This window comes from Enterococcus diestrammenae, from assembly GCF_049384045.1.
Taxonomy (GTDB): domain Bacteria; phylum Bacillota; class Bacilli; order Lactobacillales; family Enterococcaceae; genus Enterococcus_C; species Enterococcus_C diestrammenae.
On the sequence record NZ_JBMRGR010000009.1, the window covers coordinates 1 to 57,671 of the forward strand.

Annotated in this window: 46 protein-coding genes (1 of these 46 running past the window's edge); 33 read left to right on the top strand and 13 right to left on the bottom strand. The window is 42.8% G+C overall.

Going from position 1 to position 57,671, the window contains the following annotated elements; translation table 11 throughout:
• Positions 1–122: 122 nt before the first annotated feature.
• Both ACO03U_RS07575 and ACO03U_RS07580 read right to left on the bottom strand, forming a co-directional pair.
• Positions 123–755 (bottom strand): response regulator transcription factor, encoded by a 633-nt coding sequence (locus tag ACO03U_RS07575; protein WP_204686505.1) that lies wholly within the window; start codon positions 753–755, stop codon positions 123–125.
• Positions 756–776: 21 nt separating this feature from the next.
• Positions 777–1,862: a sensor histidine kinase gene (locus ACO03U_RS07580; protein ID WP_204686503.1), complete on the bottom strand. Its 1,086-nt coding sequence runs from the start codon at positions 1,860–1,862 to the stop codon at positions 777–779.
• Between the two features lie 241 nt (positions 1,863–2,103).
• Between ACO03U_RS07580 and ACO03U_RS07585 the strand changes: the two genes are divergently transcribed.
• Genes ACO03U_RS07585 through ACO03U_RS07595 form a run of 3 tightly spaced genes read left to right on the top strand, consistent with a single transcriptional unit; the run spans position 2,104 to position 5,348 of the window.
• Entirely contained in the window at positions 2,104–3,036 is a 933-nt protein-coding gene (locus ACO03U_RS07585) for an ABC transporter ATP-binding protein (RefSeq protein WP_204686501.1), read from the top strand.
• Positions 3,037–3,058: 22 nt separating this feature from the next.
• Positions 3,059–4,198 (top strand): ABC transporter permease, encoded by a 1,140-nt coding sequence (locus tag ACO03U_RS07590; protein ID WP_204686499.1) that lies wholly within the window; start codon positions 3,059–3,061, stop codon positions 4,196–4,198.
• Entirely contained in the window at positions 4,185–5,348 is a 1,164-nt protein-coding gene (locus ACO03U_RS07595; protein WP_204686497.1) for an ABC transporter permease, read from the top strand. The genes ACO03U_RS07590 and ACO03U_RS07595 overlap by 14 nt, the downstream gene beginning before the upstream one ends.
• Before the next feature lie 137 nt (positions 5,349–5,485).
• Here the strand turns inward: ACO03U_RS07595 and ACO03U_RS07600 are convergent, their stop codons facing one another.
• Positions 5,486–6,376: an ArsR/SmtB family transcription factor gene (locus tag ACO03U_RS07600; RefSeq protein WP_204686495.1), complete on the bottom strand. Its 891-nt coding sequence runs from the start codon at positions 6,374–6,376 to the stop codon at positions 5,486–5,488.
• Positions 6,377–6,757: 381 nt separating this feature from the next.
• Here ACO03U_RS07600 and ACO03U_RS07605 point away from each other — a divergent pair, with 381 nt between their 5' ends.
• From ACO03U_RS07605 to ACO03U_RS07630, 6 genes are all read left to right on the top strand, one after another.
• Complete coding sequence (locus tag ACO03U_RS07605) at positions 6,758–8,044, top strand: ABC transporter substrate-binding protein (protein ID WP_204686493.1); 1,287 nt, start codon at positions 6,758–6,760, stop codon at positions 8,042–8,044.
• Positions 8,045–8,213: 169 nt separating this feature from the next.
• On the top strand, positions 8,214–9,131 hold the full coding sequence (locus ACO03U_RS07610) for a carbohydrate ABC transporter permease (RefSeq protein ID WP_204686491.1): 918 nt from the start codon (positions 8,214–8,216) through the stop codon (positions 9,129–9,131).
• Positions 9,132–9,199: 68 nt separating this feature from the next.
• Positions 9,200–10,003: a carbohydrate ABC transporter permease gene (locus ACO03U_RS07615; RefSeq protein WP_423104569.1), complete on the top strand. Its 804-nt coding sequence runs from the start codon at positions 9,200–9,202 to the stop codon at positions 10,001–10,003.
• Between the two features lie 6 nt (positions 10,004–10,009).
• Entirely contained in the window at positions 10,010–10,585 is a 576-nt protein-coding gene (locus ACO03U_RS07620) for a DUF624 domain-containing protein (RefSeq protein ID WP_204686487.1), read from the top strand.
• Between the two features lie 9 nt (positions 10,586–10,594).
• Positions 10,595–12,139 (top strand): alpha-N-arabinofuranosidase, encoded by a 1,545-nt coding sequence (locus tag ACO03U_RS07625; RefSeq protein ID WP_423104531.1) that lies wholly within the window; start codon positions 10,595–10,597, stop codon positions 12,137–12,139.
• Positions 12,129–13,079, top strand: a complete 951-nt coding sequence (locus tag ACO03U_RS07630) for a glycoside hydrolase family 43 protein (protein WP_204686485.1) — start codon at positions 12,129–12,131, stop codon at positions 13,077–13,079. The genes ACO03U_RS07625 and ACO03U_RS07630 overlap by 11 nt, the downstream gene beginning before the upstream one ends.
• A gap of 63 nt (positions 13,080–13,142) precedes the next feature.
• On the opposite strand, the gene ACO03U_RS07635 is transcribed toward ACO03U_RS07630, so the two are convergent.
• Complete coding sequence (locus tag ACO03U_RS07635) at positions 13,143–14,033, bottom strand: ArsR/SmtB family transcription factor (protein WP_204686483.1); 891 nt, start codon at positions 14,031–14,033, stop codon at positions 13,143–13,145.
• Positions 14,034–14,354: 321 nt separating this feature from the next.
• Between ACO03U_RS07635 and ACO03U_RS07640 the strand changes: the two genes are divergently transcribed.
• From ACO03U_RS07640 to ACO03U_RS07685, 10 genes are all read left to right on the top strand, one after another.
• Positions 14,355–15,608 carry an extracellular solute-binding protein gene (locus tag ACO03U_RS07640; RefSeq protein WP_204686481.1) on the top strand — a complete coding sequence of 418 codons (1,254 nt, stop codon included), beginning with the start codon at positions 14,355–14,357 and terminating at the stop codon, positions 15,606–15,608.
• Between the two features lie 111 nt (positions 15,609–15,719).
• Positions 15,720–16,598 carry a carbohydrate ABC transporter permease gene (locus ACO03U_RS07645; protein WP_161870526.1) on the top strand — a complete coding sequence of 293 codons (879 nt, stop codon included), beginning with the start codon at positions 15,720–15,722 and terminating at the stop codon, positions 16,596–16,598.
• Positions 16,599–16,610: 12 nt separating this feature from the next.
• Positions 16,611–17,456, top strand: coding sequence for a carbohydrate ABC transporter permease (locus ACO03U_RS07650; RefSeq protein WP_161870527.1), 846 nt, complete (start codon positions 16,611–16,613; stop codon positions 17,454–17,456).
• A 7-nt stretch (positions 17,457–17,463) separates the two neighbouring features.
• The gene (locus ACO03U_RS07655) at positions 17,464–17,859 is read left to right on the top strand and encodes a DUF4064 domain-containing protein (protein ID WP_161870528.1); all 396 of its coding nucleotides are present in this window, start codon (positions 17,464–17,466) and stop codon (positions 17,857–17,859) included.
• Between the two features lie 24 nt (positions 17,860–17,883).
• Positions 17,884–18,843 (top strand): glycoside hydrolase family 43 protein, encoded by a 960-nt coding sequence (locus tag ACO03U_RS07660; protein ID WP_204686479.1) that lies wholly within the window; start codon positions 17,884–17,886, stop codon positions 18,841–18,843.
• A 78-nt stretch (positions 18,844–18,921) separates the two neighbouring features.
• The gene (locus ACO03U_RS07665) at positions 18,922–20,538 is read left to right on the top strand and encodes a glycoside hydrolase family 43 protein (RefSeq protein WP_204686477.1); all 1,617 of its coding nucleotides are present in this window, start codon (positions 18,922–18,924) and stop codon (positions 20,536–20,538) included.
• Positions 20,535–21,974, top strand: coding sequence for an alpha-N-arabinofuranosidase (locus ACO03U_RS07670; RefSeq protein ID WP_204686475.1), 1,440 nt, complete (start codon positions 20,535–20,537; stop codon positions 21,972–21,974). The genes ACO03U_RS07665 and ACO03U_RS07670 overlap by 4 nt, the downstream gene beginning before the upstream one ends.
• Positions 21,975–22,094: 120 nt before the next feature.
• Complete coding sequence (locus ACO03U_RS07675; RefSeq protein ID WP_204686473.1) at positions 22,095–23,516, top strand: glycoside hydrolase family 43 protein; 1,422 nt, start codon at positions 22,095–22,097, stop codon at positions 23,514–23,516.
• Between the two features lie 127 nt (positions 23,517–23,643).
• Positions 23,644–24,852 carry an arabinan endo-1,5-alpha-L-arabinosidase gene (locus ACO03U_RS07680; protein ID WP_204686471.1) on the top strand — a complete coding sequence of 403 codons (1,209 nt, stop codon included), beginning with the start codon at positions 23,644–23,646 and terminating at the stop codon, positions 24,850–24,852.
• 262 nt (positions 24,853–25,114) lie between these two features.
• The gene (locus ACO03U_RS07685) at positions 25,115–25,636 is read left to right on the top strand and encodes a GNAT family N-acetyltransferase (RefSeq protein WP_161870534.1); all 522 of its coding nucleotides are present in this window, start codon (positions 25,115–25,117) and stop codon (positions 25,634–25,636) included.
• A gap of 206 nt (positions 25,637–25,842) precedes the next feature.
• On the opposite strand, the gene ACO03U_RS07690 is transcribed toward ACO03U_RS07685, so the two are convergent.
• From ACO03U_RS07690 to ACO03U_RS07700, 3 genes are all read right to left on the bottom strand, one after another.
• Positions 25,843–26,427, bottom strand: a complete 585-nt coding sequence (locus ACO03U_RS07690; RefSeq protein ID WP_204686469.1) for a helix-turn-helix domain-containing protein — start codon at positions 26,425–26,427, stop codon at positions 25,843–25,845.
• Between the two features lie 663 nt (positions 26,428–27,090).
• Positions 27,091–28,605, bottom strand: coding sequence for a UDP-N-acetylmuramoyl-L-alanyl-D-glutamate--L-lysine ligase (locus ACO03U_RS07695; protein WP_204686467.1), 1,515 nt, complete (start codon positions 28,603–28,605; stop codon positions 27,091–27,093).
• A 158-nt stretch (positions 28,606–28,763) separates the two neighbouring features.
• Entirely contained in the window at positions 28,764–29,198 is a 435-nt protein-coding gene (locus ACO03U_RS07700; RefSeq protein ID WP_161870537.1) for a MerR family transcriptional regulator, read from the bottom strand.
• 172 nt (positions 29,199–29,370) lie between these two features.
• Between ACO03U_RS07700 and ACO03U_RS07705 the strand changes: the two genes are divergently transcribed.
• The gene (locus ACO03U_RS07705) at positions 29,371–31,134 is read left to right on the top strand and encodes a 1-deoxy-D-xylulose-5-phosphate synthase (protein WP_423104538.1); all 1,764 of its coding nucleotides are present in this window, start codon (positions 29,371–29,373) and stop codon (positions 31,132–31,134) included.
• A gap of 287 nt (positions 31,135–31,421) precedes the next feature.
• Entirely contained in the window at positions 31,422–33,065 is a 1,644-nt protein-coding gene (locus ACO03U_RS07710; RefSeq protein ID WP_204686465.1) for a putative polysaccharide biosynthesis protein, read from the top strand.
• A 721-nt stretch (positions 33,066–33,786) separates the two neighbouring features.
• Here the strand turns inward: ACO03U_RS07710 and ACO03U_RS07715 are convergent.
• Positions 33,787–34,125, bottom strand: coding sequence for an iron chaperone (locus tag ACO03U_RS07715; RefSeq protein WP_204686463.1), 339 nt, complete (start codon positions 34,123–34,125; stop codon positions 33,787–33,789).
• A gap of 208 nt (positions 34,126–34,333) precedes the next feature.
• On the opposite strand from ACO03U_RS07715, the gene ACO03U_RS07720 reads away from it, so the two are divergent.
• Positions 34,334–34,531, top strand: a complete 198-nt coding sequence (locus ACO03U_RS07720; RefSeq protein ID WP_161870540.1) for a helix-turn-helix transcriptional regulator — start codon at positions 34,334–34,336, stop codon at positions 34,529–34,531.
• Between the two features lie 2 nt (positions 34,532–34,533).
• A complete protein-coding gene (locus ACO03U_RS07725) occupies positions 34,534–35,232 on the top strand; it encodes a hypothetical protein (protein ID WP_204686461.1) in 699 nt (232 codons plus the stop codon).
• Positions 35,233–35,322: 90 nt separating this feature from the next.
• Here the strand turns inward: ACO03U_RS07725 and ACO03U_RS07730 are convergent, their stop codons facing one another.
• Positions 35,323–35,754: an 8-oxo-dGTP diphosphatase gene (locus tag ACO03U_RS07730; RefSeq protein WP_204686459.1), complete on the bottom strand. Its 432-nt coding sequence runs from the start codon at positions 35,752–35,754 to the stop codon at positions 35,323–35,325.
• 190 nt (positions 35,755–35,944) lie between these two features.
• Here ACO03U_RS07730 and mafR point away from each other — a divergent pair, with 190 nt between their 5' ends.
• The gene (gene mafR / locus ACO03U_RS07735; RefSeq protein WP_204686457.1) at positions 35,945–37,384 is read left to right on the top strand and encodes a global transcriptional activator MafR; all 1,440 of its coding nucleotides are present in this window, start codon (positions 35,945–35,947) and stop codon (positions 37,382–37,384) included.
• An 88-nt stretch (positions 37,385–37,472) separates the two neighbouring features.
• On the opposite strand, the gene ACO03U_RS07740 is transcribed toward mafR, so the two are convergent.
• The gene (locus ACO03U_RS07740) at positions 37,473–40,037 is read right to left on the bottom strand and encodes an HAD-IC family P-type ATPase (RefSeq protein WP_204686455.1); all 2,565 of its coding nucleotides are present in this window, start codon (positions 40,035–40,037) and stop codon (positions 37,473–37,475) included.
• Between the two features lie 220 nt (positions 40,038–40,257).
• Between ACO03U_RS07740 and ACO03U_RS07745 the strand changes: the two genes are divergently transcribed.
• Both ACO03U_RS07745 and ACO03U_RS07750 read left to right on the top strand, forming a co-directional pair.
• On the top strand, positions 40,258–40,995 hold the full coding sequence (locus ACO03U_RS07745; protein WP_161870545.1) for a pseudouridine synthase: 738 nt from the start codon (positions 40,258–40,260) through the stop codon (positions 40,993–40,995).
• Positions 40,996–41,252: 257 nt separating this feature from the next.
• The gene (locus tag ACO03U_RS07750; protein ID WP_423104542.1) at positions 41,253–42,284 is read left to right on the top strand and encodes a CHAP domain-containing protein; all 1,032 of its coding nucleotides are present in this window, start codon (positions 41,253–41,255) and stop codon (positions 42,282–42,284) included.
• 68 nt (positions 42,285–42,352) lie between these two features.
• On the opposite strand, the gene ACO03U_RS07755 is transcribed toward ACO03U_RS07750, so the two are convergent.
• Positions 42,353–44,497, bottom strand: a complete 2,145-nt coding sequence (locus tag ACO03U_RS07755) for a GH92 family glycosyl hydrolase (RefSeq protein WP_204686453.1) — start codon at positions 44,495–44,497, stop codon at positions 42,353–42,355.
• A 73-nt stretch (positions 44,498–44,570) separates the two neighbouring features.
• The gene (locus ACO03U_RS07760; protein ID WP_161870547.1) at positions 44,571–45,629 is read right to left on the bottom strand and encodes a GntR family transcriptional regulator; all 1,059 of its coding nucleotides are present in this window, start codon (positions 45,627–45,629) and stop codon (positions 44,571–44,573) included.
• A gap of 158 nt (positions 45,630–45,787) precedes the next feature.
• On the opposite strand from ACO03U_RS07760, the gene ACO03U_RS07765 reads away from it, so the two are divergent.
• From ACO03U_RS07765 to ACO03U_RS07775, 3 genes are all read left to right on the top strand, one after another.
• Entirely contained in the window at positions 45,788–47,077 is a 1,290-nt protein-coding gene (locus ACO03U_RS07765; protein WP_204686451.1) for a glycoside hydrolase family 125 protein, read from the top strand.
• A 77-nt stretch (positions 47,078–47,154) separates the two neighbouring features.
• Positions 47,155–49,836, top strand: coding sequence for an alpha-mannosidase (locus ACO03U_RS07770; protein WP_204686449.1), 2,682 nt, complete (start codon positions 47,155–47,157; stop codon positions 49,834–49,836).
• A gap of 115 nt (positions 49,837–49,951) precedes the next feature.
• Positions 49,952–50,824 carry an ROK family protein gene (locus tag ACO03U_RS07775; protein WP_161870550.1) on the top strand — a complete coding sequence of 291 codons (873 nt, stop codon included), beginning with the start codon at positions 49,952–49,954 and terminating at the stop codon, positions 50,822–50,824.
• 226 nt (positions 50,825–51,050) lie between these two features.
• Here the strand turns inward: ACO03U_RS07775 and ACO03U_RS07780 are convergent, their stop codons facing one another.
• Positions 51,051–51,905 (bottom strand): RluA family pseudouridine synthase, encoded by an 855-nt coding sequence (locus ACO03U_RS07780; RefSeq protein ID WP_204686447.1) that lies wholly within the window; start codon positions 51,903–51,905, stop codon positions 51,051–51,053.
• Between the two features lie 284 nt (positions 51,906–52,189).
• Here ACO03U_RS07780 and ACO03U_RS07785 point away from each other — a divergent pair, with 284 nt between their 5' ends.
• The 4 genes from ACO03U_RS07785 to ACO03U_RS07800 form a co-directional block, all read left to right on the top strand.
• On the top strand, positions 52,190–54,355 hold the full coding sequence (locus tag ACO03U_RS07785) for a PBP1A family penicillin-binding protein (RefSeq protein WP_204686445.1): 2,166 nt from the start codon (positions 52,190–52,192) through the stop codon (positions 54,353–54,355).
• 166 nt (positions 54,356–54,521) lie between these two features.
• Positions 54,522–54,869 (top strand): YlbF/YmcA family competence regulator, encoded by a 348-nt coding sequence (locus ACO03U_RS07790; RefSeq protein ID WP_161870553.1) that lies wholly within the window; start codon positions 54,522–54,524, stop codon positions 54,867–54,869.
• 372 nt (positions 54,870–55,241) lie between these two features.
• The gene (locus tag ACO03U_RS07795; RefSeq protein WP_204686443.1) at positions 55,242–56,447 is read left to right on the top strand and encodes a metallophosphoesterase family protein; all 1,206 of its coding nucleotides are present in this window, start codon (positions 55,242–55,244) and stop codon (positions 56,445–56,447) included.
• On the top strand, positions 56,444–57,671 hold the 5' end (the start) of the coding sequence (locus tag ACO03U_RS07800) for an ATP-binding protein (RefSeq protein ID WP_204686441.1). The gene runs 1,529 nt beyond the window's last position; only the first 1,228 of its 2,757 coding nucleotides appear in the window; it begins with the start codon at positions 56,444–56,446; its stop codon lies off the right edge, out of view. The genes ACO03U_RS07795 and ACO03U_RS07800 overlap by 4 nt, the downstream gene beginning before the upstream one ends.

Here is a 57,671-nt window from a genome sequence, read left to right on the forward strand (position 1 = left end):
GATATCGTCGCTTTGTTTGAAGCAGCCTATGAAGGGTAAGCTTTAAAAAAATAGAGTCTAAGCAAGTTTCTATCCGCTTGCTTAGGCTCTATTTTTTTGGGAGTGTAATCATTCAGAGCAAGTCATCCTTGTTGTTGATAATAAAAAATCGCCAGTTGTGTCCGATCGCGTAATTCTAGTTTTTCCAACAATTGACTGATGTAATTGCGGACGGTACCTTCGCTTAAAAAGAGGGCCTCGGCAATTTCTCGGTTGTTTTTTCCATTGGCAATTTGCACTAAAACTTCTTGTTCACGGGGTGTCAGGCCTTCATACACCGCTTGTTCAGCCCGTGTGTCTGATGGTTGCAATAAATCCGTCAAGCGTTCCACGATTTCAGTGCCGAAGACAGATTGACCATTAGTAACGGCTTTGATGGCGGGGACGATGGTTTCCAGTTTTTGTTTGATGAGATAGCCTTTGACTCCGAGACGCAGGGCTTCTTGGATATATTCATCATCGGAAAAGGTAGTCAAAAGGAGGATTTTCGCAGCCGGATATTTGGCTAAAATTTCAGCAGCGGCCACCAAACCAGTACTTGCTCCCATTCGAATATCCATCAATAAGACGTCTGGTTGGTTTGCTTGATAGGCCACCACAGCTTCTTCGGCGGAACTTCCTGTCGTGATGACTTGGATTTCGCCAGTAATTTCCAGAATCGTTTTTAAGGATTGAGTGACTAGGGGATCATCATCGACAACAATGACACGAATCATGAATTAACCTCATTTCTAAAATTAGCTAGTAGCGACTTTGGGTAAAGTGACAGTGATTTGGAAACCAGCTTCAGTGGCTCCAGAATGAAATTGACCACCGATGGCTTCTACTCGTTGGCGCATACTGATCAATCCTAGTCCGTTCTCATGCGATTCACCAGCAACGGCAGTGCCATCGTCTTTGATTTGGTAGCGATAAAAAGCTGGTAACTCGGTAAATTCGAGCGTGACTGTTTGGGCATTGCTATGTTTGACCACATTGACTAGCGCTTCTTTGGTCACTAGCAGTAAAACTTGATTGCTTTTTTTTGACAGTTGATGAAAGGGAACTCCTGTGATAGTTACGGCCTGATAGGGAAAATCGGTGAGTAGAAGTTGCAGCGCTTCGGATAAACTCAGAGAATCTTGATGGAGATCATGTACACTTTGGCGAATATTATCCATGCCTTGATGAATGGTTGTTTCTAATTGCTGGAGGGGCTGTGTTAAGTGGGTTTGTTGGTTGATGGCTCGAATAGCGGCTAATTGTAAAATGCTACTGGATAGTAAATGCCCGACATTGTCATGGATATCCCGCGCGATGCGATTACGTTCCTGAGAAATCTCTAGTTCCAATAGGGCGGCCCGTTGTTCTAGTAGTTGTTGATTTTGGTTTTGCATGTGCTGATGGCGATCATAGCTGTCATCTTTTAATTGTAAAAAAGCACTTTCTAATTGCTGGAGCTGATTGGTTTGTCGAGCGAAAAACCAGAGTAAACCGCTCCATAAAACTAGTAAAGGACTAAAGAAATGAAGCTGTGGCCAGCTAAGTAAGGGGAATAATACCGTTACTCCCCATAAATTAGGCAATGAGTGTTCTTGATAGAATAGCCAAAATAAAGCTGGCAAGAAAAACCAAAGAGGCCACCAAAAAAGTGCAATCAATCCAAAAAGACAAATAGTCAAAAGGCTACTGCTTTTTTTCGACAGATAAATCGGGCCCAAAGCCAATAAACTAAGCAAAAAAGGCAAGGCGATTAGTGGTTCTGGGTAAAGGGTCATTAATAAGAGCACACCACAAAGTTGTAGCAGAATATAGATTAAAAAGAGGGTCTGTGCATTTTTCATGAAAGGCCTCATCAGGAATAGTTTACAACAGTGATGGACTTTGCAAGAATTTATGCGCCAAACCTGTTAAAAAATGACATTTGTCACGGGGACTTTGGCGATAAGTCACTGTTGTGCTCCTACTCTTTTTATTATAGTAGAGTCAAGCAGAAAAGAAAAATTCAAAATAAGCGTCCTACGTTACAACTAATCGGATTTTTTGATGAGGATTGCTAGAACCAATCTTGGAGGAGGAAGACCTGTGATGATTGAAATCAATAATTTAGTTAAACGCTATGGGGATTTAACTGCTTTAAACCACTTGCAACTTTCCGTTAAAAAAGGCGATGTTCTTGGACTTTTAGGACCAAATGGTTGTGGTAAAACTACCGCCATTAACTGCATGTTATCTCTATTGCGTTTCGACCGTGGTGAAATCAAGCTTTTTGGTGAAAGGATGGCACCAGATCGCTATGATCTAAAACGACGTATCGGTGTAGTAACCCAAGAAATTGCGGTTTTTGAAGAGTTAACCGTTTTGGACAACATTGATTACTATTGTGGCCTGTATATTGATGATAAAAATCAACGTCAAATATGTGTTGCTGATGTTATCAAACTGGTAGGATTAGAAGATTTCCGCAAATTTCGACCTAGGCAACTTTCTGGTGGCTTGAAACGCCGCCTAAATATCGCTTGTGGTATTGCCCATAAACCGGAGCTGATATTTTTGGATGAACCTACTGTGGCAGTAGATCCTCAGAGTCGCAGCCGAATTTTGGAAAGTATTAAAGAGTTAAATCGTCAAGGAGCCACTATCGTTTATACCACTCATTATATGGAAGAAGTCGAACTCTTATGCAATCAAATCGTCATTATGGATCAGGGAAAAGTCATCGCAGAAGGGACTAAAGAAGAACTGAAGTCAATGGTCCGGGATGAGGATAAATTGGTAGTCGCTGCTAGTGGCTTGACCCCACAGCAACAGCAAGTCATTCAGCAACTTCCCGGTGTGGTGAAAATCGATTATCATGCTGGACAACTGACACTCCATTCTAGCAGTCTAGAGTTAAGTTTGTTACCTCTATTGGAATATTTCAAAGAGCAAGCCATTGCCTATGCCCATTTACACACCGAAGAAGCGACTTTAAACGATGTTTTCTTGGCAATTACTGGCAAAGGACTCCGGGATTAAGCGATAGAAAGGATGAAAAAGAATGGTTTTGCACATGTATCGTTATCGTTTAAAAGTGTTGCTGAGAGACCGCGGCTTCCTGTTTTGGACGTTTATTTTTCCGATTTTATTGGGCCTTTTATTTAAGATGGCTTTTGGCAATCTAGACACCTTAGACCAAATGGAAGTCCAGGAAGTCGGAATCGTGGCAGTGGATAAAGAGCGGGCTAACAATTTTCAGAAAGTTTTAGCAGAAGTCAAAACAGGAGACAACCCGCTCTTTTCAGCAACGGAACTTACCGAAAAAGCAGCCAGTGAACAACTTGGGCAAGGGCAAATAATAGGTATTTATCAGGTGACTGGGGCGGAAATTAGTCTAACAATCGCTCAACAAGGAATTCCTCAAACAATTTTAAAAAGTATTCAGGATCAATACTTGCAGACAGAAAGCCTCATCCAAACTTTAGTGAAAAATGGCCAGCTATCACCGGATAAGATTGCTGACTTAGAACTATCTGGTGAAAACTTTGTTAGGATTAAAAATCCGGATGCCAAAATTTCCCAGATGAGTTTTTATTTCTTTACATTGGTGGGAATGAGTATTATGTACGGTTTTATGTGGGGGATGCGAAACGCCAATGATCAGCAAGCCAATCAATCCCCCAATGGTATTCGGCTAGACATGATCCCCCATAGCAAGGTGCTGATTGCCAGCGTCAATCTGTTGGCGGCCTTCACAGTATTTTATAGTTGTATTTTACTGATACTGGGAATCTTTCACTTTGTCTATGGTATCGGGTTTGGCTCGCATTGGTTGCAGATTTTATTGGTCTGCGCTATTGGAAGTCTGACTACCATTATGTTGGGCACCCTGTTAGGTACATTGTTGAAGAATTTGAGTTGGAACCAAAAAATCGGTATAGGTATTAGTGTCTCTATGTTGATGAGTTTTTTGGCGGGGATGATGGGCTCACAATTTATCAAATATTGGATTGATCAATATTTTCCTTTTGCCGGTCGTTTGAACATCGTCAATTTGATATCTGAAAGTTTATATCAGTTATTTTATTACGAGTCCTTGACACCCTTTTATCAAAACTTACTCTGGTTGACGGGATACCTGTTCTTATTTGGGGCAATGACTGTATTTTTCGAAAGGCGGAGTCAATATGACAGTTTATAAAGCAATTTTCGAAATTCTTAAAGAAAACAAACTATCCCTGATTATTGGCGTCGTGGTGATGATTTTCGTCAGCTTTTTCATGTCCCAAGAAATCATTCAAAATCCGGATCAACTTGCTGAAGCAAAGATTGCGGTAATTATGGGAGAAAAAACGCCAACTGCCCAGGCTTTTCAAAAATACCTTGCACAGCAGCAAGAAGTGGTAGAGCTAGAAGATTATAGTCAAAAGGCTCTCGACGATGCCCTTTGGTTTGGGAGAGTCGATCAAATCTTGTGGGTGCCCACCGGATTTGAAGAAAAATTACTACTAGGAACAAAACCAGAAATTATCAGCCAAGATCGTCCTGGCAGCTATGGTTCCCAATTAGTCAACTTGACGGTTAATAAATTTATGAATACGTTTAGCAGCTATCGCGAGGGCACAGGAAAAACTAATGCTAAGGAAATATTAGAAGATGTTATTCCCATTCTTACTGTCAAAGGCAAGGTGCATCATGATGGGGACTTTGGTGTTTGGCAAAGACGTATGGTTTCTGCCACGTTGTTTAACTTTTTGGCTTATGGTCTTTTCGTCTCGATCTTTAGTGGGTTTGGTCGGATCAATATGGCTTTTAATCGTGAAGAAATTTTTCGTCGCAATCGTATCTCACCATTATCTCCCAGAAAACTTTCTCGTAAAATCAATGTGGCGACTATTGGTTATAGCTTAATTTTGACAGTAATTTTTGTGGCATTTGTTTTACTAGTGGCAAAACCTCAAGAGGGAGGATTGATTAGTCTCTTCTTATTGAATACGCTTTGTTTTACCACTTGTATGCTGAGTTTTTCAGCTTTAGTGACGGCGTTCATTAAAAATCCTGAAGCAATCAGTGGCATTAGCAATATTTTTATTATGGGATGTTGCTTTATCAGTGGTGTCTTTGTAGATTCAGATTTGCTACCAGCTGGAGTGAGGCTCTTGGCGGCGTTTACCCCCACTTATTGGTTTGTGGAGAACAATAACTTGGTGGCGGAACACATGGATTATAATCATGTTTTTTATCAAGATTATGAGATAAATTTACTAGTCTTGTTAGCCTTCACTGCAGTTTTCCTACTATTGAATCATCTGCTAAATAGCGAGCGTCGCAAAGGTCCAGTATTAGAGTAAGAAATGCAAGCGGGTAAACAAAAAAATCAAACTCCTGTTATTTGGGAGTTTGATTTTTTTGATATACGGTTCATCCAGTTTTCGCTGATCTTAAGAAGATGTTTTTTCTGATTCAGGTTAAATTCTTAATAGACTTCCTAACTATAATAAGCTTTTAAAGAAATATCTTGGGCATAGTTGCCAAAGCTTTTACCAAATAAGGTACAACCGCCAACATTTTTTGCATCTTCCTTGACTTCAAAGCGAAGTTTCCAACGTTCGGTATGAGTAGGGATATCCGAAATCGTTATAGGCGATAAAGGTTCACCATCCATATTGGTTAAATGTTTTGTTATACGAATTGTCTTCAATAATCCGTATTGGTTTAAATTGTCTGGATACCAGGCAGGAGTTAGTTTCCCCCGGATATCACCATAATCACCAGGGCTAGTCCAAGTCCCTAACTCGATGTCGTTAAGGTAAAAAGTGATATCAGAAGGCCAATTATTATTATAAAAAGGAAACTCAGAACTTATTTCCATGGAAATTTCAATCATTTCAACCTTATTTTCTTTTTCGATGTAGTTAGGACTCTGATACTCTACAAACCCTTGTGTAAACCAGATAATACCTGCATCCATCCGGCGAGTATCCATAAAAAGTTTTGGATCGTCACGATTACCGATAAATTCTTGAGGACTAGCCAATCCACAAGGAGCAGTCACTTCGTAATTTGTGTAGTGACCGACTGGAATATAACTATCCTTGGTATCGAAGGCGTTGAAAATTTTTTCTGGAAAGTGAATATCAATTTCATCCACTCTAAGACTAGAAATTTTCTTTTTTCCAACACGTTCCGTAGAAATAATTGAGGCTTCTTCTAGTTTCTTTATATGCATAGTAACAATTGCACTACTAATCTCTAACCGTTCAGCAATTTCTTTATTACTGAGTTTTTCTTTTGAAAGCAATTTGATAATATCGATGCGTATTTTACTTGATAGTGCTTCGAAAACTGGTAGAGAATCATAGGAAATTTCTAAATCCATCCTTTTTACCTCCAAAGTCCTTTTGTTTAAAGTTAACATAAAACTATAATGTTGTAAACGCTTAACTTTAAACTCCTTTTTTCAATTAACTAATATATGAATTGATTGGATATAAACAGTTTTTAATTAACTAAAATATATTGACAGCGTTTTCTGAATGGTGTATTGTTAATTTGTTGATTGATTTAGAATTAACTAGGAAACTTTGACACTTTTATGTAAATAGGGAAGTTATTTGTGATTTTCTTGATTTCAAAAGTTTAACTATCAAATTGTTGCATTTGAAAGTGTAGATAGTATTTTACTTTGAAGTGTCATATCAATTTGTCTTTACAGTAAGGTTTACACAGACTTACTGAATATAAATTAGGAGGAAAGAATATGAAGCTGAAGAAATTAGTAACTGGGTTAGCTGCTTTGACACTAGCGGCGGTATCTTTATCTGCTTGTGGGGGCGGAAATGATGGTGCGTCAGGTGGAGATGGAGGCAAAGACGGAAAAACAACGTTAACTTTTTGGAATGGATTTACTGCATCAGATGGTGAAATTTTACAAGATATTGTTAACCGTTTTAATAAAGAAAATGATAAAGGTATCACCATCGAGATGGATGTGATGACTTGGGCAAACGTGAATGAGAAACTTCCAACTGCAATCGCATCCAAAAAGGCACCAGATTTTGTTGCATTAAACTATGGTGATTTTGCACAATATGTTGCTAATGGTGCAGTTCAACCACTAGATGACTTCTGGGATTTTGATGGTGTTGATAAGAGTAACTTTGTAGATACAGCTGTTGATTTAGGAATTGTGGATGAAAAACAATACTACATCCCAATGCAAGTTCAAGGTATGTATCAATACTGGAATAAAGATCTCTTTAAAGAAGCCGGTCTAGATGAAAATAATCCTCCTCAAACATGGGAAGAATTAGCAGAAATGGCACCAAAATTAGCTAATGATTCAAAAAATGTTTCTGGTTTCATCTTTAATAAGGATGGTACGGCACCATTATATAATTGGATTTTAGCTAATGGTGGAAAACTAGTAAGCGATGATTACACCAAATCAGAATTTGATTCACCACAAAACTTAGAAACTTTGAAAACTATTCAGAAAATGATTCATGTAGATAAAGCTGGTCCAGAATCAATCTCTGGAGCTGAAATGGACAACGTGATGAATGCTGGTCAATTGGCTATTGAGTTAAACGGTCCTTGGTTGAACAATGGATTAAAAGCCAATGAAATCAACTATGGCGTAACTACAATTCCACAAGCTTCTGCTGATGGAGAAAAAACAGCAATTCTAGATGGTGTTGGATATGCAATTCCTGCAAGTACTGATGCTAGTAAAAAGGATGCTGTCTATGAATTCTTGAAATACTGGAATACAACTGAAATTGGAAAAGAGTGGAGTTTGAAGAATGGTTTTCCAGCTTATTTGAAATCAGTTGAAGAAGATGAAGAAATCAAAAATGATCCGATTGTTTCAGAATTAACAAAACAAATGGAATTTGCAGAACCTTTCTTACCAGGCTTTGATAAATTGCCTTCAATTAATAACGATATCATCAACCCATTAATTGAAAAATTATTAGCTGGTGAAGATGCAGAAAAATTAATGAAGGATGCAGATAGCGAAATAAATGCTCTATTAGCAGAATAAGCATTGCCTTAAATCTGAGACTAGTTCATATCGCTTAATTGACATCTGTTCGTCTATGTCTTCTTAGAGCTAGCGGGATGTGATTTCAGTCTAGTTCTAAGAAGATTTTTACATTTTGCACTTTTAACAATCGAGAGTCTCAGAGCTTGTTTATATAGGGAGGATAATCATGGAAGCAAAAAGTATTAATAAAAGAAATCCATTAGCTTTTTGGAATAAAACCAATCATGCAGCTTATCTATTTCTTCTACCATCACTATTAGTTTTATTTCTATTTACAGTAGTACCTCTAGTAGGAACGTTTATCATTAGTCTTACAAATATGAATATTTTCTTTACTAGTAAGGATTTTGTCGGTATTGAGAATTTTCTTCGAGTTTTTAAAGATGAGCGAGCGATTAACTCATTGTGGCATACTTTGTATTTCACAATTATGGAAACTCCTTTACAAATCATTGTCGGTCTATTGATGGCAGTGGCTCTTTCAAAAACAAATTTATTTAATCGCTTTTGTCGTTCGGTATTTTATATTCCGGTTATCTGTTCCTTAACCTCAATTGCTATCATTTTCTCAATGTTATTAGATCCAAATATTGGGGCCATTCCTTATTTATTTACTCGTTTAGGGATGGAAGCTCCTCAGTTTTTCCGGGATCCGACTCTAGCAATGCCGACTGTTGCAGTTATGACAGTATGGAAAAATTTTGGTGTAACTATGACTATTTTAATGACTGCAATTCAAGGAATCTCTCCTTCACTTTATGAATCAGCTGAAATGGATGGTGCTTCCCAACGTCAAAAATTCTTCAATATTACGTTACCCCAAATTGTACCTTCTCTTGGTTTTTGTATATTAACCAATTTAGTAGGTTCCATGCAAGTCTTTGACCAAGTGTATGTTTCAACTGGTGGGGGTCCTCAATTCAAAACAGAAACGGCTGTACAGTATATCTATTCACGCGGTTTTACTGCTCCGTATGAGTTAGGGTATGCCTCAGCTCTATCTAGCTGTTTATTTGTAATTATCGCGATAATCGCAATCTCTACCAACTTGTATATTAGTCGCAAAGAAAAACAAATGCGATAGGAGGACTAATCATGGAGAATACATTAGTTAAGAAAAAGACTCTTGCTCCTGGAAAAAGTAAGACACAAATGATCATGAAACGAATTATTTTAGTATTGGTATTGCTTATCGTGGCATTTCCATTTCTTTGGTTATTAATTTCATCTTTTAAGTTTGAGAAGGATATTATTTCATATCCACCTCAGATTTTCGCTGATAAATATACTTTGAATAATTACTTAAAGGTATGGAGTACGATTCCATTATTAGATTACATTAAGAATACAGTTATCTTTGCTGGTGGTGTGGTTATTACTTCTGTATTTTTTGATTCATTAGCTGGCTATGCTTTTGCTCGAATGGAGTTTAAAGGTAAAAACTTACTTTTTTACTTTGTTTTATTGACTATGATGATTCCTTTTCAAGTCTTTATGATTCCTTTGTTCTTAGAAGTAAATGTTTTAGGGTTATTGGATAGTTATCCTGGGATGATTATTCCACGAATGACTACCGCCTTTGGGATCTATATGATGCGCTCCTTCTTCGTTACTTTGCCAAAAGATTTGGAAGAAGCCGCTCGTATTGATGGTCTGAATGAGTTCCAAATCTTCTTGAAGATTATGTTGCCACTAAGTAAACCAAGTATGATTTCTTTAGCAATCTTTACCTTGATGAATAGCTGGAATGACTTGTTGTACCCATTAATTATGACCACAAGTGCCAAGATGCGGACATTGCCTTCAGGGTTAGCATTGTTTAGTGGTCAAAATATTTCCTTCTATGGGCCTGTAATGGCAGGGACAGTTATTTCCATGTTGCCACTATTGATAATTTATATCTTTGCTCAAAAATATTTTGTTCAAGGGACAGCAATGTCTGGTATGAAGGAGTAAATTTTAATGAGTAAATTAATCGAGAGTCGATTTTATAGTGTGTTGATTACAATTAGTGATTATTTATTGCTAGGTATTCTCTGGATTATTGGTTGTCTACCGTTAGTCAGCTTCACGGCATCCTGCCGTGGGGCGCTAGCTACAGTGTTGATTTGGCATAAAGATGGTGCTACTGGTAATATTTTTCGTCACTATCTTACTAATTTTAAAAAACATTTTGGATCATCGCTTTTGGTTACTTTACTGATTGCAGCGCTCCTACTTGTTAATCATTTGAATCTGACAGTTATGACTAATGGTCAAGCAGACATGCGAGTATTAGCTATATTCTTATTAGTTTCTACTTTCGTGTGTTTTGGGGCCTTTTGCGGTTATTTACGTCAGGATATCTGCAATCCCCAGTCATTAATTAAGAGTTTACAAGCAGGTGTCTTTGATTTTTTGAGTAGCCTACCACGTTTTATACTTTTAGCATTGGTTACGATTGTTTATGCCGGATTGATTTTCATTTTTCCGCTATTTTTATTTATATTTGCGGGAGCTTTTTGGAAACTAGCTGGATTATTACTAAGAAAAAGTTGAGGTTAAGTCATGGAAACAACGATTACAACACGTAAAGGATTTTATACTGGTGAAGTTAGCAAACGACTATTTGGTTCGTTTATTGAACATATGGGAAGTGTCATTTATACCGGTGTCTATGAGCCAAATCATCCTACTGCTGATGAGAATGGTTTTCGTCAGGATGTTTTAGATTTGGTGAAAGACTTATCCTTGGGGGTGGTGCGTTATCCAGGAGGGAATTTTACCTCGGGGTATGACTGGAAAGATACCATTGGACCTCTTGAGGATCGAAAAAGAAAAATCGATATTGCTTGGAGAGCTATTGAACCTAATACATTTGGCATTCATGAGTTCATGAAATGGGTAGAAAAAGTTGGCGCTGAGCCGATTTTTACAGTGAACTTAGGGACAAAAGGAATAAAAGATGCCCAGGAAATTGTGGAGTATTGTAATTTTCCTAAAGGTACGTATTGGAGTGATTTGCGACGAGAAAACGGGGCTGAAGAACCTTTTGGAATTAAATTGTGGTGTCTAGGAAATGAGTTAGATGGTCCCTGGCAGATTGGTACTAAAACACCAAAAGAATATGGCTTATTGGCTAATGAAGCTGCTAAAGCGATGAAGTTAGTAGATGATACGATTGAGACAGTCTTGGTAGGGAGCTCGACACCACGTTTAGCTTCTTATCCTGAGTGGGATCGGATTGCTCTAGAATGTGCTTATGATAATGTAGACTATCTTGCATTGCACAATTATATTGATAAATACGATGAAGATGATTTAACGAAGCCACCGAAAAATGAGCGAGATGATACACCAACTTATTTGGCAAAATCAAAACGATTTGATCGTCAAATTGATGAAATTGTGGCGACATGTGATTATGTTAAAGCTCTAAAACGTAGTGATAAGACTATGTTTTTAGCTTTTGATGAATGGAACGTACATGCGCAACCTGAAAAAGAAAATCATCCGTTTGAGGTGGGAAGTCCGATTGACTGGTGTCAATTTACGATGGAAGATACCTTGCTTTTTGGGTCGTTAGGTTTGGCTATATTAAGGCATGCAGATCGAGTCAAGATTGGTTGTCAATCATTATTAGTTAATACTATCCCACTAATCTTAACAGATGCTATGGGAGATAGTTGGGTAAATCCAACTTATTACGTAATGAAGGATCTTGCGTTACTTGCTAAAGGTCGTGTAATGGAATCCATTGTAGATGGACCAAAATATGATGTTGAAAAGATTAGTGGTGTTGATTTTGTGGATTCTTGTATTGTAGAAAATGAGACAGGCTTGGTTGTCTTCTTGGTAAATCGTACGGACTCTGAACAGATCGTTTCTCTAGATTATGATGATTTCGATGACGATTTGCTTTACCATCATACTGCCTTATTTAGCGACAATCTTTTGGACAAGAATACACGAGACGAACAAAACAAAATTCAGCCACGGGAAATATCCGATTCAATTACAGATACTGAAAACAAGTTATCTATTCAGGTAAAACCATATTCTTGGAATACGATTACTATTTCAAAAAAATCAGGTGACTGTCATGGAAAATAAAATTAATAATCCAATTGTCTTAGAAAGAGCAGATCCGTGGGTATATCGACATACAGATGGAAACTATTATTTCACTGGTTCAGTGCCAGGCTATCAGACCATCGAGTTACGTCGTGCTTCTACTTTAAATGAGTTGCAGAATGGTGAGTGCAAGACAGTGTGGACTGCTCATGATGAGGGACCTCAAAGTCTTTTGATTTGGGCTCCAGAAATACACTTTATAGATGGTAAATGGTATATTTTTTACGCTGCCAGCAATCATCTGGAGAAACGGGATAATCATTTTGGGCACCGAATGTTTGTTATTGAAAATTCTAATGCTGATCCTTTTGAAGGGGAATGGGTAGAAAAAGGCCAAGTCAAAACAGCGTTTGAAAGTTTTAGCCTGGATGCTACGGTTTTTGAAGCGCAAAACAAACTTTATTATGTTTGGGCTCAACAAGATCCTCATATTCTAGGAAATTCCAATTTATACTTGTCAGAAATGGAAAATCCTTGGACCTTGAAAGGGCCACAAATTTTACTTTCAATTCCGGAATATGACTGGGAAAAAATTGGATTTGAAGTAAATGAGGGACCAGCTGTTATTACTCATGGCGATAAAATTTTTATTACCTATTCTGGTAGTGCGACAGATGAAAATTATGCAATGGGACTTTTATGGGCAAATATTGATGCTGATTTATTAGATCCCTATGAATGGCATAAATTAAAAGAACCAGTTTTTATTTCTTCGGAAAAAAACCGTCAATTTGGTCCAGGCCACAATTCCTTTACGACGCTTAGTGATGGGCAAGACGTTTTGGTATATCATGCGAGACCTAAAAAAAATGATTATTCAGATCCATTGAATAATCCAGATAGACATGCAAGAGCACAGGTGTTTTCTTGGGATGAAGAGGGATTCCCGATGTTTGGTGAACCTGTGGCTGATAATTAAGTAATATAAGAATTTAAGGCAATTGCGAACCTATAAAACAGGTATCGCAATTGCCTTTTTTACTTAACTATAATAAGACTTCAACTTGATATCTTGCTCATAGTTGCCGAAACCTTGTCCAAATAGCGTGCAGCCACCGACATTCGCAGCATCTTCTTTGACTTCGATGCGCAAGCGCCACATATCGGCATCAGCGGCAAAATCATTGATGGTAACCGCTGAGAGGGGATCGCCTTCCATGTAGGTGCCATGATTCAAAATCCGAATGGTCTTCAATAAACCATACTGATTGAGATTATCTGGATACCAATCAGGATTTAAGCGTCCGCGAATATCGGCGAAATCACCAGGGCTAGTCCAAGTGCCTAGCTCGATTCCATTTAAAGTAAAGGTAATATCAGAAGGCCAGTTATCATTGGCAAAAGGAAATTCTGAAGAAATCTCCAAAGAAATCTCCATCATCTCTAGCTTGCTATCCTTAGATAAATAGTTTGGCGTCTGATATTCCACAAAGCCTTTGGTAAACCAGAGAATCTGAGCGTCCATCCGTTGGGGATCCATGAAATATTTAGGTTCATCCACTGGTCCCACAAAATCTGCCACCGTCGCCAAACCGCAAGTAGGTTCCACATGATAGTCGGTGTACAAACCGATGGGGATATCATTTTCCTGGACATCGAAGGCATTGAAGATTTTCTCAGGAAAGTTGATATCGATGTGATCCACTTTTAAGCTAGAAATTTTACTTTGGCCAACTTTTTCCGTTTTGATGATGTTAGCTTCTTCTAGTTTGCGAATATGCATCGTGACAATCGCGCTAGATAACCCCAGTGCTTGCGCGAGTTCTTTAATGCTCATTTTGTTTTTTGATAGGAGTTGGATGATGCGAATGCGGACATTGCTTGCCAGTGCTTCATAGACTTTCAAAGAGTCGTCCGTAATATCTAACTGCATATCGTCACCTCAATCTTAATTGATGATTGAATGTTAACATATATATTAATAACTGTAAACGTTTTTGTTTAATTTAATTATAGTTAATGAAATTATTAATATCTAAGGGGTATTATTTTAAATAATTAATGAAATTGCTGTTGACAGCGATTTCAGATTGGGGTATTATTCACTTGTAAATATATTGATTCACGGAATTTTATGGGGGTTTGATTTACATTTCTGTTATACGCTGTTTTATTGAAAATCACGATAAATGAGTGGAATCAATATTTACGGAAGTGAACATACTATTATAAGGGAAGAGAAAGGATGGACAAAATGAAAGCAAAGAAAATGATTGGGGCTAGCTTGTTAGCGTTGGGCGCAGTATTTATGTTAGCGGGTTGTGGTAGTAAAAAAGATGCCAAAACCATCACCTTTTGGAATCCACTGACTGGTGACGATGGCGCTTACATGGATAACATGGTTAAAGAGTACAACAAGACAGATCCAGAATACCCAGTAAAAGCAGTGGTTACATCAGATATGTACACTAAGATTTACACTGTAATGAACTCTAAGAAAGATGTTCCAGATCTGACTTTGATTCACGCTGACCGGGTACCAGGTTTCGTACAATCAGATATGTTGGAACCGATGGATGATGTCATCAAAGACAAAACAGAAATCAATGCGGATAATTACTTGCCACAAGCATGGTCAGCCGGGACCGTCGATGGGAAGCAATACACTGTACCATTGGACATTCACTCCAGTGCAATGTATTACAACATTGACTTGATGAAAGAATACGGTGTGGAAAGCTTCTTGGATGACAATGTGGTGACCTTTGATGAAATGATGTCTCTTCAAGGAAAAATGAAAGATGGCGATTACGTTGTGAACAATGCCTTACTTTCATGGTGTATCTTAGCTCAAATCGTCAACTTGGGTGGGGATATCTCTGATGCAGATGGCAACCCAACTGTCAATACTCCTGAAATGAAGGAAGCTTTGGAAGCCTTAAAAGAAGTAGCGGACGCTGGTTTGATGACACCAAATGGTGAAGACGGTTACTTGATGTTCCAATCTGGTAATGTTTTGTTCTCAACTGATGGTACTTGGACATCTACTGCCCATGATGCCGTTGAAGGTTTGAACTATGGTGTGACAAATATCTACGCTTTCTCACCAGACAAATTCACCAACCGCGGTTCTTCTCACATGTTCTCCATGTTGAAAAACGAAGAACGGACTGACGAAAAAGAAGCTGGGATTGCTGATTTCATCGAATATATTCGTGAAAACTCAATGGAATGGGCTAAAGCTGGTCAAATCGTAGCCTCTAAAGAAGTTATCGAAAGTGATGAATTCAAGAACTACAAGCAATCTTTCTTCACATCTAGTCCAAAAGAAGAAGAATCCTTGCATATCTTCACTTACATTCACTATCCATACGTTGAAGAAGCTATCAACACTTACTGCTTAGATATCGTCTATGGTGACATGGACTTAGATGAAGGCTTGCAAACCATGCAAAAATTCGTTGAAGATAAAATTGCAGAAGGTAATACAGGTTCCTCAGCAGAATAACCAATCCGCTAAGTCATCTCCTCCCCAACCGTTTCACGGGGAGGAAGGTGACTTAAACGATTCACGCCGCTACGCTACGTCGGTGATACACCTACATGGGAGGTTTAAGAAGTGAACAAAAAACTCAATCTCAAGCCGATTGCTTTTATCGGACCGCATATTTTATTGTTCGCCACATTTATTTTGATTCCAACCATTTATGGGATTTATGCATCCTTTACCAAATGGAATCTCGTTTCAGATCCTGAATGGGTGGGTCTGGATAACTACAAAACGATCTTATTTGACTCTTCTTCGACTTTTAATTTTCAATTTACCAATGGTTTGAAAAACACACTAATTTACGTTGTTATCATGGTACCGTTACTTATTTTGATTCCATTGCTGATTGCTGTTGCACTGGAAAATCGCCACGTCAAATTTAAATCACTTTTCCAAGGGATTTTATACGTGCCAGGATTGGTATCAATCTCTGCTGCAGCTTTGATTTGGTCATTGATTTTCCATTCAAAATTGGGGATGATGAACAACTTGTTCGGGATGAACTTTTCCTGGGCAGCCAAACAACCCTATGCCTGGCTACTAGTAATTATCGTCAGTGTCTGGGGTGGTATCGGTGGGAATATGGTTATCTATCGAGCCGCAATTGCTGGGGTTTCTCAAGATTTGTATGAATCTGCTGAAATCGATGGGGCGACCGCTTTTGAGAAGTTTATTCATATTACGTTGCCATCAATCAAATTCCCGTTAGTTTATACTTTGGTGATGACGACTGCTGGTTGTTTCAACGTCTTTGCTCAACCGTTGATGATGACCAAAGGGGGACCAAAACAGGGCACCCATGTACTAATGATGTACATTCGGTCATTGGCGTTTGGTCACGGTGAATCGATTGCCGGAATCGCTTCGGCAATGGCAGTCTTGCTTGGTCTGATTATCTTAGTAATTTCAGCCATTCAATACTACTTAATGAACAAAAATACGGATTAGGAGGAGGCAATCATGAAAAATACCGGAAAAGCAACCAAATGGATTTCATATATCTTTTTAATCGTTTTGTGTCTGATCTGGATCATGCCCCTCTTCTTCGGGTTTATGACCTCATTTCGTTCACAGACAGAAGTGGTTTCAACAGGTTTCCGCCTGTTACCAGTTGATTGGATTTTAGACAACTACGTAGCCATTCTTGAAAATAGTTCAACAGCACCCATCTTGCAATGGTTATGGAACTCACTTTTCATTGCTGTTAGTCATACGTTACTAGTCGTTTTAGTTGTTTCATTGACTGCTTATGGCTATTCCCGGATGCGCTTTAAGCATCGGGATCAATTGTTCTTCCTATTACTAGGGATTTCCATGTTCCCTGGTGTGGTGAACTTGATTCCTTCATACAAAATTATTGAAACCTTTGGCTGGGTAAACTCACCTTTGGCTATGATTATTCCAGGTTTAGCTGGGATGGGAAATATCTTCTTGGTACGTCAGTTTATGAAGAATATTCCTAAAGAATTTGACGAATCTGCTCGAGTTGATGGAGCTGGGGAATTTACGATTTACTCACGGATTATTGTACCGATGATTAAGCCAGTCTTAATCGTAACGGGTCTCTTCTCCTTCACTGGTTCATGGAATGATTTCTTGTGGCCAGTAATTGTTTACAATGATGTGGAAAAAATGCCAATTACGGCTGGGTTGTTATTGTTGCAAGATATTTATGGTAACTATCGAATGATTGGTCAATTGATGGGTTCAGCCTTCTTGGCAATCATTCCAACTGTCTTGTTGTTCTTATTTGCACAAAAATACTTCGTACAGTCCATGAACCTGAACTCAGGTGTGAAAGGATAGAAGATTGATGAAAAGAAAAGCTGAAAAACTATTGATGATGGCAGGCGGGATTTGGAATATTGTGGCAGCTGCCTTGACGATTTTCGGATATTCAGGCTGGTTTCGTGAGGAAGGGACAAAAGTTTTGAGCCACGTAGACAAAGCGGATTATGCCAACACGAGCCTATTGGATAATTTGGTGCAAGTAGCTATGATTTATGGATTATTTGTCTTAATCATGGGCATCGTCACCTTATTTGTTGCTCGCTTGATGGAGGGTCAGATTGTGGATCGCAAAATCATGATTTGGTTAGGGGTCTGTACTGTGATCTCCTTTGTCTCCTTCGATGTTATCGGCATTTTCTTTTATCTAGCAGCCTTGGTAATCTACCTGGCTCGTAACAAAGCACTCAAATCAGTTTGAAAAATGGAGAAAGGTGATATGCCAATGGAAAGCATAATTAATCCGATTGTCTATGAGCGGGCTGACCCCTGGGTTTACCGCCATAGCGACGGTTACTACTACTTTACTGGATCCGTTCCGGGCTATCAGTCAATTGAACTAAGACGAGGAAAAAGCCTCAATGACTTGCGAGATGGAGACACGAAAACTATCTGGCAAGCTCACGAATCTGGCAATCAAAGTCAGTTGATTTGGGCTCCGGAAATTCATTTTATCGACGGCAAATGGTATATCTATTTTGCTGCTAGCAATGACGAAGAAGTTCGGGATCGCACCCGGCATCATCGCATGTTTGTCTTGGAAAATACTAGCGAGGATCCTTTCACAGGTACTTGGGAAGAAAAAGGACAAGTGGTGACAGCTTTTGAAAGCTTTAGCCTAGATGCCACAACCTTCCAACATCAAGGAAAACTTTACTATGTATGGGCCCAATTGGATCCCATCGTACCAGGAAATTCAAATCTGTATCTTTCAGAAATGAGCAATCCCTGGACCTTGACGGGTAAACAAATATTATTGTCAATTCCAGAATATGACTGGGAAAAAATCGGCTTTATGGTGAATGAGGGGCCGGCTGTTATCAAGCGTAATGGTAAAATTTTCATTACCTACTCTGGTAGCGCCACTGATGAAAACTATGCCATGGGTCTGTTGTGGGCCGATGAAAACGAAAATTTGCTAGATCCTTATGCATGGCATAAATCTGCTGAACCAGTTTTTGCATCATCTGAAAAGAATCATCAATATGGACCAGGACACAACTCTTTCACGGTTTTACCCACTGGTGAAGATGTGTTGGTCTATCACGCACGACCTAAGAAAAATGATTTTGCTGATCCATTGAACAATCCGGATCGTCATGCTCGGGCTCAAGTCTTTACTTGGAACGAAGCAGGGTTCCCTGTGTTTGGTGAACCTATTGCAGACGAACTTGGAAAAGAGTAGGCGTAATCAGCGCAAATAATGAGATGGGGGCAGTGAAAGATTACTGCCCACTTCTTTTAAATTTTTGTAGGAGGCGTTATGAATAAGACACTTACCACCGGCGCGATATTGCTGATTAGTTGCGGTCTTTTGACAGCTTGTTCACAGCAACAATTGCCGGAACAAAAGGCTTGGGAAACGATGGAAATGAAACGGGTCTCCGTCCACGATCCTTCGATTACTTCAGTGAAAGACAAAGACGGAAAAGAGACCTTCTATATTTTCGGAAGTCATTTGGCAGAGGCTAAAAGCGACAATCTGATTACATGGGAGGTCCCTTTTAATGTGGAATACGAAAATCCTGAGGACAACATTATACTAGGAAATCTCCAGGAAAACTTGAAGGAATCTTTTGAATGGGCTGGCTATGATGATGGGGATGCGGCTAATGGCTATGCAGTCTGGGCGCCAGACGTCATTTGGAACGAAAACTACAAATGGAATGATGGTTCCAAGGGCGCATATATGTACTTTTACAGTGCGACTTCTACTTGGCGCCGTTCATGTATCGGCTTTGCGGTAGCTAAAACTATTGAAGGCCCTTATGCGTATGGTGATACTGTAGTGTATTCCGGCTTTACTGAGGAAGATTCCACAGACGGCAGTGATCGCAATACCAATTATGAAGCGACAAATCTGAAACAATTGATTAAAGATGGCAAAGTCGCTGGTTTTAGTGAAAATTGGGGCAAAAATGAGTACGAATATAATACAGATTATGCGCCAAACGCCATTGATCCAACGCTTTTCTATGATGCAGATGGCAAGCTGTGGATGACTTATGGTTCATGGTCTGGTGGGATTTACTTGTTAGAGCTAGATCAAGCGACTGGTGAGCCGAAATATCCAGGGGAAGATGGCACGACTGAAGATGGCCGTGTAATCGATCGTTACTTTGGGACCAAACTTTCAGGCGGTTTCCATCAATCCGGGGAAGGTCCGTATATTCAATATGATGAAGAAAGTGGCTACTATTATTACTTCATCACATATGGTGGTCTCCAATCTAATGGAGGCTACAACATGCGCCTATTTAGATCTGAACATCCAGATGGCCCATATGTGGATATGAATGGCAAGACTGGAATTATTGAAAAAGGTGACAGTAACTCCGCTTATGGTCTGAAACTGATGGGGAATTATCGCTTGGACGGGCAAACAAAGGCGTATAAGTCCGGGGGGCACAATTCCTTTATCATCACGGAATCAGGACAACGGTTGTTAGTTTACCATACCCGCTTTGCTGGTGGTGAAGCCCATGAAGTTCGAGTAGACCCGATGGAAGTCAACCAAGATGGTTGGTTAGTGACGATGCCATTTGAATACACGAGTGGCTATGAATTGAAAAAAGTGATCGAAACAGATTTAGCAGAGGCGAGCTATGAGTTTGTGATGCATGGTACTGATAACGAAGGGCAAGTCAAAGAAACGCAAACTATCACCTTTACTGCTGATCACAAAATTACCGGAGATGTCACTGGGACGTGGCAATTAGCAGATGAACAGTATATTGAAATCACGATTGACGATGTAATCTACAAAGGTGTCGTCAACCAACAGAAAAAAACAGAAGATGCCACTGAAGATATGATTGTCTTTTCAGCAGTTGGTGAAAATCAAACCATCTGGGGCGTCAAGAAAGCAGGGACAAAATGATTAAATTAGTACAAAACCAAGCAAACCCAACAATCAGCAAATACATCTACGGCCACTTCGCCGAACATCTCGGCCGTTGTATCTATGAAGGGCTCTATGTCGGTAAAGATTCTGAGATTCCAAACGTCAACGGGATGCGCACCGATGTCGTTGAAGCATTGAAAAACATCAAAATCCCCGTTTTGCGTTGGCCAGGGGGCTGCTTTGCTGACGAATACCATTGGAAAGATGGCATTGGCGCCAAAGAAAATCGCAAAATGATGGTCAATACTCACTGGGGTGGCGTGACCGAAGACAACAGCTTCGGGACCCATGAATTTTTCGAATTGGTGCGGCAATTAGGCTGTGAAGCTTATGTCAACGGTAATGTCGGCTCCGGCACGGTTCAAGAAATGCAAGAATGGGTGGAATACATCACCATGGGCGGCATTTCACCAATGGCAGAAGAACGTCGTAAAAACGGCCAAGCAGAACCATGGAAGATGAAATTCTTCGGTGTTGGTAATGAAAACTGGGGCTGCGGTGGCAATATGCGGGCGGAATATTACGCGGATGAATACCGTCGTTACCAGACGTATGTCCGTCAATATGGCGATGAAAAAATCTACAAAATCGCTGGTGGTGCCAATGTGGATGATTATCATTGGACCGAAACCTTGATGAAAAACGCCCACTGGATGATGGATGGCTTGAGTTTGCATTACTACGTGCATCCTCGGGGCTGGGAAGAAAAAGGCAGTGCGTTAGAGTTTGATGAAGCAGAATGGTATGTGACATGTGAAAAAGCAGAATACATGGATGAACTTGTTACTCGTCATGGCACCATCATGGACAAATACGATCCAGAAAAACGGATTGGCATGATCGTGGACGAATGGGGGACTTGGTTTACTGCAGAACCTGGCACCAACCCTGGTTTCTTGTATCAACAAAACACGATTCGAGATGCAATGGTGGCAGCTATTACCTTGAATATTTTCCACAAACACGCAGATCGGGTGCACATGGCCAATATCGCTCAAACGGTCAATGTATTACAAGCGATGATTTTGACAGATGGTGCCAAAATGGTGAAAACACCAAGTTACCATGTCTTTGATTTGTACAAAGATCACCAAGATGCTCAACTGATCACTGGTTTTGGTGAGGTGCCAGAACACGTAAGTATGACTGCTTCTGAAAAAGATGGTGTAATCACTTTGAGCGTGACGAACTATGATGTCCACGAAACAGCAGCACTGGATTTTGCTTTTGAAACCCCAGTGTCAGTCAAAGCAGCACGGGGCTTAGTGGGTACGGAAATGAATGCCTACAATGATTTTGATCATCCAGAAACGGTGACGATTCAAGACTTTACTGCGTATCGAGAAGAGGGCAGTAACTTGCAAATCAGCTTACCTGCTATGAGTGTGGTTACTTTTACGCTGGCTAAATAATTGAATAGACAAGGACTCGCTGAATTGGTTGTTTAAGAGGCACTTTTGCGGGTCCTTTGTTTTCTGATTTCAAAACTAACATAGATGGATGACAAAAATATCAAGAAAACTTGGTGATGCATGAAAAGACTAGTAAAAGGTTTACTGACTTGTAGTGTAATTTTGTTTTTAGCTGGCTGTCAGACCACACCAGTAACACCAATGACTGAACCAGTATTTGAAGAAGCTTCGGTCCATGATCCTTCCATTATTCAAGATAGTGACAATTATTATGTGATCGGTTCTCATATGATGTTTGCTCAGAGTCCGGATTTAATGAAATGGGAACAGCTTCAAGGATCAGTAGCTGAAGATCAGCTCTTTGAAGATATTCGCAGCGAGTTGGCGGAGGAATTCGACTATGCTAAGACGGATACTTTGTGGGCTGGAGATATCGTTAAACTCAAAGACGGCCGGTATTATATGTATTATTGTTTTTGTCAGGGTACGTCACCTCTTTCCGTTTTAGGCGTAGCAGTGGCTGACGAGGTGACAGGGCCGTACAAAAAAGTTGAATCCTTTTTGTACTCCGGTACATCGCCTCAATTTGATAAAAACTACAATGCAACTAAAGATCCCAACGTTATCGACCCGGATGTCTTCTATGATGAAGAGGGTAAGTTGTGGATGGTTTACGGTTCTTATTCTGGTGGGATATACATTATGGAAATGGCCGAAAACGGGTTGCCAAAAGATCGTAATTCTTACGGAACAAAATTAATAGGTGGCAATCATAGCCGGATCGAAGCACCTTATATTCAATACAATAAAGATACTGGGTATTATTACCTCTTCTTATCTTTTGGCGGATTGGATGCTGTAGGAGGCTACAATATGCGAGTAGCTCGCTCCAAATCTCCGGATGGACCATATGAAGATAGCGAAGGCAATTTGATGTCAGAGGTAAAAGGAAAACCAAATACCGCCTTTGACGATGCTAGCATTGCGCCTTATGGAGTGAAGCTGATGGGGAATTTTTCCTATGTGGCTGATGAAAGTTTTAGTAACGATGGCTACGTTTCTCCAGGACATAACTCCGTTTATTATGATGAAGCAAAAGATCATTACTATCTAATTTTTCACACTCGGTTTACTAATTCTGGCGAGCAACATTTGATACGGGTTCATCAAATGTGGTTTACCGAAGACGGCTGGCCAGTAGTTAGTCCGTTACGCTATGGTGGTGAGTCAATAGACGATTACACCAAGGCTCAAGAAGCTGGCACTTATGATGCAATCACTACGACAAAAGAAATCAGCGAAACAATCAGTGAACCGGTGACAGTTAAATTGAAAAAAAGTGGTCGGATTTCTGGTGATGAAGCCGGTAGCTGGGAATCTGCTGAAAGTAATTCTGACAAAGATAGTAGCGTGACTGTAGCCGAAGTGACCTATAAGGGACGCTTTATCTCTGCTTGGGATCCACGTCAAGATGCACAAGTGATGTGCTTTACGGGGACATCAGCGGAGGGGTTACCTCTTTTCCTAGTGGGAAGAAACTAAGCTAGAAATCACCTATCTATTCAGGTAGTGACAAGGATGACGGGCAGTTCTACGCCAGGACTGCCTTTTTTAAGGCAATTTACTTAGGTGGTTGCTAGAAGAATATATTTTGAAAGAAGGTCTCCTCATGAACAATGCCATCAACGGCGTCCACGATCCCACGATTATTGAAGCAAATGGAACTTACTATATGGTTTCCACCGATACTCAGCAACCAAAAACCAGCGGCGTGCCGATTCGAAGCTCGAAGGATTTGATTCATTGGCGCTTTGAAAAGACTGCTCTGGAAGACGGTGTGCCGGCAGAAGCCGATGCTTGGACCGGAGCTACCAATGGTCTGGAAGGGTTGTGGGCACCAGAAATTATTAAATACAACAATGAGTACCGCATGTATTATTCCGCATCGACTTTTGGTAGCACGACTTCTTATATCGGGTTGGCGTCAGCACCTCATCCCCTAGGACCTTGGGAAGATCGCGGAGAAGTGGTGAAAACGGCCCCGCATTTGGCTAGCCACAATGCCATCGATGCCAATATTTGTACTGACCGGGACGGCGAGCAGTGGTTTACGTATGGTTCCTTTTTTGGCGGGATTCATATTTGTGCTGTCGACAAAGCAACTGGTAAGCTGAAGGATCCTAGCGATTATGGCAAATTAATTGCCATTCGTCCTCAGTCGGTAGAGGGGGCGATTGAAGGGCCTTTTATTTATTACAATGAAAAAACGGATGACTTCTATCTGTTTGTTTCCTTTGATTCCTTGAATGATACCTACAATATTCGGGTGGGGCGTTCCAAGGAGATTACCGGACCGTATCTGGATCGCAACGGACGGGAATTGACGGAGCTGACGGGAGATCCCAATGAAGTGGGGACCAAATTGCTAGGGAGCTATCAGTATCTGGATGAAGCGCCATTATACGGTCCAGGGCACAACTCGATTTTCCGGCGTTCCGATGGGGCGGAGTTCTGCGTCCATCATATTCGTCGTGTACCTCACACCGCCGACTTTTTCGTGGGGATTCGCCAACTTTATTGGACGAGCGATGGTTGGCCACTGGTGAGTGCTGATTTTTATAATGGCGATCAACCGAAAAAGGGGGTTACCACATCTGATCTAACCGGTGACTGGGAAATTGTCATGTTTAACAAAACCAGTGACTTGATACCAGCAGTGAAACAAGAGCTGACAGATGTCACGATTTCTCCGGAAGGTATTTATCGCTGCGCTTTGGGGGAATTCATTCCCTATTGGCAACCAACAACAGACGGCTTGCGCTTAGAGTTGTCGGGGCTGTCAGAAGCTGGTTTCGGTTTTATTGGACGGAAACTTTGAAAATCACCCATCCCTGAGCTAACGACTGAATACCGATAACACCCTCGATAGCGGTGACTGATGCCAATCATCAGCATCGCTATCGAGGGTTTTTAGGATATATGCCATATTCTTGCAGAGACCAATTCGTTTATCTCAACTTTTTTCTTTGATAAAATATCTTATAAGATAGAATGTTGTATTTAAAAAATGTATTTTGACAAAAAGTGAGAAGCTAGTAACTGGTAGCAGGACTATTTACAAATGATGAAGGAGAGAAAAAATGGAGACAGCACGTTTACGTTTACGTCGATTTACCCCAGAGGATGGGCCAGCAATCCATGGGTATTTGTCAGATGAGCGAGTAGTGGCCTATGAACCCTATCCGCCGCAAACATTGGCCGAATGTCAAAAGATTGCCCAGCAACGCTCCCAGTCCCAAACGATGTGGGCGGTATGTCTCAAGGATAGTGGACAGTTGATTGGAAATGTTTATTTGGCAGAGCAAGATTATCAAAATTGGGAAGTGGGCTACGTCTTCCACTTTGACTTTCAAAAGCAGGGATATGCCACGGAAGCTGTCCGAGAATTGATTGCGTGGGCTTTTGCTGAAGGGCATGCGCAACGAATTTTTGCTCAGTGCAATCCAAAAAATACGAATTCATGGCGTTTACTGGAGCGTTTGGGTTTTCAAAGAGAAGGACACTTGCGGAAAAATATCTATTTTGAGCGCAGTGAAGCCGGCACGCCTTTATGGCTGGATACCTTGGTCTATGGATTGTTGGAGGGGGAATTACAGGGTTGAAACCTTGGTTATCAGAAAAAATGTTGTACAGGGACTAAAATGAAAGCGCAAAAAGAACGGTATCCAACTCTGTAAGACGTAAAAACAAAGGAGATAGTAAACCCACAGGAACGATACCGTGAGTTTATATCTCCTTCGTGTTTCAGATGTCTGAGGGAGGATTAAGTTTTTTTAATTGACTCTTGCTGTACTTTTTCAAGCTTTTCTTATTTGTGAATTCGTTTTTTATCAAGTAGCGTTTGGATAGTAGATTTTTCCGTTTTATTAGGCTTTATTTTATTTACAGGACTTTCTAATTTATACTTTTCAATATTCTTGATAGTAGCATCAATTTCTTCGCCGTTTTCAAGGATTAGTTTATCATACATACCTTGTGAATCTACAGTAGTATCTTCAACGCTATAGACCCGCAGAACCAATCCATGCTCTTTGATTTCTGCCTCTTCTCTATGTTGTTGATAGTAACCCAATCCTGATATAAGAACTAATATTGCGACGGCTAGCGCGGTAATTATTCCCGTGTATTTTGGAAACAAGCTCATCAATTCCTTTCTTTTATTTTTTCTCCGAATACTCTTGGTTTCGTAGACGATTTGCTTTCTTCCGACTAACTCATCTAAAGAAATATGATAGAGATCACAGAGCCAGATGAGATTTTCAATATCGGGGAAGCTACGATCATTTTCCCATTTTGAGATTGTTTGTCTGGAGACATTTAAAATCTGCGCTAATTGTTCCTGAGTCATACCATTGGTCATTCGATAGTGTTGTAGAGATTTTCCTATTTCCATTTGCTGTCACCTCTCATAATGTAAGTATAAAAAAATTTATTCCAATAACCAAGAAACAAACGGTTGCGGTGAGGTCATAATGAGTAAAAACGATATGTAAAGGAAACGCGACATCGTAAAATGCGACTATATTTGTGCTACTTTCCCTTTACATTACTATTATTCTGTGTAGGTAGCGCTTACAAATATATTTTTTAATGAAAATAATCTTAAATCTATGCAAATTGAGGCTAATAGCTTAGTACTTACGTTTTCTGATGAAACAAAAATATCAATTGATGACTATAATCCTAATTATTTTGATAGTAGTCATTTTGAATTTAACGTACAGGAATCATATAGTTTGATTACACCTAGGGCAGGAGGCAATATTAATTTCCCGAATAAGGTTACTGTTAGTAAAACAACTTATGGAACTTCTAGCTACCCACCAGGATAAATAAACGTGACAGCAACTCGAAGAAAAGCTTACCAAGAAAGAATATACGAAGCTACCTATAGTGGGAAAATTTTACTTTCATCTTTTCAAGGAGGTACTGGTGGAGGTAAAACGTACGTATATTCTGTTTCAATTCCATATATCTCACATCGTCAGGTATAGAGATATTGTGACCAATAAAAAGGCCGCTTTTGATTGCGGCCTTTTTCCATTATTCATCTGAGTCAAACCTCTGCTTCAATCAAGCGCTTTGCAATCACGTAGTCCCCATCGTAAGGGGTGTCTTCGCCGTTGATTTTTTGCATCGGGTCTTCCCCTTTGCCGGCGATTAAGACGACATCGTTTGGTTGGGCTAGTTGGAAAGCAAGGGCGATTGCTTTGGCTCGATCCATTTCGTAGAGGATTTCTACTTGTGGATTGTTGATGGCCCTCGCGATTTCTTGGGCGATGGTCAAGGCATCTTCAAAGGCCGGGTCGTCCATGGTTAAGACGGCCACATCTGCTAGTTCCGAAAGTACTTGGCCGAAATCTTGGCGCCGACTGATGGCTTTGTTGCCTGGCGAGCCCAGGACGACGATTTGTCGACCTTCTGGATGTACTTTGCGGGTGTATTCTAAGAACAGTTTCAAGCTGATGTAGTTGTGGGCATAATCCACATAGACTGTGGCGCCGTTATGAAGGGTGAGTTGCAACATCCGACCAGGCACGGTGATGTTGGCCAGTCCCAGATAGGCGTCTTCAGTGGTAGCCCCTAGTAAAGCACTACTTAAAATAGCTGCACAGGCATTGTCTTGATTGAAATCGCCAGGGAGCTTGACGCGGTAGTTGCCGGTCATTTTTAGTGGATCGAGGCGACCTTCTAAATAAAACTCGTTGGGATTGGTTGCTGATGAGCTGACTAAGTAGTCGCCACTGTTGCGCCCATAAGTATATAGTGGAATGCCCCCTATGTGACAACTTTCGTCAACTAACTGATAGTAATCCATATCCGCATCGACAATCGCCACTCGGGAATTGTAAATCAGTTCGCGTTTACAATAGAAGTAATCGTCAAATGTTGGGTGTTCGATGGGACTGATATGGTCAGGAGAAATGTTTAAAAAGACGCCAACATCATATTTTAAGCCGTATACGCGGTCTAGTTTATAAGCTTGCGAGGAGACTTCCATCACTAAATGGGTCATGCCATGGCTTACTGCTTCTGCCATCATCTTGTAAAGGTCTAACGATTCCGGTGTCGTCAGATGGGATTTGAAAAAATGTTCACCATCTAACGTGGTTTGCATGGTGGATAGCATCGCGCACTTATTGCCGGTGGCCTGTTGTAAAATCCCGTGAGCAAAATAAGCGGCTGTCGTTTTACCCTTGGTACCGGTGAAAGCCAAGACTTTCAACTGATTTTGTGGATAATCATAGAAGGCCATACTCAAGAGGGCCATCGCTTTGCGGATATCAGTGACGATGATGCCGCAAGCCAAGGCGACTTCATAAGGCTGTTCTGCCACATAGGCCAATAATCCTTGTTCTTTGGCCTTGACTAAATAATCTTCCTTAAATGTCGCCCCTTTGGCAAAAAAGAGGGTATCGCTGTCGGCTTGGCGGGAATCGTAGGAAATCTTGCCAAAGGTCATGGTAGGCAATTGCTTTTTAGCCAAATGCCAACCATCCGGCAAGATGAATTCTTTTAGTAGATGGTGTTCTTGCAAAATATCATAAACGGTAGCCAGTGTCAGAGTCACGGGTAAACGCCTCATTTCGTCAAAATTCTCTGTTCATTATAGCACACGGAAGAAAGGGGTGAAATATTCAAGAATTGCTAGGCTTGCGAGAGCGGGTTAAGAAGTAGGAAGATAGGAAATAGCATTTCTCAGGATTGGCCTCGTTGGCAGCCGGTTTATCAGTGAGTATTTAGATAACTTTGGTGAATATCTGTCGGCAAGTTGTCTGGAATTTGAGCATTGACGGCGGCTTCGTTTCCCTGTTTGATGGCTTCGTCGTAGTACCAAGATTTGAATTTCAACATGTCCAAGACTCGTTCTAGTTTTTCGATTTCTGCTTCGACGATTTCTCGTTGATGATCAAAGAGTTCTTTGCGAGCAGGATAAGTTTCTTTGCCTAGCTTCGTCCAAGTCATGAAGAGTTTGATGTCTTTGATTTCCAGACCAGATTTTTTCAAGCAGTCGATAATCCGAAGTGCTTCAATTTCATTGTCGGAAAACTTGCGAATACCGGAGACCCGTTGTATATCAGGAAAGAGCCCTTCTTTATCGTAATAACGCAAGGTGGAAACCGGCAAATTGAACCGTTTCGCCACTTCACCGATTGAATACATAAAAATTCCTCCAACTTTTTTCATTTTTTTGCTTGACCTAAAGTCAGGTTTAGGTATTACGATTGTAAAGTGCTTTTGCTAAAAGGTCAATGGTAGCTGCTCGATTTGCTTTGATGAGCTTAAAACGGGTCCCGTACTTTAAAAAAATTTTTTAAAAGAAGGAGTCTTACATTTGCTAGAAATGATTCAATCACCAACAGATTTAAAACAATTAACCCCTGAAGAATTACAAACTGTCGTGGAGGAAGCGCGTCAAGCCTTGTTGACGAAAATCAGCCAACACGGCGGACACAACGGCCCAAATTTGGGCGTAGTGGAATTGACGGTGGCGCTGCATACCGTCTTTGATTCCCCCACAGATAAACTTATTTTCGATGTCTCACACCAGTCTTATGTTCACAAAATGTTGACGGGCCGGAGCCAAGCATTTACCGATGCCACCCACTTTGACGATGTATCTGGCTACACCAATCCCCAAGAAAGCGACCATGATCTGTTTACTGTTGGGCATACTTCCACCTCCCTTTCCTTGGCCAATGGTGTGGCGAAAGCGCGGGATTTGAAACAAGAAAATTACAATGTTGTGGCAGTCATCGGGGACGGTTCTCTTTCTGGCGGGTTGGCCTATGAAGGCTTGAACAATATCGTCGAACTGGGGACCAACACGATCGTCATCGTCAATGACAACGACCAGTCCATCGCGGAAAATCATGGTGGCCTGTATCGCAACTTGAAGACTTTGCGAGAAACTCATGGAGCAGCCAGCGATAATTTCTTTAAAGCACTGGGTTTTGAGTATCGTTATTTAGCAGAGGGCAACGATTTGCAGGCGGTGATGGGATTACTGAAAGAGGTAAAAGATAGCAATCAGCCAGTCTTGTTGCACATCCACACCATCAAGGGCAAAGGGTTCAAGTTTGCCGAAGCGAATCGCGAAAAATTCCATGCCGGTGGCCCCTTTAGCTTGGAAATCGGGGAATACTTGGGGCAAAGTACAGCTCAAGCGACCTACAGTAGTGTGACGACTGACTTTCTAATGAAGAAAATGCAAGAAGATCCTACTGTCGTCGCTCTCAATGCTGGGACGCCGATGATGTTGTTCTCACCAGAGCAGCGGGCTCAAGTTGGGGCTCAGTTTGTCGATGTGGGCATCGCAGAAGAACATGCAGCAACCATGTCGGCAGGTTTGGCTAAAAATGGCGCCAAACCAGTCTGGGCGGTAAATTCCACCTTCATGCAACGGAGCTACGACCAAATTAGTCATGATATTGCTTTGAACAATCTGCCAGCAACGATTTTGGTTTATCAAGCCTCGGTGAACGGTATGAACGACGAAAGCCATTTAGGGATCTTTGATATCCCATTTTTGAGTCATATTCCTAATCTGGTATACTTAGCGCCAACTTCCAAAGAGGAATATCTTGCTATGTTGGACTGGTCCATCGAACAAGACCAACAGCCAGTGGCTATTCGCGTGCCTGTTGGTCCGTTACAGGAAACAGGCGTGGCTGATGCGACCGACTATTCTCTCTTGAATAAAAACGCCGTGACCCAAACTGGTAGGGACGTAGCGATACTGGGAGTCGGGAATTTTTATCAGCTGGCCCAAGCAATCGCCACGGAATTGGCGGCAAAACATGGCATTCAAGCCACTGTCATCAATCCGAAATTTATCTCTGGGGTAGATAGAAAACTGTTGGATTCACTAACCGTTGATCACCAAGTTCTTGTCACGCTAGAAGATGGCATTTTAGACGGTGGTTATGGTCAAACGGTGGCCAGCTATTTAGGGAAAACGACTTTGAAAGTGTTGAATTATGGATTGGATAAGGCCTTCCACGACCGCTACGTTGCCGCTGACTTGCTGGCAGCCACTGGTATTACCGTAGAAAAGATTGTCAGCGAAATTTTGACAACAGTAGCAACAAAAGACTAGTATCATCAACAAGCAAACAGGAGAAGCCACCACGCCAGCTGAGGAGTTGGCGTGGTGGCTTTTTTAAGAAGGGCTGTCTTTTGTGACGCTAAAGGATTAGCGTAGAAAAAATTGCGCTTGCCATGCTAGCCAATGAAGGAAAGGAAAGCTATTGCTAAGTACCAATCCCCATTTGTGTTCAATCATTTTTGCTAAATAAATTAAATCTTCTCAAATTCTGTTGTTTGCTTGGCGGTTTATAGTAAAATGAGTTCATATGTTTAAATTTGTGAATCAGGAGAGACGATATGGCAGAAAATAAGTCACCGCAACAATCCCTATCCGCCCAAGAACGGATGGCCCGTGGTTCTAGCTGGCTCACGCTAGGCAATGTCGGTTCTCGGCTATTAGGTGCGATCTATGTGGTACCGTGGTTTTATTGGTTGGGCAGCGACCAATACCAAGCCAATGCCTTGTTCAATATGGGCTACAATTTTTATGCACTATTTTTGATGATTTCCACCGCAGGGATTCCGGCGGCATTCAGTAAGCAAACGGCGCATTACAATTCCCTCAATGAATACGCCACGAGTCGCCGCTTATTCAAAAATGCTTTGGCTGTGATGGCGGTTTTTGGAGCCATTTGTAGTGGCGTGATGTATCTCAGTGCCCCGTGGCTAGCTTCGATTTCAGGTGGGGGTTCGGACCTGATTCCGGTCATTCGCTCCTTAAGTGTGGCAGTCTTGATTATCCCTTGTATGAGTATTATTCGCGGCTATTTCCAAGGACAGCACGATATGATGCCATATGCGATTTCCCAGTTAGCTGAACAAGTAGCGCGGATTTTTTATATGTTATTGGCGACGTTCTTCATTATGAAAGTCGGTTCAGGAAAATATGTCGAAGCCGTGGTACAATCGACATTCGCTGCGTTTCTTGGAGCGATTGCTAGTATTTTAGTGTTGCTGTACTTTTTCCAAAAAAATCGGGTCCGGATGGATTATCTGGTGGAACACAGTGCCAATAAAGTCAAACTCGATACCAAAGAATTGATTTTGGAAACCATCCGAGAAGCGATTCCGTTTATTATTATCGGGACGGGGATTACCATTTTCAAATTGGTGGACCAAGTGACCTTTGTCCGGACGATGCAAGGCTTTACGACCTATTCGGAAAGTCAGCTGCAAAAATTGTTCTCGATTTTTAGTGCCAATCCGGATAAACTCACCATGGTAGTGATCGGGTTAGCGACTTCCATGGCCTCTACCGGGTTGCCTTTGATTACCGAAGCAACGACTTTGAACCGCCGAGACGATTTGGCGAAATTGATTTCTAACAACTTGCAGCTGTTTGCTTTTGTGATGCTACCGGCAACTTTTGGGATGATGGTGTTGGCTTATCCGTTAAACACCTTCTTCTATGCCCCAAGCCATCTGGGGACACAAGTGTTGTTAGTAGCTTGTATTGCCGGGCTGTTTTTGGGCTTGTATTCCATGACTTCCAGCATGTTACAGGGGATGTATGAAAATGGGTCAGCCATTGCCTATTTTGTGATTGGTCTCTTAGTAAAACTTCTGGTGCAATACCCACTGATTCGCGTGTTTGAAGTCTATGGACCATTGTTCTCTACGATGATTGGCTTTGCGGTGATCTGTGGCTTGAATCTCTGGAAATTACAAAAAGTTTCTCGCTTCAATGCTGTCTTGACTTTCCGGCGCGTCGTTCTAATCTTCTTGATGAGTCTTGGTATGACAGTACTAGCACTGGTGACGCGCCAGATTTTAGGAATCTTCTTGAATACCAATAGTAAAATGCAATCTTTAGTCATGATTTTGCTAGTGGCTGCCGTTGGTGGTGGGGTCTACGTCTTTATGGCGCTGAAGACACGCTTAGCAGACAAGCTATTAGGCAATATGGCAGATACGATTCGACGAAAATTACACTTGAAATAATGAATCCACAAAAAAGGTTATGGTGAAAAATCCATAACCTTTTTTGTAGACTAAGGCCTTATAAGTTTTCATCGATTTGAAATTCAATTTTACCAAGGGTTATTGAAAGTTTCATACTGTTTTCGATGGTACAGAAAGGGTGAAATTTAGCTTCGTAGGAATTGAAATAGCTGTCGCTGGACCGGGAAATGCCAAACGTAAACCGTGTTTGTCATTTCCCTTGGAGCTTCAAACTTAGAGTAAGTGTCGCAAGGCGCCACCAACTCTAAGTACTTTCATCTCACATCCTGTGAGCTACTGCTATTCCAATTCTACTACGCTAAATTTCACCTTTTTCACGGTACACATGCTACCCTACAAGAAAATAATTTGTTGGATCTACGAAGCAAAGGGAATAAATCAATTATCAACAAAACAGGGTGGACTTGCTGGAGGAGAATCTCTCGGGTTGTAGTGTTACGGATGTCTGAGGGCTAAAGGAATGTATCGCATACAGTTCACCTAAGCAGAAATCGCTAAGGTGAGCTAGCCAATTATTGGTTGTTATCCACCTGGTTTTTAGCGGATTTACAACCAGTTTGACTTCAGCAAGGGCAATGACAAACAGGAACTTTTTTTGGCATTGGCCAGTCCCACTACAACTCGAGGCATTCTCCAGAAGCAAGTTTGCCCTGTTTTTTTATGTTTTCTTAACAAGAAACTGAATCGTGAACTAGCGAATTTATTTTGCCATCTCCGTCAGGCGAAAAGCAATCATTTGACGAATCAAGTCTTCGGGTAGCGATTTGGTGTAAGGAAATTGGACAGCACCTTTTGAAGTTTTATAACCTGTAAGTTCGCTGGCAAATTGTTCGATTGGTCCGGGAGTGGGGTAAAAGCCTAGATGATTTTTTGCAGCGGCAAAATGGAGAATGTTTTTGCCGTGATAAAAGGTCGGCATGCCGTAACTGATGCGTTCTTCGGCGGTAGGAAGGAGTTCTTTGGCTAAGGCATAGATTGCTTTGAGATGCGGCTGAGCGCTTTCTGGTGCAGTAGCAATATAATCGGTAATGATGGTCATGAAAGTTCCTCCTTGGGAATACTTGTAGTGATTGTATTGTACCATGGGTAGCTGTGGCGGCTCGGATTTCAGATTTGTGAAAGCAAAATCAGCAAAAGAGTCAGTTTAAAAAGAAATTTCGGAATAATATAAAATACACCATGTAAAATATATATTGCATTGAGTAAGCTATATGATACAATGGCTTTGAAAGTAGGTGAGAGGTGCGGTGAAAAAAAACTTAAAACTAAAGGCAGCACGGGTGGAGCGGGATTTGACCCAAGCCGAGTTGGCAGAACTTATTGGAGTTACCCGTCAGACGATTGGTGCCATCGAAAAAGGGGATTACAATCCCACCATCAACCTCTGCCTTAAAATTTGCAAAGTGTTAGGGAAAACCTTAGATGAACTGTTTTGGGAGGATTGAAAATGAATACTGAAAGATTTGATGAAAGGCAGCTAGTTGCAAGACGTAAGGGGATTGCGATTGCTTTTTATGTGATGATCATCGGCTTGTTTCTTATCGCCACTATCGGATCTTTTCGGGGAAAAGAAGTATTTGTTAGTCAAATGGCGCTAAGCTATTTTATGATTTTACTGGGAATAACAGTGATGACTGGCTATTGGATTTTTAAAGATGCCTTTTTGGCAGTGAAAGAAACCAAACACATTGGTTTGTATAGCTTGTTTTATCTCATTTTAGGTCTTTTTATGTTGTTCACTACTACATCGGGGACTGGTAAGCTTATCCAACAGGGGCAAATTACCGAAAGTGTCGTAAATTTTGTCGCCTTATACTGGGTCTCGACGGGGATCTGCTTGGTGATTCGCAATTTTAGAACCCTCCCGTCAGCTGTGGCTAAGATTCCACGACGTTTTTATTGGCTGGTACTTGTGGAGGGGGCGATTGTTCTGATCAGCCTCTATCTAAACTGGGAAAAAGAGCCAGATATGAAAAATCTACTTCTGAACTTTCTTCTGCCGGCAATCCTGTTAACCTCAGGGGTAGCTTTGCCGCCAAAAGACCATCAAATCGCCAAGTGGATTTTTATCCTCTTGGGTAGTTTTTGGTTTGGCTATATCAGTTTGTATTACTTGATTGGCTTTCATAATCATTTATGGCAATAATCAAAAACAGCAAAACTCGCTGACTGACGAGTTTTGCTGTTTTTTATGCTAGTTGTTTTCGCAAATGACTTCAGCTATCGCGGATAGGAGCTAAGCATTGCCTTTAAAGTAATTGGTTTGGCTGGTTTTGCCATAAAAAATCGGTAACAACTCTCCTAGAGTCCCCGCTAGACGCTCAGGGGTCAGGTCTTTTTTGGGAAACCAAAAGACCTCCGCTTCACCGACACCAGCTACGGGTTCTTCTGTGGTGGTGGCATAAAATAAGCCAGCTAGTTCGCGACCGCCTTGTTGATCGTTGAGCCATTCAGCCACCCCCATCAAGCGAGGGGTGAGGGTTAGGCCACATTCTTCTGCGATTTCACGAATCATGGCGCGGGTGAGGGATTCGTTAGCTTCTACATGACCACCGGGAAACGTCCAGCCGGGCCAGTCAGGTTTTTGGCGGTCTTGGAGGAGGATTTCCCCTCGTTGGTTTTCAATCATACAGATGGTGGTGAGTTCGACAGCAAAGCTTCGGGACATTTGTTTTCCTCTTTTCTAATGGTTGTATCGCAGGCGGGGATTGAAAATCATAACAATCTTTTTTAATCAAGCCAGCACTAGGAACATGGTACAATAATTAAGACTATTATACCTTACCAAACACTTTGCGAGTAACTGCTGAAAATAGCGATGATAGATACCAGAAAACCTTGTCTAGGAAGGTGAGAGAATGTTTACCTTAGCCAAACAATTGATTACGGAAAAGGATCTTTTCCGTAAGATTACGATTTTAGAGAGCTTGCTCCATCATCCCCAAATGACGACCAAAGATCTTGCCTTACAATTGCAAGTCTCCCAGCGAACGATTTTTAATGATTTGCAGGGGGTACGGTTGGATTTGCCCCCTGACTGGCAACTGGTGGCTGATGGCAATCAGGGCCTGACATTAAATAGCCAGCAAGGCCAAGGAATTCAAGAAATTTGGGAGCTTTATCTACAACAGACGCTAGCTATGACTCTATTGAAAGGTCTCTTGATGCAGAAACGATTGGGACTGACGAGTTTTTTGATGGAAAACGGGGTATCGGTGGCGTATCTAAAACGCCAAGTAAAGAAGATGAATCATGTTTTAGCTGCTTTTCAATTGCAAATTCGGCTAAATTCGGACAGTATTTGGTGGCAAGGGGAAGAATCCAATATTCGGATTTTTTATCATCGACTGTTGGTCCCTTTTACCCACCACCATTTTTTCTTTGCCGATTATGTGGTGCATGAAAGCAATTATCAAAATTTCTTAAAAAAATTGCAACGACAGCAGCTTGGCGTAGCGACCGAAGAAATTTTCGGTACGTGTTGGTTTTTTCTAAATACGATCCGGATCAAAGCAGGCTGCCCCATCGAAGGATTTGCCTTTGATGAAGACCCCTTGTATCAGACCTATTTGGAATACTTGCAGGAAGTTTATGGAAAAGAAGGTATTTCCTTACAACAAGAAGAAGCCTTTTTTGCCTATTTCTGCTTTTTGGAAAGTTGGAGTTATTTGCTGTCGCCAGTGGTTTCCCAGCGTCTCCGGGACAATTATCCCCATCTTTTTACAGCGGCCACTGCTTTTTTACAACAATTAGGCGTGGAGGAGCAGTTGGTGACAGACCCGGCTTTGTTGGAGGATCTGGTGTTGTTTCAAGTGAAGTATTATGAATCAAAGCAATTGTCCGACAAGTTTTTGAGGGAATACGCCGAAGTCTTGGCTTTGTGTCAAGAACGCTTTTCGACCCTCTTTGATCAAATCGCCCAAACCTTGGAAGCTGGGGGCCTCGCTGGGGTAGCCAATGTGTCACAACACGCGGTAAGCAATCTGGTTTTGTTGGTGCAAACGGCGCAGGCAACCCACAATACTACGCCTTTACCCTGTTATTTTGTCTATCAGGGCGAACCAGCATGGAAACAATTTTTACTGACGGAACTCCAGGACTTAGCGGGACGCCGGGTAGCGATTTCGGTAGTGGATAGCCAACAGTTAGCAAAGCAACCCTTTACGCCAGAAACAATCGTGCTAACCAATTACCCCTTGGATTTTCAATGTCCTGCCCGAGTAGTTTATCTCTCCACAATTCCCACCACAAACGAACTAGCAGAGTTTAAAAAGCTGCTGCAACACCGCTATCTTTAAGCTTGCCATAAGGACCCTAGAAGCCAGCAGTTGATTGCTGTTTCCCAGGGTCCTTTGATTTGTTTATCAGCTTATGAAAAGAGGGTGCTTATGCCGTTTGTTGGTTGCGACGAGCGAGGATTCCTTTGACAATTTTTTTCTCCAGTTCGACTAAAAGGAAGATTACTCCCGAAGCTAAGAAGAGGGTCAGTTGTTGTCCCAAAGTAAGGGAGGTGGTCCCAATGAGGTTTTGCATGAAAGGGACCACTAGCAATGAAGCTTGTAAGATAGCCAAAGCTCCAAAGGAAATCCAAATGGCCTTATTTTCAAGTAAGCTTTTATTCAGGGGCAGATCTGTTAGTTCGCGGCAATTAATCATATAGAAAGCCTGACTCAAGACGATACTTTGTAAGAGCATGGTCTGTGCCACTACCGGGTTTGTGGCTTGTGCACTTAGTAGGTAGGCGGGAACGGTGATTAATAAAGCGACATAAAGAATTCGGAAGAGGCTGTGTAGCGAGAGAATTTTTTCTTCGGGATTTCTAGGTGGTCGAGCCATGGTTTCAGGATGCGCCTTTTCAAAACTCAATGCGTAAGACAAGGTGATGGTGGTCACCATATTGACCCAGAGGATTTGCACGGGACTAAGGGGCAATGGACGATCGGTTAAGAGGGCAAAGATGACGAGAATTCCTTGCGCTAGAGAAGTCGGCAAGAAGAAATTGATGGTCTTTTTTAGGTTGTCGAAAATACGTCGTCCTTCTTTGACGGCATTGGCAATCGTGGCAAAGTTGTCATCTGCTAACACCATATCAGCGGCTTCTTTAGTGACTTCACTGCCTTTGATACCCATGGCAATCCCGATATCGGCTTTCTTTAAGGCTGGAGCATCATTGACCCCGTCCCCGGTCATCCCAACGATTTCACCTTGCTGTTGCAGTGCTGTGACGATACGCAACTTGTGTTCAGGTGTCGTTCGAGCGAAAATATCAGTTTGGCTGACCACTTGCCGCAATTCTTCTTCTGATAAGCCTTCAATCTCAGGGCCTTCCATGACACTATCCGTATGTTTCAAGCCGATTTGTTTTCCGATGGCCCGAGCGGTTTCGCGATGGTCACCGGTAATCATTTTGACAGCAATCCCGGCCTGATGACAATTTTTGATGGCGGCAATGGCTGACTCTTTGGGCGGGTCAATGATGCCCACTAAGCCGACCATTTCTAGTTCGGTGACGTCTTCGTGACGGATGGTTGGTTGGCTCACCCTAGTGGTAGCAAATGCCAAGACCCGTTGCCCTTTTTGAGCTTGCTGGCTAATGGCTTGTTGCCATAAAGTTTGCGTTGCTGGACTCAAGTTTGCTTTGGCAAGGAGAACTTCTGGAGCTCCTTTGACAAACAAGGTAAGTTGTCCTGCGACTTCATGCAGGGTTGCCATGTATTTATGCTTGGAATCAAAAGGAATTTGGGCTAATTTTGGCAAAAGGGGTTCCGCAGCAGCCTCGACATAACGCAAGATAGCCATTTCAGTGGGATTCCCTTTTAAATTGGCCGCTTTTTGGTCCGTTGTGGTGCGTAAATCTTGGCAGTTAGTCATGAGGGTTTGCAGCTGCGCTTGTTTTTCCGGTAGCGCTGTTGTCTCAGTATCTGGAAAAACCACATCGGTGACAGACATCTCATTTTTGGTCAGCGTTCCTGTTTTATCGGAGCAAATGACGGTCATGGCACCCAATGTTTCCACTGCGGGCATACTTTTGACAATCGCTTTTTGCTGGGAAAGTTCTTTGACCCCCATGGATAAAATCATGGTGAGCACAGCTGGCAGACCTTCTGGTACCACAGCGACAATCAGGGCAATCACCGCTGAGAGTAAAAGGTTGGCCTCTAAGCCGTAGCGTAGAGAAGTAAAGATGATGAGAAAGACGATAAAGAGCATCAGGCCTTTAAAAATTTGCTGATTGAGTTGGTTCATTTTGCGGATCAGTGGCGTTGTTTGGGGCTTGACTGATTGCAAGGCTTGATTGATTTTACCAATTTCTGTTTGATCACCGGTGGCAATCACGATCCCGATACCGCGCCCTTCTTGGACTTGGGTTCCAGAATAACCGATGTTGCGTCGGTCACCTAATCCGGCTTTTTCATTTACGATGGCCGTTGTTTTTTTGATGGGTAAGGATTCGCCGGTTAAGACGGCTTCTTCAATGACCAAATCAGCTGCTTCGACAAAGCGGACATCGGCAGGTAAGACATCGCCACTTTTTAGTAGTAGGACATCGCCAGTCACGATTTCTTCTGAGGCGACCTCTTTGCGATGACCATCAATAAAGACGGTGGCGGTAGGGGATAGTAGCTGCTTGAGGCTATTAAGAGAGGCTTCTGCTTTGCGTTCTTGCAGATATCCGATGATGCCATTGATGATTACGACAGCGAGGATAATGCCCATCTCCACGTAATCTCCGGTGATTCCTTTTAAAATGGCTGCCACTAGCAAGACCACCATGAGGAGGTCTAGAAAGTGTTTCCCGATTTTTTTCCAAAGAGGAACCGGTTTTTTCTCAGCTAATTGATTGTAGCCTTGTTTTTCCAAGCGGGCTTTTCGTTGGGAAGAAGTAAGACCATTGGCTGTCGTTTGCAACGTTGTATAGGTTTCATTGATGGATTTATGATGGTAAGTCATAGTAAGTTCCTCCTTGTTATTTTTGTAAGTTTCCCCTTGAGAATACTTGACCAAGGGAAATAACTTATCTGAAAACAGTATAGCCAGTCTGTCGCCTAGATAGGGGGTTACTTTTTCATAGGCCTATGCAAAAATAGCAAGATGGTTAAAACAGGGGACAAGAAGAACATGGTATAATGCAAACGAAATAAGAACTGGGTGAAAGCAAGGAGGACGTAGCATGCGCTTAGATAAATTTTTAGCCGATATGGGCATTGGTAGTCGTAAAGAGGTCAAGGGTTACATCAAAAAAGGACTAGTCACCGTCAATGGGCAGGTTGTAAAATCTGACAAGCTGCAAGTGGCAGAAGACCAAGATCAGGTGGTCTTTGACGGGGAACCGGTAATCTATCAGAAATATTTCTACTATATGATGAACAAACCTGGTGGGGTTATTTCAGCGACGGTGGACAACTACGAGGAGACAGTAGTGGATTTGCTAGCGGATACTGATTTTCGCGAGGATTTATTTCCTGTCGGTCGTTTGGATAAAGATACCGAGGGCTTTATGCTCTTGAGCAATGACGGAGCGTTGGCGCATCGTTTATTGTCGCCTAAAAAACATGTGGAAAAAGAATATTTTGCTAAAGTGGCTGGGGTGATGACTGAGGAAGATGTAGCAGCTTTTGCTAAGGGACTGACCATCGATGGCGGCGAAGAGACGTTGCCGGCAGAGCTGACGATTGTGGCGACGGATGAAAAAGCGCAGACGAGTGAAATTCGTCTAATCCTTCATGAAGGCAAGTTTCATCAAGTGAAACGGATGGTGCAAGCAGTGGGGAAAGAAGTGACTTATCTGAAGCGATTGCGCATCGGAGGGTTGGTTTTGGATTCAGGATTAGAATTAGGAGACTACCGTCCGTTGACAGAGGCGGAAGTTGGGCTGTTGGAGGAAGGAAAAAAAGCCACATCCAACTAACAGCTTCGAATAAAAGACAAAATCGACTCATGAGAAAAGGGAGCGTGTGTCGGTTTTGTCTTTTTTTTGAGAGGTGAATGCTGGGGTAGTCTTTTTCGGTAATCAGCCTGCCTTTTTTGAAAAATAACTGTAAAACTTGTTGCTTTTTTTTCGATTAACTGGGAAAACTGACTTTCAACTGTAAGCCTAGTGTTACCCATTTCATCGTTTGTCGTGCTAAATTATGCCTACAAAAGAAAACGAAATGAGGCTTACGATTGAAATTAAAGAAAACTATTATTACGACTTTGCTACTATGGACTAGCTTGTTTGCGTCTCCAGCATTTGCTTCCGAAACAACTGATACTATCAAGAATACTCAAGACAAAATTGCCGATATCCAAAAGCAGATTCAAGAAAATAAAAAACATAATACTCAACTAGCTGCTTACATAAAAGAACAGCATTCAAAGGTTGAACAAGAGCAAGAAGAGGTCCAAAGCGCAGCTATCGATTTAGCAAAAACGGCAGCGGAAACGAAGACGATGACCGTTAAACGAAACGCTGCAGATCACATGTTACAAATGACTAATATCAATTCCTCTTCTTATGTCTTTACTAAAGAAAAGGTTGAGCGGCTAGCAGAGGAGCTTGAAAAGCAAGAAACCAAACAAGCCAAAGAACAGTCAGTTGTTGACAAAGCAGAAGCGAAAGCAAAGCAAGCGCAGACTGCGTACCGAGATTTGGTAGCACAGCAGAAAACAGTGATCGCTGAGCAAAAAACTGCAGAACAGAAACTGACCTCTGAAAAAGCCCAATTGAAAAAGCTTGAAACAAAGAAACAAGAGGAAAAAGTCGTGCAAGCTAAAGCTGCTAAGGCGCAAGCCGCCAAAGAAAAAGCCGCTAAGGAAAAAGCTGCCAAAGATGCAGCCGCGGCAGTCGCTAAGCAAAGTCATGGTGTAGATCATTCCAACTCCGGCAATGCCTACGAATGGGGTCAGTGCACTTGGTATGTGAAGACAGTTGCTCCTTGGGTGGGGACTTATTGGGGGAATGGTTGCCAATGGGGCGCTTCTGCTGCAGCGGATGGCTACCGAGTAGATAGCACACCCGAAGTAGGCGCAGTGGCAGTCTTTGCGGCAGGACAAAATGGCGCCAACGCTCAATACGGGCATGTTGGTTATGTGGAAGCTGTCAATGGGGATGGCACCTTTACTTTTTCTCAAGGAGGGCTCGGGTTTGCCAATCCAGCGGGACCAAACTACCAAACCTTGAGTGCTGCCGGGATGCAGTTTATTCATAGGAACTAGAATTGACTAACTAAAAAGGGCTCCTCAACAACTGTTACAGACAATCGTTGAGGAGCCCTTATTTATGATTATTTCGTCAAGGAAAATGGATAATCCTCATCGCGGTATTCCCGTGGTGCTGGGACTAACCCTAGATGGAAGGCAATTTCCCCACCAGCCAGCAGGTCTTCATGAGTGAAGAACATGGCGGTGTGCTTATGGTCATTGCGTGACACTTCATGGATGAAGAGTTGTTGCGGCTGGTTATGACCACAATCAATAGCTAACGTATTGCCGTTAGACAGGTGAAGTGTGGCGCTTTCCACCAGGGGCATCCCGATGACGTATTCGCCGGAACCAGACGTGACAGGATAAAAACCAAGGCTGTTAAAGATATACCAAGCAGCAGTGGTGCCGTTGTCTTCGTCGCCAGGGTAGCCATTGAAGCTAGTGGAGAAGCATTCTTGCAAGGTTTGCTTGATTAAAGGTTGGGTCATTTCTGGCTTGCCGATATAGCTAGACAAGTAAGGATAGTGGAAACTAGGCTGGTTGGAAATCGCGAATTGACCAAACTCGATGGCGGCCATTTCACTGATTTCATGGATTTCCATCCCGTAGCCGGCAGTGTCAAAAATAGGCTCCATATTGAAAAGTTCGGCTAGTTTGGCTTCAAATTGCACCTTACCACCGTGAGCGTTGACTAAGCCCCGGAAATCTTGGAAGACGGAGAAGCTGGATTGCCAAGCGCTGCCTTCTGCGTAGTCTAAGCCCCAACGGATTGGAGAGAAATCTGGGCGGAAAGCACCATTTTTGTCTTTCGCGCGCATAAAGCCAGTTTCCGGATCGAAAATATTGCGATAGTTCAAGGATTGCTTCCGGTAATAAGCGGCGGTTTCTTCGTCGCCGACTACTTCAGCTACTTTGCTGATGCAATAGTCGCTATAAGCATAGTCCAATGTATGGTTGACGGATTCGTGGTGATCCAGTGGTACATAGCCGTACTTCAGATAATCAGTCGTACCGCGGCGACCGTAGTTGGGATTGTCACTTTGAATGGTGGCTGATTTTTTCATAGCTTCTAAAAAGCGAGGCATCAAGTCCAAACGAATCCCTTTGGCAGCAGCATCAGCAATCACACCATCAATCAAGGTTCCTGGCATCAAGCCGCGTTCGTCTGGCGATAACCATTTTGGCAAGAAGCCGGCATCTTCATAGCTATTTAAGAAACCTTCCAGCATTTCGCCAAATTTGTCTTGGGCAATCAGGCTGTACAAGGGATAAACCGTACGGAAAGTATCCCAAAAACCATTGTTAGTGTACAAAACGCCGGGTTTGCTGCTGCGGCTGACCGTATCATAGTGCACAATTTCGCCAGCAGCATTTGTTTCATAGAAGGTTTGTGGGAATAAGAAACAACGGTAGAGATTATGATAAAAGGTTTCTCGGTGGGCAGGGTTGTGAGTAGTGACATTAATGCGTCCGAGATAGTTTTGCCATTGTTGGCGACTGGCAGTTAAGAGCTCTGCTGGCGTGCCAACAACGTCGTTAGCTAAGTTAGCTTGGGCTGTGGCCTGGTCGATAAAAGAAGTACCCAGCTTAGTGATGACTTTCTTGACAGTGCCAAAATCAAAGCGAATCAAGCCATCTTCCCCGGTCAAAGTAGCTGGTGCATTCGTGATTGGCGCATCAAAACTTAGCGTGAAGTACATTTTAAAATCGGGATCTTCACAGCCAGAGAAGTTGATGATCCAGCCTTCTGCATGGGTTTCGTCGGTGATCGTCAGTTCATAACGTCCAGGCAATTGTAGCAGCAGACCGTTGTCTTGCTGACGGTAGTTGACCTCTAACGCTGCCCCATACATGGTGGGAATCAACCGCGAAGTTGCTTGGTAGCGTAGTTGAGTGATGACCAACTGCGTAGGTTCGAAAGTGGCCTCCTCAGGGCGATAGGAACTTTGAGCAGCACCAAGAGTCATCTCAGAAAGGGTCCCACTGACTGGCGTCAGCAAAAGACGACTGTAATCTCCCATCCAAGGACTGGGTTGGTGGGTCAAACGGTAGCCTTGGAAAGTGCGGTCTTCTGGATGAAACCACCAGCTACCTTTTTGATCAGTTGTTTGAGGTGCGAAGTAGTTCATGCCAAAAGGAACCCCAGTATAAGGCAAGCAGTTGCCATGGGAAAAGCTGTATTGATTGGCAGTTCCAAAACGGGTGTCGATCATTTGTGTGTGCATGTTTGAATCTCCTCTTGTCTAGGTTTAGCCTTGACTTTTTTGGGAGTCAAAGCGGTTTTATTAGCTGCCGGTTTTACCGGTCAGGACGGGATAGGAAGCTAGTGGACTGCCGTTTGACTAATCGGACGGGGATGGCAGCATCCACTGGTAGTGTGTTGGACTGGAGCTGTCGTAGCAAGGCCCGGCCGGCTGTGGCTCCTAGTTCTTTGAAATTTTGGGCGATGGTGGTCAGCGGGGGATCCACTAAAGCCGCGGCTTGGATATCATCAAAACCGATAACGGAATAGTCTTCTGGGACGTTTTTACCCAACTGCCGCAGTTGACGCATGGCAGCGATGGCCACCAGGTCGTTTTCACAAATCAAAGCAGTGACTGCTGGGTTGGCGGCCAAGTAGTCAGATAAGCTATGAATCGTGGCGGTTTGATCATTCATTGCTGTGTGGAAGGTTAAGTTCGCGGCCTTTAAGGTTTGCAGGTAGCCAAAATACCGCTGCCGCACTGATTGGGGATGGACCCGTTCGCCAAAGATATAAGCAATCTGTTGATGCCCGTCATCGATTAAGGCTTGGGTAGCTTGACGGCCGCCATCGACGTTATCCGAAAGAACGGTGGGATACGGCAAATCATATAGTTTTTTATCTAATAAAATCACTGGGTACTGGCTTAAAGAAAGTTCCAGTAACAAGTCGAGGTATTGGTCCATATCATCCACGTAATAAATTAAACCATCAAATTCTGCCATAATTTCATCAGCGGTTTTATTGGCCAAAAAATCCATATCAACGGTCATGACTTCGTATTGGCTTTCCGCCACTACTGGGTTTAAGCCTTCGTGAAAATTGCCCACAGAAAAGTCCGTAACAAAAGGTAAGATGAAGAGCAGTCGGCGGGTGGCCGTCGGGGAAGCTTTTTTGGAAACGAGACTTTTGACAAAACTTCCCTTGCCGCGAATACGATAAATCAGACCTTCTTGCTCCAATTCCGTCAAGGCCCGCTTGGAGGTGATGCGAGAAACTTGGTATTTTTCCGATAATTCCTTTTCAGTAGGCAACTTCGCCCCAGTATCTAAAAGGCCACCTAGGATCTGTTCTCGTAGCTCCGTCATGATTTTCATATATAAAGGTTGGGTCATGAAAAGGCTCCTTTCATTAAATGATATATCATGAAAGTATCATAGCATAGTTTATGTCGAAAAAAACATTAGAATTTCATTTGAAAGCGTGGACAAATTGGCGGAACCTGTTATAATCACCTTGTATTGATATATCAAATTAGTGAAGGAGTACCGAAATGGCTTATAAAGACATACCAACATCAGTGCAACACTTTATGGATGAAATAACTAAAAAATGTGGCGAGGCACATGCCGATTGGGCAGTGAACTTTAATGCGGCTTTTGCCAATACGCTTTTAACTACGGTGAAACGTCACGAGGATGGCACGACTTTCCTTTTGACTGGGGATATTCCAGCAATGTGGTTGCGGGATTCCACGGCGCAAGTTCGCCCTTATCTGGTGATTGCTAAAGAAGATGAAGACTTGGCAGCGATGATTTCGGGCCTTGTAAAAAAACAATTTTTCTACATTAATATCGATCCTTATGCCAATGCGTTTAATGAAGCAGACAATGGCGCGGGTCATCAAGATGATCATACTGAAATGAATGGTTGGATTTGGGAACGGAAATATGAAATCGATTCCTTGTGTTATCCTGTGCAATTGGCTTACTTGTTATACAAAAATACTGGTCGTACAGATCAATTTAATGAAGATTTTGTCGCAGGGGTCAAAAAAATCTTGCAGGTTTTCACGACGGAACAAGATCATAACCAATCGCCATATACCTTTGTTCGGGATACTTGGCGGGAAGAAGATACTTTGATTAACGAAGGTCGCGGTGCTGAAGTGGCTCCTTGTGGCATGACTTGGTCAGGTTTCCGTCCGTCTGATGACCGCTGTATCTATGGATATTTGGTACCTTCCAATATGTTTGCGGTAGTCGCTCTCGGCTACATCGAAGAAATCTTCACGAAGGTATTGTCTGATTCTGAAATTGTGGCCACCGCTAGCAAGTTAAAAGCTGAAATCGAAGCCGGTATCGAAGCCCATGGTCGCACGACGAATGCTGCTGGCGAAGATATCTATGCTTATGAAGTGGATGGCTTGGGCAATGCTACCATCCAAGATGACAGTAACGTGCCAAACTTGATCTCCGCACCATACCTTGGCTACGGGGACATTCACGATGAACGCTACTTGCGTACTCGTAAGACCTTATTGAGCAAAGAAAATCCATTTTATTATGAAGGAACCTTCGCTAAAGGGATCGGTTCTTCTCATACGCCGGAAAACTATGTCTGGCCGATTGCGATGGCGATGGAAGGCATGACGACAGCTGACAAAGCTGAAAAAGAACGGATCTTGAACCAATTAGTCGCCACGGATGCCGGCACGCATTTGATGCATGAAGGGTTTGACGTAGAAGATCCAAACCAATACACACGGGAATGGTTCTCTTGGGCCAACATGATGTTTTGTGAATTGGTGATGGATTACTTCGATATTTGCGTGGAAAAATAAGCAAATAGCTAGCATATCGCCAGCGGGTCCCAGTTTTGTGAAGCTGGGTCCCGGATTAGATAGTAAGGAGAATTACGATGACGAAGAAAAAAGTATTTATCATTTCCCACAGTCACTGGGACCGGGAATGGTATCTGGCATATGAACAACACCATATGCGTTTAGTAGAACTAATGGATGATTTGTTGGAGTTGTTTGAAACCGATCCTGATTTCAACAGCTTCCATTTAGATGGTCAGACCATCATTTTGGATGACTATTTGCAAGTCCGTCCAGAAAAACGCGAAGCCGTGCAACAAGCCATCACAGCTGGAAAATTACAAATCGGACCTTTCTACATTTTACAAGATGACTTTTTGACTAGCTCCGAATCCAATACCCGTAATATGCTAATCGGTCACAAAGAATCCCTGAAGTGGGGGACACCGGTAGCTTTGGGCTATTTCCCGGATACCTTTGGCAATATGGGTCAAACGCCACAAATGATGCTCCAAGCCAACTTGCCAGCTGCGGCATACGGCCGAGGAGTGAAACCAATTGGCTTTGATAATGAAGTATTGGCAGATGATAATTTCACTTCGCAATACTCGGAAATGTACTGGGAAGGACCAGATAAGAGTCGGATCTTTGGCTTGTTGTTTGCCAATTGGTATTCCAATGGTAATGAAATCCCTGCGGAAGAAGAAGCCGCAAAAGTATTTTGGAAACAAAAATTAGCAGATGCTGAAAAATTTGCCTCCACTGGTAATTTGTTGATGATGAACGGCGTTGACCATCAGCCGGTCCAAAAAGATCTCAGCAAAGCCATTGCACTAGCTAACCAACTTTTCCCTGAGTATGAATTTGTTCATTCAAACTTTACTGAGTATTTAGAAGCTGTGGAAAAAGATTTGCCAACTGATTTAGGAACGATGAAAGGGGAGCTGACCAGTCAAGAGACAGATGGTTGGTATACCTTGGCCAATACGGCTTCGGCTCGTGTCTACTTGAAACAGTGGAACACGCGGGTTTCTCGTCAATTGGAAAATATCGCAGAACCTTTGGCGGCGATGGCCTATGAAGTGACGGGGACCTACCCGCACGACCAGCTGGACTACGCTTGGAAAACCTTGATGCAAAATCATCCCCATGATAGTATTTGTGGCTGTTCCGTGGATGAAGTCCATCGGGAAATGATGCCCCGATTTGAAAAAGCCAATGAAGTCGGCAAATATGTCGCAGATGAAGCATTGGCTGCTTTGACAAGTGCCATCGATACGTCAGCTTTTCCTACCGACAGTAAACCTTTCGTCGTCTTCAATACCAGTGGCGCGACTCGCAGTGGCTTGGCTACTTTGGAAGTCGAACTGGAACGGAAAACTTTCGCTCAAGGTGTGCCACAAAATCTGTACAAAGAACTGCAAGAACGACCAGCGGGAACTTATCATGTGGTAAATGCTGCCGGTGACGTGGTGGCAGCTAACATCAGTTCAGAAGACGTGCATTTTGACTACGATTTACCAAAAGATCGTTTCCGGATTCCTTATATGGAACGGTCTGTGATGGTAGAAGTCGAAGTTGCGGACATGGCACCTTTTAGTTGGGAAACCTTTGCCTTGGTAGCAGGGGCGGCACCGACGACTGAGGGCGGCCTCGTTTCTCCTGATGGACGGGTCTTAGAAAACGACTGGATCAAAGCGGAAATCCAAGCAGACGGCTCCTTGTCATTGTTTAACAAAGCGTTGAATAAACAATTGGATCATTTGCTTGTTTTTGAAGATATGGGAGACATCGCCAATGAATACATCTTCAAATCACCAGTAGGGGACCAAGCTATCTTGTCTACTGACTTTCCATACACAGTGGAAGTCATGGAAAACAACCGGTTAAAAGGTGTTGTCAAAGTGACTCACCAAATGATGATTCCTGCTTCAGCGGATGCCTTGCTAGAAGAAGAACAACGGGCAGTTATGGAATTCCGTTCTCGCAAAGCTGGCCGTTCTGAAAACTTGATTCCTTTCACGATTGAAACATTGATCACCATCCAACGACAACGTGGGGATTTACAATTTGCGACAACGGTGGATAACCAAGCCAAAGACCATCGTCTACGGGCGTTATTCCCAACTACTTTAGCGGTAGCAACCCACGAAGCAGATAGTATTTTTGAAGCGGTGACGCGACCAAATCAACCTTCTAGTCATTGGGAAAATCCGACAAATCCGCAACACCAACATGCGTTTGTTAATTTGCATGACGCTGATTTTGGTGTGACGGTTAACAACTTTGGGTTGAATGAGTACGAAATTGTGGAAGATACCATTACTTTGACTTTGTTGCGCTGTGTGGGTGAGTTAGGTGACTGGGGTTGGTTCCCGACACCAGAAGCCCAATGTTTGGGTCAACATACCTTCAACTACGGCATCGTCATCCATGGGGCCCCGGCAACACGCTACGAAACTTACAAACAAGCTCAAGCCCTGCAAGTGCCATTGTTAGCTAGCCAAACAAAACTGCATGCTGGTAACTTACCGACAGCTCAGACTTATGTGACGGTCGCTGCAGACAATTTTGCAATCACTGCTTTGAAACGCCGTTGGGCAGATAACCAATTAATTTTGCGAGGCTACAACTTGGCTGACGAACCGGAAAAATTTGCCGTGAAGAAGGATGGTGCCAAAGCTCTCCATCTGCTAAACTTATTGGAAGAAAAACAAGCTGAAACGGTGGCAGAAAACTTAGCGCCTTATGAGATTCGGACCATCGGGATTGTCCAATAATGCCTGATCGTTTGCCCCGATCATTTCTGATCGCAATGGGAAATGGTTGGGGTGCTGTGGTAAGGCTGCCAGACAATTCGACAGCTGACTAATAAGGGAAAGTGAGTGTGACACGATGGCTTATTATGGCGGTATTGAAGCCGGCGGGACAAAATTTGTCTGCGCTATTAGTGATGAAAATTTCAACATTTTGGAAAAAACGAGTATTCCTACGACGACTCCAGAAGAGACGTTGGACCAGGTTTTCGCCTTTTTTGACCAATTCGAAATCGTAGCGATGGGGATTGGCTCTTTTGGTCCGATTGGGATTGATCCTGCTAAAGATAGTTATGGCTATGTTTTAGCAACGCCTAAAAAAGGTTGGGCGCAATACGATTTTCTTGGCAATATGAAAGAACATTATCCGACCATTCCTTTTGCTTGGACCACAGACGTCAATGCGGCAGCTTATGGCGAACTGAAAAAAGGTGCGGCCCAAGGGAAGAAAAGTTGTCTGTATTTGACCGTGGGTACAGGTATCGGTGGTGGTGTCGTCATCGATGGCAAAGTTTTCTCGGGCATCAGCCATCCAGAAACGGGGCATATCCATGTAAAACGCCATCCAGATGATGACTATGAAGGCACTTGTCCCTTCCATAAAGATTGCTTGGAAGGCCTAGCTGCTGGGCCATCATTGGAAGCCCGCACCGGGATTAAAGGGCAAGACTTACCAGAAGATCACCCAGTGTGGGATATTCAAGCCTACTACATCGGGCAAGCCTTGATGACCTACGCCTTGACATTTGCACCAGAAATGATGATTTTAGGTGGTGGTGTGATGAATCAAGACCACCTCTTGTTGAAAATTCGCCAACAATTTGTCGCTCAAATGAACGGCTACATGGAAACACCAAGTGCCAGCGAATACATCGTACGCTGGGCATTGCCAAACGAAAGCGGCATTATCGGCTGTCTTTTGTTAGCTGCAGACGCCTTGGCTGAAGCCTAAAAACAAAAAACTATGACCTGCGATAAGATGCGGGTCATAGTTTTTTTGTTTTTAGGCTGCAAATTTTCATGAGGAAGAGAAGTGTGAGAGAGGATGTATCTGCTTGATTATTCATGGACAAAGATAAGATACTGGTTACGAGTAAAAGCAGCTCGCCATAAAACGGACTTGTCATCCTAGGCAAGGTCTCAAACAGCACAAACTCCCCTCACGAATGTCCCTAGCATCACCACAATCCCGGGTTTGCTGTGATTTCGATGGTTTCTTCCGTGAAGGGATGTTTCAAGCTCATCTGATACGCGTGGAGCATTAGGCGTGGGGCAGTTTGTTTGCCGTATAGGGGATCGCCAATGATGGGGTGTCCAAGGGCTGCGAGATGGACGCGAATCTGATGGGTGCGCCCAGTTTCCAAAATGCAAAAAATGCGACTTTCCTTGGGAGTGTGGCTGAAGACTTCCGCATGGGTCACAGCAATCTGTCCACCTCGGGGATCGATTACTCGTTTGCGGCGATCATGACGATCCCGGCCGATTTTTTTGGTGATGGTGAGATCGCGACTGATTTCACCTTTTACCAGTGCTTGGTAGCGGCGATAGATCTGTTTTTCTTCTAAAAGACGGCTTAATAGAGGCAAGACCAGTGGATTTTTGGCAAATAAAAGCGTGCCGGAAGTCTCTTGATCTAGGCGATGTACCACGTAAGGACGACTTTGGCTAGGAGCCAGATAAGCGGCTAAATCGTTCATCAAGGTGCCTTTTTCCCCAGGCTCATTGGGATGGGTTTTGATGCCGGCGGGTTTGTCTACTACGATCAGGTGGCTATCTTCATAGAGTACCTTAACATTTTTGGCTTGACCTAGTTGAAGAGGCTGATAGTTGTAATCCGCTTCTTCCAAAATCACGGTAAGCGTATCGCCGGCTTGAACGATCTGATGAAACTCGGCAACAGCTCCATTGACCAGACAGTTTTTTCGCATGCGTAAAAGATGCCGGACTTTGCGGGGAACGAGCCACTGTTTTTCTAGTAGATCTGCTAGTGATAGCGGCTTTTGGCTAGCGGGTAATTGGATGGTATAGTTCATAGAGGCTTCCTTTCTTGCTTGGCATTGGTTGCTTCAGAAAAAGTATAGCATTTTTAAGAGTTATTTAAGGAAAAAGTTACGATTTCACGAGGGATAGATGCTAAAATAGCCTGTATAAGCGATTTTCACGAGAAAAAATTCACAAAGGATGCATCATCAGACTAAAGTCCTATGTGACAGTGAAACAATCGTGCTACACTTGGCAAACAGCCATTTTGCTATTATTTTACTTTTATGGGCTGCTTTGCTGACCAGCAAAATTTATTTCGAGAAAGGGGCAGGCTATGAACTTCGCCACTATTTGGGCCAAACTCAAGAATCAACTTGTGAGTTTTTGGCACTGGCTAAAGCCTTATTTAGTACGTTTCCATCGTTCCCGCAGACGGATTTGGAAACAATATCATGTCAATAAAATCATCATTTTGTTTGCGCTAATCGGCGTGTTGATTACTTCTAGCTATTTATTTTATTTATCGAAAACCGTCAATGTGGAGAGCCTCGAAGCGTCCATGAAGGCCAGTACGGTGGTTTATGATGGCAAGGATGAAGAGTCGGGGAAATTATTAGCCCAAAAAGGGACGTATGTTTCCATCGATGAGATGTCACCGTATATCGTCAATGGCGTCATTGCCACGGAAGATCGGAATTTTTATGAGCATCATGGCTTTGATATTAAAGGGATTGCCCGGGCGGCTTTACGGGTATTGAAAAACGGCAATACTTCAGGCGGCGGGGGATCCACCATCACCCAGCAGTTGGCCAAGAATGCGTATCTGACGTTGGATCAAACCTTTAGTCGGAAAGCCAAAGAATTATTTTTAGCGATTGAAATCGAAAAACAGTACTCCAAAGACCAGATTTTGGAAATGTATTTAAATAATTCCTTTATGGGGAGTGGGGTTTGGGGGATGCAAGATGCGGCGTTGAAATACTTCGGTGTCAATGCTTCTGAAGTCACCTTGAGCCAAGCTGCGACGTTGGTGGGGATGTTGAAAGGACCTAGTCTTTACAATCCTATTGACAATGTGGAGTTAGCGAATAAGCGTAAGGATACTGTTTTGTCGGTGATGGCTGAAACCGGCAAAATCACCGCCGACGAGGAAAAACAATCCGCTAGTGTCAATATTGGGGATCTGGTTTACGATGGCTATGCCCAGACGGATAAAGGGTACAAATATCCTTTCTTCTATGATGCAGTTATTGATGAAGCTGTAAATGAATACGATATTGATGAAGGCGACCTCTTGAACAAAGGCTATCAGATTTACACCACCTTGGATCAAAATATGCAAGCAGAAATGGAAAATACGTACCAACAAGAGGGAGTCTTCCCAGATCCAGCCACTGCGGATGGCGAAAAACCACAATCAGCATCTATCGCTATTGATCCCAATACTGGTGGGATCCAAGCCTTGGTAGGCCGGCGCGGGGAGCATACGTATCGGGGCTTTAATTTTGCCACGCAAATGCGTCGCTCTCCGGGTTCGACGATAAAACCGATTGGGGTCTATACACCAGCTTTGGAAGCCGGCTATAAGCCTGATAGCATCTTGAAAGATGAGAAACTGGACTTCTATGATGTGAAAAACTACAGCGGGACGTATTCCGAATCTGGCGAAGTTCCGATGTACCAAGCGTTAGCCAATAGTCTGAATGTGCCAGCAGTTTGGTTGCTTCATGAAATCGGCATTGATAAAGGCTTTAACAAGACCAAAGAATTTGGTCTTTCCTTAAGCGATAAAGACAAGTACTACGGCGGTGTCGGTTTAGGTGGGCTAGAAAAAGGGGAGTCGCCGATGACTATGGCAGCCGCATATGGCGTCTTTGCCAATGGCGGTACCTATTACAAACCTCATCTAATCCGGAAAATCGTGGATGCGCAAGGTGTTGTAGTGGTGGACAATACCACAAAAGGCAAACGAGTTATTTCCAAAGATACCGCTAATGAAATGACCAGCATGCTACTGGGGACTTATACTAACGGGAGTGCGGTTTACGCAAATCCTGGCTATACCTTAGCCGGGAAGACCGGGACCACAGAAACCAATTTTGATGCACAACTAGTCAATGACCAGTGGATTATTGGTTATACGCCAAATGTCGTGATTGCTAGCTGGTATGGGTTCGAAAAAACTAGTAAGGATCACTACCTGACAAGCTCAGCTGGTCAAGGGGTAGGGCAAGTCTTCCGCAACGTCGCAGCCAACGTGTTGCCTTATGTGAAACAGACAGCCTTTCCAGTAGTCAATGCTTACGAAACAGAAGGTAAAGTCGTCAAAACAGAAGATTACGAAGAATACCAAGCCGAACAAGAAAAAGCGGATTGGCAAAAACAAGTGGAAGATTTCGGTGAGAAGGCCAAAGAAGGTCTCTCTGATTTCGGTCACAAACTCAAAGAAAGCACCAAAGAAATTTTTGGTGGGATCTGGGACAAGATTAACGGAAATTAACCGAATGAACATAGACAGCCGCTAGTCGTGCCAGCACCGACTAGCGGTTGTTTTTTAAGAGTCTAACAAAAGGACCATAAAACTAATGCAAATCTGATATTAGTCTCTGTTTTTTGTTATCGTTCGTGCTACAATAGAAGTATCTTTTATAAAGCGAGGGACAATCATGGCAAATATTTACGATACCGCAAACCAATTAGAAAAAGAAATCCGCGAATCACAACAATTTGGTGACTTGAAAGAATCATTTGATCGTTTGAAAGAAAATGAAGAAGCATACGGCTTGTTTAAAGAATTTCAAGGCTTGCAACAAAGCCTCCATCAAAAAATGATGGCGGGAGAAGAAATCTCAGAAGAAGATGCTGCTGCCGCGCAAGAAATGACTGGTAAGATTCAAAAAGAAGAATTAATTGGTCAATTGATGCAAAGAGAACAAGCTTTCAGCACGGTCTTGGATGATTTGAACCGCATCATCACAGGTCCTATCCGGGAATTGTACAATCCGGAAGCCTAATTTGTTTTACGCCTCTGCCTTTGTGGTAGGGGCTTTTTTATTGGCCTTCAAGTATAGTACTGATTGGTTTTACTAGCTCATCTTAACGGTCTTTGGTCAGATGAACTGAACTGTATGCCCAGATGCCTCGTTAGCTTGACCTTGCGCCTTCAAACTTTGAGTAGGTGCATACACCATAACTCTAAGTAAAAGTCACGCAGCATCTTAAGAACCACAATCTGATCAAACGCTCCTTCACAATTTATCATTGCCAGTTCTCTATATTTGATGGGAACAAATTTTCGCATATTGCTGACGGCCGAGGTGGAAAATGGTAGAATAAAAGAAACTTTCGAGGGTCTTGAAAACACCTTGAGGAAATGAGGAGAGGACATGTTGCGCTTTATTCATGGGGCAGATCTGCATTTTGATCGGAGCTTTGAGGGAGTCAAAGGAATATCCGAATCAGCGACGAAGAGATTACTGACGGCGAACCAAACGATGTTGACCAATATCGTGGCAGCAGCTGTGACCCGTCAAGTGGATTTTGTGTTGTTGGCAGGAGATACCTTTCACCAGGCCCGTTCTTCCTTAAAAGCGCAAGGGGCGTTGATGACGGCGTTGCGACAGCTGGAAGCGGCGCAGATTCCAGTTTATTTGTGTTTTGGGAATCACGATTATTTCGATGAAAAACGATATTGGTTTAGCTTTCCAGAAAATGTGCACCTCTTCAAAAGTGATCAGGTGACTAGTTTTACTGGTGAAACAGCTAGTGGCGAGGGCTATCAGGTGGCAGGCTTTAGTTATTTGACACCCCATTTGACTGGAGATTTGCTGGAGCGTTTTCCTCCTCGGGGGGCGGTGGATTACATGATTGGCATGTACCACGGGGATCCTCAAGGGCAGGAGTATGCCCCTTTTTCTGTGGGGCGGATGAAGGATTTAGGCTACGATTATTGGGCGCTGGGACATATTCATGTGCCAACGCTGCTGAGTCAGCAGCCGCCCATCGTTTATCCAGGAACGCCACAGCCTCATACTCGTAAAGAGACGACAGGGGGCTATGTCACTTATGTCGAGTTGACACCGGGAGATTGCCAGCTAGAACAAGTGCCAGTGGCAGGCGTGTTTTGGCAGCAAGTAACAGTCCCTGCTACCGGGATGCAGGAGCAAAAACAACTGTTGCGGGCTTTGGAGGAAGTATTGGCGGAACTTGACAGCGAAAAGGAGACTTTGGTGGAACTCAAAATTGTCGGTGGTGCATTTGACCGTCAAACCATGAATGCTTTAACCAATGGCGAGTTGCAACAGTATCTCAATGAGCAACGAACTTCAACCGCAGCTGTGCAAATTGCGGCTTTGACTGTGGTAGCGCAAGAAGAGGAAACCACCAAGCCCAGTTTAGATGCAACACTGACTACCGAGCATTTGGCGGTCTACCAAAATCAAGAAGTCTTTCAAGAATTAGTGGCAGACTTGCTGGATCACCCCATCGCTGGTTTGTTGTTGCGCCAGCATCCGGAATACCAGGAAATGGTCTTGCAGCAGGCCTGGTCTCAGTTAGCAGCAGATTTCACTTTGGAGGAGGGGCAGCCATGAAGTTAGTCAAATGTGTCATTGTCGGTTTTGGTGGCTACCGCCAAAAAGAATTTACCTTTGAGGCGGGCAATCAGTTATTATTTGGCCCCAATGAAATCGGCAAATCCACGTTGTATCAGTTTATTCAAACCATGTTATTTGGCTTTCCCGCTAGACGAGGACGGCAAAAGGACTATACGCCAAAAGACGGGGCAGCCTTTGGAGGAAAGCTCTGGCTAACAGTGCCCGGCTATGGTGAGGTGTTGATTGAACGCTATAAACAAGTGGATCGCGGACGAGCCAAAGTGGTTATTGGGGATACCACCGGGGATGAAAAGCTGTTGAAGCAGCTGTTGAAAGGCTTGACACCACAGCTGTTTACTGAGGTCTTTACCTTTCAACAGGAACAGCTTTCACAATTGGAGCACCTGCAAGAAAACGAATTGCAACAGGCGCTAGTTTCTTTGGGGATTACGGGGAGTCGTCAGTTGATGGCCACTAGTCAAAGGTATCAAAATGATAACCAACGCCGCTTCAAACCACGGGGACAGCGGCTGCCGGTCAATGAGCAATTGGTTCAATGGAAGCAGCTAAACCAACAAATTCGGGAAAAAGAAGCGCTGGAAGCCACCGTCCAACAGCGCTTCAGCCAACAAAAACAAGCCCAAGAACAGCTCCAAAGTCTTCGTAAACAATTACAACAAGCCCAAAAAGAGCAATTGCGCTTAAAAGAACAAGCCTTGCATTGGGATCGCTATGAAGAGTGGCAGCAACTACAGCATCTTTTGCAAAAAGAAGAGGGACAAAGCACTGCCGGTGGTCCTTTGACAGGGGCGCAACAACGGCAACTGCAAGAACTCTATCAAGAATACCAAGGCTTAACTCAGCAATTGGCAGTGGTGGATCAGGATTACCATCAAGCCAAAGAAGCCGAGGTTGTGACGCCTCAGTATGAATTTTATTTACAACATGAGCAGCTCATCAAAGACTTGCTAAAAAAACAAGTCGCAGGCGTCCGTTTGACAGATGGGTTCCAACAGGACTTGCAGCGGCAGCAAGACTTATTGGATAGTGTGGCGGCATTAGAAGAAAGTTATGGCTGGCAAGTGGATGCCGCAACCGAGGTAGATTTGTCCGCTTTGGATCAGCTAGTAACCGACTTGCAAACGACACAGGCTGAAATCAGTCGCGCTCAGTTGCGACAGGAATGGTTGGCCACTCAGCCAGAACTTGGGGCGGAAGCGG

Excerpts from the sequence above, each read along its gene's own strand:
- ACO03U_RS07575 (WP_204686505.1), bottom strand. The coding sequence starts at position 755 with ATGATTCGTGTCATTGTTGTCGATGATGATCCCCTAGTCACTCAATCC.
- ACO03U_RS07580 (WP_204686503.1), bottom strand. The coding sequence starts at position 1,862 with ATGAAAAATGCACAGACCCTCTTTTTAATCTATATTCTGCTACAACTT.
- ACO03U_RS07590 (WP_204686499.1), top strand. The coding sequence starts at position 3,059 with ATGGTTTTGCACATGTATCGTTATCGTTTAAAAGTGTTGCTGAGAGAC.
- ACO03U_RS07595 (WP_204686497.1), top strand. The coding sequence starts at position 4,185 with ATGACAGTTTATAAAGCAATTTTCGAAATTCTTAAAGAAAACAAACTA.
- ACO03U_RS07600 (WP_204686495.1), bottom strand. The coding sequence starts at position 6,376 with ATGGATTTAGAAATTTCCTATGATTCTCTACCAGTTTTCGAAGCACTA.
- ACO03U_RS07605 (WP_204686493.1), top strand. The coding sequence starts at position 6,758 with ATGAAGCTGAAGAAATTAGTAACTGGGTTAGCTGCTTTGACACTAGCG.
- ACO03U_RS07610 (WP_204686491.1), top strand. The coding sequence starts at position 8,214 with ATGGAAGCAAAAAGTATTAATAAAAGAAATCCATTAGCTTTTTGGAAT.
- ACO03U_RS07615 (WP_423104569.1), top strand. The coding sequence starts at position 9,200 with ATGATCATGAAACGAATTATTTTAGTATTGGTATTGCTTATCGTGGCA.
- ACO03U_RS07620 (WP_204686487.1), top strand. The coding sequence starts at position 10,010 with ATGAGTAAATTAATCGAGAGTCGATTTTATAGTGTGTTGATTACAATT.
- ACO03U_RS07625 (WP_423104531.1), top strand. The coding sequence starts at position 10,595 with ATGGAAACAACGATTACAACACGTAAAGGATTTTATACTGGTGAAGTT.
- ACO03U_RS07630 (WP_204686485.1), top strand. The coding sequence starts at position 12,129 with ATGGAAAATAAAATTAATAATCCAATTGTCTTAGAAAGAGCAGATCCG.
- ACO03U_RS07635 (WP_204686483.1), bottom strand. The coding sequence starts at position 14,033 with ATGCAGTTAGATATTACGGACGACTCTTTGAAAGTCTATGAAGCACTG.
- ACO03U_RS07640 (WP_204686481.1), top strand. The coding sequence starts at position 14,355 with ATGAAAGCAAAGAAAATGATTGGGGCTAGCTTGTTAGCGTTGGGCGCA.
- ACO03U_RS07650 (WP_161870527.1), top strand. The coding sequence starts at position 16,611 with ATGAAAAATACCGGAAAAGCAACCAAATGGATTTCATATATCTTTTTA.
- ACO03U_RS07655 (WP_161870528.1), top strand. The coding sequence starts at position 17,464 with ATGAAAAGAAAAGCTGAAAAACTATTGATGATGGCAGGCGGGATTTGG.
- ACO03U_RS07660 (WP_204686479.1), top strand. The coding sequence starts at position 17,884 with ATGGAAAGCATAATTAATCCGATTGTCTATGAGCGGGCTGACCCCTGG.
- ACO03U_RS07665 (WP_204686477.1), top strand. The coding sequence starts at position 18,922 with ATGAATAAGACACTTACCACCGGCGCGATATTGCTGATTAGTTGCGGT.
- ACO03U_RS07670 (WP_204686475.1), top strand. The coding sequence starts at position 20,535 with ATGATTAAATTAGTACAAAACCAAGCAAACCCAACAATCAGCAAATAC.
- ACO03U_RS07675 (WP_204686473.1), top strand. The coding sequence starts at position 22,095 with ATGAAAAGACTAGTAAAAGGTTTACTGACTTGTAGTGTAATTTTGTTT.
- ACO03U_RS07680 (WP_204686471.1), top strand. The coding sequence starts at position 23,644 with ATGAACAATGCCATCAACGGCGTCCACGATCCCACGATTATTGAAGCA.
- ACO03U_RS07685 (WP_161870534.1), top strand. The coding sequence starts at position 25,115 with ATGGAGACAGCACGTTTACGTTTACGTCGATTTACCCCAGAGGATGGG.
- ACO03U_RS07690 (WP_204686469.1), bottom strand. The coding sequence starts at position 26,427 with ATGGAAATAGGAAAATCTCTACAACACTATCGAATGACCAATGGTATG.
- ACO03U_RS07700 (WP_161870537.1), bottom strand. The coding sequence starts at position 29,198 with ATGTATTCAATCGGTGAAGTGGCGAAACGGTTCAATTTGCCGGTTTCC.
- ACO03U_RS07710 (WP_204686465.1), top strand. The coding sequence starts at position 31,422 with ATGGCAGAAAATAAGTCACCGCAACAATCCCTATCCGCCCAAGAACGG.
- ACO03U_RS07715 (WP_204686463.1), bottom strand. The coding sequence starts at position 34,125 with ATGACCATCATTACCGATTATATTGCTACTGCACCAGAAAGCGCTCAG.
- ACO03U_RS07725 (WP_204686461.1), top strand. The coding sequence starts at position 34,534 with ATGAATACTGAAAGATTTGATGAAAGGCAGCTAGTTGCAAGACGTAAG.
- ACO03U_RS07730 (WP_204686459.1), bottom strand. The coding sequence starts at position 35,754 with ATGTCCCGAAGCTTTGCTGTCGAACTCACCACCATCTGTATGATTGAA.
- mafR (WP_204686457.1), top strand. The coding sequence starts at position 35,945 with ATGTTTACCTTAGCCAAACAATTGATTACGGAAAAGGATCTTTTCCGT.
- ACO03U_RS07740 (WP_204686455.1), bottom strand. The coding sequence starts at position 40,037 with ATGACTTACCATCATAAATCCATCAATGAAACCTATACAACGTTGCAA.
- ACO03U_RS07745 (WP_161870545.1), top strand. The coding sequence starts at position 40,258 with ATGCGCTTAGATAAATTTTTAGCCGATATGGGCATTGGTAGTCGTAAA.
- ACO03U_RS07755 (WP_204686453.1), bottom strand. The coding sequence starts at position 44,497 with ATGCACACACAAATGATCGACACCCGTTTTGGAACTGCCAATCAATAC.
- ACO03U_RS07760 (WP_161870547.1), bottom strand. The coding sequence starts at position 45,629 with ATGACCCAACCTTTATATATGAAAATCATGACGGAGCTACGAGAACAG.
- ACO03U_RS07765 (WP_204686451.1), top strand. The coding sequence starts at position 45,788 with ATGGCTTATAAAGACATACCAACATCAGTGCAACACTTTATGGATGAA.
- ACO03U_RS07770 (WP_204686449.1), top strand. The coding sequence starts at position 47,155 with ATGACGAAGAAAAAAGTATTTATCATTTCCCACAGTCACTGGGACCGG.
- ACO03U_RS07775 (WP_161870550.1), top strand. The coding sequence starts at position 49,952 with ATGGCTTATTATGGCGGTATTGAAGCCGGCGGGACAAAATTTGTCTGC.
- ACO03U_RS07780 (WP_204686447.1), bottom strand. The coding sequence starts at position 51,905 with ATGAACTATACCATCCAATTACCCGCTAGCCAAAAGCCGCTATCACTA.
- ACO03U_RS07785 (WP_204686445.1), top strand. The coding sequence starts at position 52,190 with ATGAACTTCGCCACTATTTGGGCCAAACTCAAGAATCAACTTGTGAGT.
- ACO03U_RS07790 (WP_161870553.1), top strand. The coding sequence starts at position 54,522 with ATGGCAAATATTTACGATACCGCAAACCAATTAGAAAAAGAAATCCGC.
- ACO03U_RS07795 (WP_204686443.1), top strand. The coding sequence starts at position 55,242 with ATGTTGCGCTTTATTCATGGGGCAGATCTGCATTTTGATCGGAGCTTT.